Below are 55477 nucleotides of genomic sequence, written 5' to 3'. Positions count from 1 at the left end.
ACTCTAGCCTTGCAGTCACAAGCGCCATTCCCAAGTTGAGCTCGGGGATTTCACGCCTGTCTTACAAAACCGCCTGCGCACGCTTTACGCCCAGTAATTCCGATTAACGCTCGCACCCTACGTATTACCGCGGCTGCTGGCACGTAGTTAGCCGGTGCTTATTCTTCCGGTACCGTCATCCCCCCGCCGTATTAGGGCAAGGGATTTCTTTCCGGACAAAAGTGCTTTACAACCCGAAGGCCTTCTTCACACACGCGGCATTGCTGGATCAGGGTTGCCCCCATTGTCCAAAATTCCCCACTGCTGCCTCCCGTAGGAGTCTGGGCCGTGTCTCAGTCCCAGTGTGGCTGATCGTCCTCTCAGACCAGCTACTGATCGTCGCCTTGGTGGGCCTTTACCCCACCAACTAGCTAATCAGACATCGGCCGCTCCTATCGCGCGAGGCCTTACGGTCCCCCGCTTTCACCCTCAGGTCGTATGCGGTATTAGCTAATCTTTCGACTAGTTATCCCCCACGACAGGGCACGTTCCGATGTATTACTCACCCGTTCGCCACTCGCCACCAGGATTGCTCCCGTGCTGCCGTTCGACTTGCATGTGTAAGGCATGCCGCCAGCGTTCAATCTGAGCCAGGATCAAACTCTTCAGTTTAATACCTGTGTGATCCTTGCGGATCTCGCTCTTTCGAGCGGTCGCTCACTCTCAGAAAACTGACTGGTTACGTCCGCGATTTGCACCCCGGACATAACCAACATGTTTTACTGTGCGAGCACTTTATAACTTGTAAGCTAAAAGACCGAAGTCTTCCGCATCCGCTATCAAGCGCCCACACTTATCGGTTGTTTGTTTGTTAAAGAACTTGCCACGGTTCGCTTTGCTTACCGCGTCGCTGCGTTTGCTGCAGCGGAGAAACGAGACTATAAAGAATTATCTGCGTTTCATCAATACTTTTTTAATCTTTTCTTGCTCAGGCTGGATTCGCTACGCGCTCTTCTCACCTGTCCTGCCATCCCCCGCAACCTTCACCCGCCTGCCTTGCAGCTGCGTGTTGTACTGCGGAAGGGGGCGAATACTAAGCTGTCGGCACGGTGCTGGCAAGTCTTTTCTGGAAAATTTAGCCGACACGAAAAAAGCGCCTTATGACGCACAATTGAGCATCAAACCTCGGGGCTGACCGGCTTCCGCTAAAATTCGCCTTCACTCCTCACCTCTTCACAACAGAACACTATGGGATTCGAACAACTTGCTGCGCTGAAAGCGCAGCTGGCGCAACAGGCCAAACCCAAGCCGGCGGCCAAGCCCACACGCGCCCGCCCGTCCGCGCAAGCGGCCCAGTCGAAACCGGTGGATCCTGTTGTACGGAACATCGGGCGGCTTCAAAAGCGCTTCCCCCTCGCCTTCCCTAAGAACCCCGCGCCGAAGAGAGCGTTGAAGGTCGGCATCTTTGACGATCTGCTTGGCTACGCTAGCGAACTGGGCTTGCAAGAGGCGGAGTTGCGCGAAGCCATCAAGACCTGGTGCCGTGGGACCCGTTACAAGGCATGCCTCACGGAAGGCGCTGCGCGAGTCGACCTCAACGGCGCCGATGCGGGCTCTGTCACGCAAGCGGAAGCAACGCGCTTCAAGAAATAAGCGGCGGCGGCGCGGCAGATACGGACGGGCATAAGGCTACGGCTTACCGCACGATTTACTCTGGCGGCCGCCCTGCCCCCTTTGCCTCGCGGCAGCGCTCGATCAGCCTCAGCACCGTGGGCGAGCGTTCGTTCTTGCGATGGACCACGGCCAGTTGCGACGCCACGTCGTTGCGGGCCAGCGGCTTGAATACCACGTCTGGCGGCGCGAACGCGCGCATCGAGGCGGGGATCAGCGCCACACCAAACCCGGCCGCCACCATGCTGATGATGGTGGCCATCTGGGTCGACAAAGCCTCCACGCGCGGCTGGAAGCCGGCATTGCCACAGATGGCGAGCGTGATGGCGTAGAAGCCGGTACCGTGCTCGGTATGCGTGCAGATAAAGGTCTCGTCGCGCAGCATGGCTACGTCGACACGAGCGCGGCCAGCCGCCGCATGGGTGGCGTGCAAGGCCGCCACGACGGCTTCGGACGCGATGCCGAACAAGGCCAGCCCTTCCGGCAGGGACCGCAACGGTGGCCGGATAAAGCCGATATCGAGCTCGCCACGTGCCACTGCTTCGAGCTGGGCCGGCATGTCCATCTCCCGCATGGCAAGCCGCACGGCCGGATGATCCTGGCGAAAACGATAGACAAGCCGTGGCAATAATCCTGACAACGCGGCCGACGCCACATACCCGATGGCAGCGCCGCCGACATCACCCCGGCTGGCGCTGGCCGTGACCAGCCCCGCATGCTGGACCTGGCGCAGCACACCCATCGCTTCCTCGTAAAAAACCGCACCCACATCGGTCAGCGCAATCCGGCGCTTGCTGCGCGAGAGCAGCGGCGCGCCCGCCTCTTGCTCGATCCACCTGAACTGCTGGCTCAGCGCCGGCTGCGATATGCCCAGGCGCTCCGCCGCGCGGCCAAAGTGCAGTTCCTCGGCCAGCGCGGCAAAGTATCGGTAGTGTCGGAGTTCGAGGTTCATCGCGATGGCCCGCTTTCAATATAAGCGCAGCTTATCAACAATTAAGCTTTGCGCACTTGAACCTATCGATGCCTGCGCCGCATGATGCACGACTTGGCGGCGAAGACGCCGCGGCACGCATCGGGAGCAAGTCGGGCATGGGATTGGTCAACAAACGGGTAGCAAGCTGTGCGCAGGCCGTCGCCGACCTGCGCGACGGCGCCACCGTGATGGTGGGCGGCTTCGGCAGCGCGGGCCTGCCCGACGGCCTGATCGCAGCGGTGCTGGCGCATGGCGCGCGGGATCTCACGGTGATCTCCAACAACGCCGGCTACGACGGCGAAGGCGTGGCGCGCCTGATCGAAGCCGGGCGCATGCGCAAACTGGTCTGCTCCTACCCGCTGACGGCGGGCGCCACGGCGTTCCGCGACGCTTACCGGCGCGGCGAGGTCGAACTGGAACTGGTGGCGCAGGGTACGCTGGTAGAGCGCATTCGTTGCGCCGGAGCCGGGCTGGGCGGGTTCTACTGCCCCATCACTGCCGGGACCATCCTTGCCCAAGGCAAGGACACGCGGGAGATCAACGGTGTGCTGCACGTGCTGGAGCTGCCGCTGCATGCGGACTTTGCGCTGATTCGCGGACGTCATGCGGATCGCCTTGGCAACCTGGACTATCACCTGGCAGGCCGCAACTTCAACCCTATCATGGCCACGGCCGCGCGCGTGGTGGTGGCGGAGGTGGAGGCGATGGTCGAGGCCGGCGCGATGAACCCCGAACATATCGTGACGCCCGGCATCTTTGTCCACCGCGTCGTCACCGCTAACGCCAGCCAACAGCAAGCCGGGAGCCAGCCATGAAGCGATGGAACAGGGAACAGATCGCCCGGCGCGCGGCGCAGGACATCCGGCCGGGTGCCTACGTCAACCTGGGCATCGGCCTGCCGACGCTGGTCGGCGACATGATCCCGTGGGAGCGCGAGGTCTTCCTGCATAGCGAGAACGGTATCCTGCATCTCGGGCCACGCCCGCCGCTGGGCCAGGAGAACCCGGACCTGATCAATGCCAGCAAGCAGCCGGTGACGCTGCAGCCTGGCGCGGCCATCTTCGATTCCGCGCTGAGCTTCGCGATGATGCGCGGCGGCCATTTGGACCTCGCGATCCTTGGCGCCTACGAAGTGGCGGAGAACGGAGACCTGGCCAACTGGAGCCGCGGCGACCCGAACACGCCGCCCGCTGTGGGCGGCGCCATGGAGCTGGCCTTCGGCGCGCGCGAAGTCTGGGTGCTGATGGAACACACCACGCGTGACGCTCGCCCGCGCCTGTTGCACCGCTGCACGCTGCCATTGACGGCAAGCGGCGTGGTTAGCCGCATCTATACCGACCTGGCGGTGATGCGCGTGACGCCCGACGGCTTGCTGGTGGAGGCCATGGCCGAGGGCATGACCCTCGGCGAGTTGCAGGCGCTGACCGAGGCGCGGCTGCTAGCCTAGCGCCATGGGCGAATCAGCAATTCAGCGGCTGGACACCACCCGCTCGATCCACGCGATGAACACCGCGACCACTTCCTCGCGGTTGGTCTCGTTCAACGTCTCATGCCGCGCCCCGCCGAACACGTGGGATGACACGTCGGCCTGCCCTGCCGCGCGGTAGCGGCTGACCAGAGGCTCGAACCATGCCAGGTGATTGTTGACCGGATCGGAATCGCCGGTGAACAGGTACATCGGCAACGCGGGACGGATGCGGCGCAGCGTCTCCGGCTCGGCCAGGCGCGCGCATTCGGTGAACATCGAGGCGCGCGAAGCCGGCGTCACGGTGAACCCGCACAACGGATCGGCGATATACGCATCCACCTGGGCCGGGTCACGGCTGAGCCAGTCGAATGGCGTGCGGCTATCCGGCACCCCGGCATTCATGTCTTCCAGCTTGAATCCCGCCTGCGCCGCTGCCAGCATCAGGTCCACCGCGGTGGTGCCTGACAGCGATACGCCGTCGAGCAGCGCGCTGTGCTCAACCAGGTAGCACTGCGCCGCGAACGAGCCCATGCTGTGGCCAAACAGGATCAGCGGCACCCCGGGATGCTGCGCGCGTGCGTGCCGGCTGAGCACGGCCATATCGTCCGCCAGCGCGGCGAAGCCACGCGGGCCGAAGTCGCCAAGCTTGTCCTGCGCGGCTGCATCGGCGCCGTGTCCGCGATGCTCGCTGGCGTAGACCACATAGCCCGCGCGCACCAGAGCGTCGGCCAGGTGCCGGTAACGCCGCGCGTGCTCGCCCATGCCATGCGCGATCTGGACCACGGCACGCGGCGTGGCGCCACCCTGCCAGCGGTGGACCTCGATCTTGTGATCGTCATTCGAATCGAGACGAAAGTGGACGTAGGGTTCCGATGTCTGCATGCCAAGCCCTCGGTTAACGCCGGCCGTGTCGGGAGTGACGGTTGCGGCGCAGACATGGTACGCAAGTGGGCGCGTTCAGGCTATCGGGGTTGCTCCGCCCTGCCGCCGCGGGGCATGGCAGCGGTAGCAGTACGCTGCCCGGCACAGGCCGGGACGCTCGCCGCGCGGTTACCCCAGCCGCTTGATCACCGCCTCGGCAAACTGCAAGGTCGAGGCCGAGCCCTTGAGGTCGCCGGTTTTCACCTGATCCTGGTTGAGCGCCAGGTCGATCGCCTGGCGCAGCCGCACCGCCAGGTCCTGGCGGCCCACATGCTCGAGCATCAGGCCGGCGGCCAACATCAGCGAGATCGGGTTGGCGATGCCCTTGCCGGCGATGTCCGGCGCGGAGCCGTGCACGGCTTCGAAGATGGCTGCCGTCTCGCCGATATTGGCGCCCGGCGCCATGCCCAGCCCGCCGACAAGGCCAGCGATCTGATCGGACAGGATGTCGCCGAACAGGTTGGTACAGAGCAACATGTCGAACTGCCAGGGATTGAGCACGAGCTGCATGGCGCAGGCATCGACGATGCGATCGTCCATCTCCACGCGGCCCACATAGTCCTGCGCCACCTCGCGCGCGGCCTCCAGGAAAATGCCGGTCAGCGCCTTCAGGATATTGGCCTTGTGCACCACGGTGATCTTCTTGCGCTGGTTCTTGACCGCATACTCGAACGCAAAACGGGCGATGCGCCGGCAGGCGTCGCGCGTATTGGTGCCGGTGGACACGGCCACCGCGTGCGGGTCATCGCCCACGGCGATGTAGTAGTCGTGCGCGACATAGAAGCCGCCCACGTTCTCGCGCACCAGCACCAGGTCGATATCCTCGAAGCGGCCCGGCACCAGCGTGCGGGCGGGCCGTACGTTGGCAAAGAGGTTGAAGGCTTCGCGCAGCCGCACATTGACAGAGCGGAAGCCCCCGCCCACCGGCGTGGTCAGCGGGCCCTTGAGCGCCAGGCCTGTGCGGCGGATGCTTTCGAGGGTGGCCTCCGGCAGCGGATCGCCGCCCTGGTCGATGCCCGCCATGCCAGCCTGCTGCACATCCCAGGAAAACGGCGCGCCCAGCGCGTCCAGCACCTTGACGGTAGCTTGCACCACTTCCGGGCCGATGCCGTCGCCCGGGATCAGGGTGGCGGGGATCTGATTGCGTGCTGGTTGTTCCATATGCGATTCCTCTCGACAGATTGAATGTCCGCGTTCGCAGAGCATGCAACGCGGGCGCATTTCTGTCTAGCGCGGAACATGTCAGCCCAGCGGGATCGCGCTGCCGGAAAGGAATCTTGTGGAACGAGCTATAGCCTGGGGCCGCTTGTCGTCACGCGGCGCGCTGCAGCGGTAGCCGGCTCGCGCCGAACAGCGGCGCCGCGCGGTCCGCTGCCAGCCGGATGCGCTCCGCCAGCGCCGGGCTGCTGACCTGGTAGTTCTGGAAGTCCCCCGGGCTGCCATACACGCCGATCGGCAGCGTCAGCGCCTGCAGGAAGCCGAACAGCGGCCGTAGCTGATGCTCCAGCACCAGCGCATGCCGGTCGCTGCCGCCGGTGGCCGCCAGCAGCACCGGCTTGTCGATCAGCGCGTCCTGCCCGACCAGGTCGAAGAGATGCTTGAAATGGCCGGGATAAGAGCCGCGGTAGACGGGCGCCGCCACCACCAGCAGATCGGCGGACTCGATCGCGGCGATCTCGCTTTCGATCTGCGCGGGCAGTTCGGCGCGCGACAGCGCCGCGCCTAGCGGGCGGGCGATATCGCCCAGGTTGACGATCCGGGTCTGCAACAGCAGACTGCCCGCCAGTTCATCAAGCAACGCCTGCACCAGCGCCAGCGTGCGCGAAGGCTGCTGCGCGCTGCCGTTGACGGCAACCACGTTCAGCGGTCTAGCCATGGGGGAACCTCCTTTGGATGGAAGGCCGCCCTCGCCATGTTCCACGGCGGCCGCTTGCAAGTTCCTCACCTTAGCGCAGCCGCGCTGTCCGCCGAACGACGAATTTCAACTATGCATAAACGGTCGGCCGCCATAGCACGCGTGGCGAAATTGCCAGTCCCTCGATCACGCCGGGCTGCGCGCCGCCTTGGCTTCCTGATACGCGGCGTACAACTTCTTGAACACCGGACCGGGCACGCCGTTGCCGATGGTCTTGCCGTCGATGGTGGCCACCGGCAGGATCTCCTTGCTGGCCGAGGTCAGCAACACCTCATCCGCGCCCATCACCTCGTCCTGCGAAATGCGGCGCGCTTCCAGCGAGATATCCAGCGCCGCGCACAGCTCCTCCATCCAGCCGTAGCGGATCCCTTCCAGGATCAGGTTGTCCTTCGGCGGCGCCGAGACCCGGCCCTTGCTGACCACCCAGACGTTGGACGCGGAGGCCTCGGTCAGCATCCCGTCGCGGAACTGGATGGTTTCGGTGGCATCGTTCTCCACCGCGTGCTGCGCCGCCAGCACATTGCCCAGCAGCGAGGTGGATTTCACCTGGCAGTGCAGCCAGCGTTTGTCCTGCGCTGTCACGCAGGCCACGCCCTTCTCGCGCATGGCCGCCGAGGGCAGCGACATCGGGTTGGTCATGATGAGCACCGTCGGCGTCACCGTCTTGGGGAAGGCATGGGTGCGCCGCGCCACGCCGCGCGTGACCTGGATGTACACCATCTGGTCGGCGAGGCCGTTGGCCTGCACCACGCGGTCGATCAGCGCCATCCACTGCGCGTCGGTGTGCGGGTTGGGGATGCCGATGGTGTCCAGGCTGCGCGCCAGCCGCGCCAGGTGCTGCTGCAGGCGGAACGGCTTGCCGGCATAGATGGGGACCACTTCATACACGCCATCGCCAAAGATAAAGCCGCGATCCAGCACGGGGACGCGGGCTTCGGACAAAGGCGTGAGCTCGCCGTTGAGATAGACGATTTCTTCGTTCATGGTGGGTAGGGTGAGGCTGGCGGGCGCCGGGGCCTGGGTTGCAGTACGGGTGCGCACTGGATGAATGCATGCATTCTTCCACAAGGCGCGGGGGCGGCCTATGCAAAATCGGCATGACCTTGGCCCGCTCCGCCAACCGGCCCCGCCGCCATGGCGTTCAGCTTGCGCCCCCGGCCCTCACGCCGAGGCCGGCAGCCATCCGTGCGCCCGATACCAGGCAATGACATCGCGAACCGTGTGATCCACGGGCCGGAAGCCCAGGCCTAGCTCGCCCTCGCTTTTGGCATGGCTAAAGCGGGTCCGGTCCGCTTCCTTCACCATCAGCCGCACGGTTGCCAGGCTGAGCAGGATCGGCTTGCCGGTGATCCGGGCGTAGATTTCCTGCACGCAGGCCAGCGCAAACAACAACGGCACGGGCAGCGCGCGCTTGGGCGTTGCCACCCCCGCGGTGTGTCCGATCAGCGGGATCAGCTCGCGCATGGTCATATGCCGGCCCGCCGCGAGATAGCGCTCGCCACGCCGCCCGCGCAGCGCCGCAGCGATATGCGCCTGCGCGACATCGCGGGCGTCGACCACGGAAAAGCTCCCTGGCACCAGGCCCGGCAATCGGCGCATTGCCGTATCGAGCGCGACTTGTCCGGCTGACGTCGGCCCGATATCGCCCGGCCCCCACATCCAGCCGGGCAGCACGAACGTGGCATGCATCTCGGGGGCATTCTCGAGGAAAGCCAGGACGGCGCGATCGCCCAGGATCTTGCTGCGATAGTAGTCATCGGCGTCGGCAGGTTCGCGCACGTGCGTTTCATCGATCACCGAACCCGGCGCGCCGTTGAGCACGGCGATGGACGAGGTCTGCACGAAGCGGCGCACGCCTGCCGCGTAGGCTTGCGCGATCAGGGCGGCCGTGCCGTCGACATTGATGCGCTTGAGCGTTTCCCAGTGACTCCCACCCTTGTAGTTGTCGCGGAAGAATGCGGCGGTATGGAACACCACATCGCAGCCGCGCATGGCCGGGGCGAACGCCTTGACATCGGCCATGTCGCCAACCACGAACTCCACACCCGCGAGATCGCCGAATTGCTGCCTGGCCTTCTCCGCCGAGCGTACCAGCGCCTTGACCGCGACACCGCGGCCCTGCAGTTCGCGGACAAGATTGTTGCCGAGCAGACCGGTGGCACCGGTCACGAAAGCGGTTTGCAAGTTCATGGACAGGCCTTTATCTCGAAGGTCATTTGAAATTCAGATATCAATTGATATCCGTTATGATAGCAGGTGAAATCCCAAATGCAATCGATACGGCAATCCCTCTCGCCATGCCCAATGCCACGCCAACGAAGCCACCCACCCCGCGCAAGCGCCTGAGCCGCGAGCAAAGCCAGGCGCAGACCCGCGAGCGCCTGCTTGAGGCCGCGCGCAGCTTGTTTATGCAGCGCGGCTTCGGCGGCACGTCGATCCGGGATATCGCGGAGGAAGCGGGGTATTCGCAGGGGGCGTTCTATTCGAACTTCCCGGACAAGGAAGCGCTGTTGCTAGATCTGCTGCGCGGCCATATGGAGGCCGAGGCAAAGCAGCTGGCAGCGGTGTTCGACACGGCGGAGCACACCGGCGCAGAGGTGCTCGCGGCCCTGGATGCCTGGGCCGCGGCGCTCCATGCGGATGCCGACTGGGCCATGCTATCGATCGAGCTGCAGATGCACGCCAATCGCAGCCCGTCGTTTGCCAGCGTTTACCGTGCGGTCTGCGAGACGCATCGCGGCGAACTCGGCGGCCTGATCGAACGCCTGTTCCGCCATCTGGGCCGCGTGCCGCCAGCCCAGCCGGAAGAGCTGGCCGCAGGATTCATGGCGCTCACCCATGGCCTCGCTCTGCAACGGGGCACGACGAGCGCCGACCCGACCGGCCGGATGCTGATGCTGTTCCTGCGCGGCCTGCTGGCGAGCGCGCAGGTGGCTGGCGAGGCAGCCGATGCCGCGCATCCGGTCAAACGGGCCGGCCGCGCAAGCCGGTAGCCCGCTGCCCCGGGGCGCACCGCACCCGGGCAGCCACTGGCTCAATCGTCGAAATCCCACATCCGGTGCAGGTCCAGCCGCAACCGGCTGTCGGCCTCCAGCGCATCGACCAGAGCCACGCGTTCGGCCAGGGTGGTATCGGCCAAGGCACGCCGGACCATCAGCAGTTCGCTCAGGCCGGTTTCCCCCGCCTTGTAGGCCCGGCCGGTGCGTGCCGCGGCGCTGCGCTGCAGCGCGAGCGCTTCGGCCTGCGCCACGGCAGCGGCGCGCTTGCCTTCCAGGCCGCGGTACAGCACCTCGAACTCGGCGCCGATCCTGCGCTCCACCGCCACCCGGCTACGGGCGGCAGCCTGCGCGTCGGCCGCTGCCGCCACCGCCGCCGAACGCCGGTGCGCGGAGCCAAGCGGCATGCTGATGCTCACGCCGGCAATCCGCTCCGCGCCGCCACGCTCCACCGTGAAGAACACGCCCACGGTCGGGTCCGGCTTGCGCTCCAGGTCGGTGCGCCGGGCCTGCCGCAGGGCTTGCATCTCCTGCGACTGGGCAAGGCGAAACTCGTGGCTGTCCTCCACGTAGCGGCTGCGCAGCGCATCGGCGGGGTCATCCGGCAACGCCTGCAGGCGCACATCCGCAGGCAGGCCGCCGGGCACGCCCAGGCCCGGGAAGCGCGCCCGCAACTCGGCCGCCGCCGCCGCTTCCGCCGCGCGCGCGCTGGCCAGCGCGGCAGCGGTGCGGGCGCGCTCGGCCAGCAAAAGCTCATGGTCCATGGGCGCCGCATCGCCGGCCTGCACCCGGCGTGCGGTCACGGCCGCCAGCTCGCCCGCCAGGCTGTCGTTGCCCTGCGCCGCCAGCCGCACCTGTTGCGCGCGCAGCGCCCCGAACCACAGCGACAGGATCTGCCGCGAGACTTCGTGGCGCGCATCCATCACGGCGAGCTGGCCTGACTGCGCCGTGGCATCGGCCAGCTCGCCATCGGCGTCGGCCTTGCCCCAAAGCCGCAGCGGGCGCTCCAGCGCCAGTTGCCCTTCGGCGAACCGGTCGGTGGGTTCGCGCACCTGGCGGCGCTGCCCGATGGCCCGCACCACGGCCTCGGCGGTGCCGGCACGGATACCGTCCGCCCGGGCCAGCACCGCATCGCGGCGGGCCTCGGCCATCTGCACGTCCGGCGACTGGCCAACGGCGTCGCGCACGGCGGACTCAAGCGGCAGCACGCCGGCCTGGGCCGGCATGGCTGCTTGCGCCCACACGGCACCCGGCATCCCGGCGGCCGCGATCATGACAGCCGCGGCTGCCATCTTGCTCATTGCGCCTCTCATCGCGCTTCTCATTGCGCTTCTCATTGCGCCTCTCCTTGTGCCATGCGGCCTTGCTTGTCCTCGCGCGACCGCGCCACGCCAAAGCGCTCGAATAACAGCGGCAGCAGCAGCAAGGTCAGTGCGGTGGAGCTGACCAGGCCGCCCGAGACGACGATGGCCAGCGGGCGCTGGATCTCAGAGCCGGGCCCGGTGGCGAGCAGTAGAGGAATCATCCCCAGCGCCGTGATGCAAGCGGTCATCAGGACCGGCCGCAAGCGGTCGCGCACGCCGGTGCGCACCGCCTCGGCCATTGGCCGCCCCTCCTCCAGCAAGGTATTGAAATGCGAAACCAGCACCACGCCGTTGAGCACGGCAATGCCCAGCAGCGCGATAAAGCCCACCGAGGCCGGCACCGACAGGTACTCGCCCGCCACCCGCAGCGCGGCGATGCCGCCCACCAGCGCGAACGGAATATTGGCGATGACGAGCGCCGCCTGGCGGATCGAGCGGAAGGTCAGCATCAGCAGCAGGAAAATCGCGCCCAGCGCCAGCGGCACCACCAGCGCAAGGCGCGCGGCGGCGCGCTGCTGGTTTTCGAACTGGCCGCCCCAGGCCACGCGCAATCCCTTGGGCAGTCCGGACAGGCCCGCCACGGCCGTTTGTGCCTCCTGCACGAAGCCGGTCAGGTCGCGTCCCTCCACACTGACCTGAATCACTGCAAAGCGCCCGCCGTCTTCGTGGTTGATGCGCACCGGACCTTCCACGCGCCGCACCTGCGCCAGGGAGGTGAGCGGCCAGGACGTGCCGTCCGGCGCCGTCACCTGCAAGCTGGTGAAGGTCTCCGGCGTCTGCCGCAGGCTATCGCTGCCACGCAGGATCAGCGGCGTGCGCACGGTGCCCTCTGGCACGATGCCGATCCGGTCGCCCTCCACCTGCGCGCGCAGCAACGCTTGCAACGCATCGCCGGAGAGCCCCGCGCGGCCGACGGCGGCGCGGTCCAGCGCAAGCGTGAGGTACTGCACGCCCTCGTTGCTGGGCGCGATCACTTCGGCCGCGCCGGGGATCTTGCGCACGCGCGCGGCGATGGCCTGCGCCGCCGTGTCGATGGCGCCCAGATCAGAGCCGAACACTTTGATGGCCACGTCGCCGCGCGTGCCGGTCAGCATCTCCGAGACGCGCATCTCGATAGGCTGCGTGAAGCCATACACCACGCCCGGGAAACGCTCCATGACGCGGCGGATGGCGATGGCGATGTCCTCCTTGCTGCCGCGCCACTGGTCCTTTGGCTGCAGCACGAGGAAGGTGTCAGTCTCGTTCAGCCCCATCGGATCGAGGCCGAGATCGTCCGAGCCGGAGCGCGCCACGATCGAGCGGATCTCCGGCACCTCGGCCAGCAGTGCCTGCTGCACCCGCAGGTCCAGGTCCACCGAGGTGGCCAGCGAGACCGACGGCGCCTTCTGCAACTGCACGATCATGTCGCCCTCGTCCATGGTGGGCATGAAGGTCTTGCCCACCGACAGGTAGAGCACCACCGCAACAGCCAGCGCCACGCCCGCCGAGGCAAAGACCGCGCGCGGATGCCGCCCGCTCCAGTCCTGCAGCCGGGCAAAGCCGCGTGCCACCTTGCGCATCAGGTACGGCGTCTCGTCCGCATGCGCGCGCAGCAGCAGCGAAGCCAGCGCCGGCACCACGGTGAACGCGATCGCCACCGACGACGCCAGCGCCAGCACGATGGTCAGCGCCACCGGGCCAAACAGCTTGCCCTCCAGGCCTTGCAGCGACAGCAGCGGCAGGAACACGATCGCGATGATCGACACCCCGGCCAGCATCGGCACCGCCACGCTGGCCACGGCATGGCGGATCACCGCGCCGCGCAGCGATGGGTCGGACTTGCGTCCGTGCGCCTTCGCCAAGGCGGATTCGATGTTCTCCACCACCACCACCGCCGCGTCCACCAGCATGCCCAGCGCAATCGCCAGGCCGCCCAGGCTCATCAGGTTGGCGGTCAGCCCCACGTAGCGCATCAGCAGGAAGGTCGCCAGCATCGACAGCGGCAGGGTTGCCGCCACCACCAGCGCCGCGCGCAGGCCGCCGAGAAACAGGTACAGCGTCACCACCACCAGCAGGCTGGCCTCGATCAGGGCCCGCACCACGGTATTGGCGGCACGCGTGACCAGTTCACCCCGGTTGTAGAACACGTGCGTGGACATGCCCTTGGGCAGCTGCGGCGCCAGCGCATCCAGCCTGGCCTGCACGTCCGCGACCAGTTGGCGAGCATCGGCGCCGCGCAAGGCCAGCACCAGCCCCTGCACCGCTTCGCCGCGCCCGTCCTTGCTGACCGCGCCGTTGCGCGTGGCCACGCCGAGCCTGACGGTGGCCACATCGCCCACCGTCACCAGCGGCATGCCGTTGCGCCCGCCTGGCGCGGCAACGGCCACCTGGCGCAAGTCTTCCACGCCGCGCACGCCGCCTTCCACGCGCACCACCCAGTTCTCGTCGCCCTGCTCCACCCGGCCCGCGCCGTCGTTGCGGTTGTTGGCGTCAAGCGCCTGGCGTAGTTGCTCCAACGTAACGGCGCGGGCGCGCAGCCGCGCCGGGTCGGGGATGACCTCGTAGCTGCGCACCTCGCCGCCCAGCGCGTTGACATCCGCCACGCCGGGCACCGTGCGCAAGGCCGGGCGCAGCACCCAGTCCAGCACGCGGCGGCGCTCGGCCAGCGAGAAGGCATCGCCCTCCACCGTGAACATGAACATCTCGCCCAGCGGCGTGGTGATCGGCGCCAGCCCGCCGATGGCGTTGGCCGGCAGGTCGCGCAACAGGCCGGCGAGCCGCTCGGACACCTGCTGGCGGGCCCAGTAGCTGTCCACGCCTTCCTCGAAATCGACCGTCACGTCGCTGATGCCGTACTTGGACACCGAGCGGACGATGGTCTTGTGCGGAATGCCCAGCAGCTCCTGCTCGATCGGCGTGGAGACGCGCTGCTCGACTTCCTCCGGCGTCATGCCGGGGATCTTCAGGATGACCTTGACCTGGGTGGGCGAGATGTCCGGAAAGGCATCGATGGGCAACTTCAAGTAAGCCCACGCTCCGGCCACAGCCAGCACGCAGGCGGCAATCAGCACCAGCGCCCGCTGGCGCAGGGAGAATTCAATCAGGCCGGCAAGCATCACTGGCCTCCCGCGAGCATGCCCTTGAGCGCGCCCACGCCGGCCACCGCCACGCGCGTGCCGGCGGGCAGCGGGCCGCGCACGGTCGCGGCGGCATCGTCCACGGCTTCGACCACCACGGTCTGGTAACGCACGCCGGTCTTGGTCGCCACGAACACGCCCGGCGTGCCGCGCCAATACGTCAGCGCCATGGCCGGCATCCGCACGCGGCCCGCGCCGCTGGCGTCGGGTGTGCTACGCAAGTGCACGATCACATTCACGCTCTCGCCAGCCTGCAGGCTACCGCGCTTGTCCAGCACCGCGCGCACGCGCACGGCGGCGGTGCCATCGCTTGCCGGCACGACGCCGGCCACCGTGCCGGTGGCGCCGCGCTGGCGCACTTCCACACGTTCGCCGCCGGTGGGAGCCGGCACATCGCGGCCGACCAGCAGATCAAGCTCCAGCGCGGTGGGGTCCACGATGCGGAACAACGGCGCGGCGCCTTCCACGCGCGTGCCAGGCACGGTGTTGACCTCGGCAATCAGTCCGGCACGGCCGGCCACCAGCTGCGGCTCACCCGAGCCGGCCGCGAATACGATGCCCGCGGCAGCCATCTCGGCCTCGCGGGCGCGCACCATCGCCGCGCCTTCGGCCGCGCGTGCCTGCGTAGCTTGCCAGCGGCTGCCCGGGATGATGCCGTCATCGTGCAAGCCACGGTCCCGCGCCAGCGCCAGGCGGGCCAGGTTGGCCTGCGAGCGCGCTTCCGACAGCGCACGCCCGGCCTCGAACAGTTGCGGGCTGGCAAAGGTGGCCAGCGGCTGGCCGGAGCGCACCGCCTGGCCGATCGACACCAGCACGCGCGAGACCATGCCGGCATAAGGCGCGGCAACCACGTACTGCGCATCGGGCTTGAGCACCACGCGAGCGCTGGCGCCGGTCTCCAGTTGCGCGGCAGCGGCGACCGGATCAAACCGCACGCCGAGCGCGCGGGCCTGGGCATCGGACAGCGTCAGTACCTGCGCGCGGGCCATGCCAATGGGAAACAGCGTCGACGCGACCAGCGCGCCAACGAAAACAACTCGACGGGAAAACATGCCTGACTCCAAAGCAGGATGGAAGCGCCCGGCACGCCGTGATCAGCCTCGATCAGGCGCGCGAGCGTGCACCGCCGGCGTGGCCGGCAGGGGAATCAGCAAGCGAGGGGAGGGGCGTGCGCGGGGGGTGGCCTGCTGTCGCCGCCACGCCAGCGGGGCGGCGTGCGCTCGCGCCACGCCAGGCGCCGGAACACCGGCAGCGGCGGCGCGGCAAACAGCAGGAACGCGAAGACCAGGCCGATCAGCACATCGGCGGCCTGCACGTGAAGGGAAAAGGCAATGGGCCCGATGGCGGTCTGCACATCGACCTCAAGCGGCTCGACCGCGATCAGCGCGGCGGAACCCGCAGGCAAGGCGGATGAAGGGGATGAAGCGGAAGGAGAATAAGAATTAACCGCACCATGGAGCGCCGTGTGCACATGCAGGCCATGGAGCTTCGGGGTTCCGAGATGGCCGTGCAGAAGCGGGGTGAGGAGCTGCATTGCAAACAGCAACAGCAGCAGGCCTGCCCGGCAGAAGGAGGGGCGGTCTGCGCGAAACATGGCGCGATTGTAGCCGAGTTTGAGGCGGCGGCGCAGCTTGTGAACGGACCATCCGCGCTGCCCGCCCCCCTCAGCGTTTGGCTTGCACCAGTTGCGTCAACCGCTCCGTACCCGGCGCGGGCGCATGGCTTTGCCCCGGCCTGCCGCGCTGCGACGCGTGCCACGGCAGCATCCGCTCCTCGGCCCACTCCAGCGCCTTGAAGAGGATCACGCCCAGCGCGCACAGCAAGGCCAGCGCTACGAACACGGTCGGCGTGTCGAAACTGCCTTGCGCCACCAGGATGACGTGGCCAAGCCCGGTCTCGCCCGCCACGAACTCGCCGACGATCGTGCCCACCAGCGCGAACGACACGCCCACCTTCATCCCCGCGAAGATGCTGGGCAGGGCGTTGGGAAAGCGGATCTTCCACAGCACCTTGCTGCGCGACGCCTGGTTGGCGCGCGCCATGTTGAGCATTTCCGGGTCGATGGATTTGAGGCCGAGCACCGTGTCGATCAAGATCGGGAAGATGGCGATCAGCATGGCAATGGCGATCTTGGGCGCGGAACCGGTACCCAGCCAGATCACGAACAGCGGCGCCAGCGCCACCTTGGGCACGGCGTTGAGCGCCACCATCAGGGAGTAGAGCGTGCGATCCAGGAAACGGGAGTACACGATGCCGATGGCCGAGCCCACGCCCAGCACCACGGCGAGAACAAAGCCCGCCAGCGTGGTCTGCAGCGTGTCCAGGCTCTGCATCAGCAGGAAGCCCGGCTGCGCCAGGAACTCGGTAAAGATCTTGCTGGGCGGCGGCAGCAGGAACTCGCGCACGCCAAAGGCCCGCACCGCGCCCTCCCAGATCAACAACAGCACCACGATGGTCAGGATGGCCAGCCGGCTGTTCTCGGAACGCTTCCATAGCAACTTCATCACATCATCCCCTGTAGATGCCAAGCTCACGGAAAATCTGGCGGATCTGCGACACGTAGCCGGCAAAGGCCTCCGTCTCCCGCACCGCCAGGCCGCGTGGCCGTTCCAGCTCGATCGGAATCACCGCGGCGATGCCGCCCGGGTTGCGCGACATCACCACCACGCGGTCGCTCAGGTACACGGCCTCGGAGATCGAATGCGTGATGAACAGCACGGTCTTGCCGGTAGCCAGCCAGGTGCGCTGCAGCTCCTCGTTGAGATCGTCACGCGTGAAAGGATCGAGCGCACCGAAGGGCTCGTCCATCAGCAGGAGTTGCGGGTCCACCAGCAGCGCGCGGCAGATCGAGGCGCGCTGGCGCATGCCGCCGGACAGTTCCCACGGATAGCGGTGCGCGAACGCGCCAAGGCCGAACAGGTTGAGCACGGAACGCGCGCGCTCCTCGAAGTCCGCGCGATCCAGGTCGTGGAACTCGGCGGCAATCAGCACGTTGTCCAGGATGGTGCGCCAGTCCAGCAGCAGGTCGCGCTGGAACACCACGCCCATGTTGGCCGGCGGGCCCACGATGGGGTCGCCCTGCAGCGCCAGGTGGCCGCTGGAAATGGGCTCCAGCCCGGCCACGCATTTGAGCAGCGTGCTTTTGCCGCAGCCACTGGGGCCGACGATGCTGACGAATTCTCCTTGCTCGATATCGAGGCTGACGTCCTTCAACGCGTACAGCGGTTCGCGCTGGGAATGGTAGACCTTGTTGAGTTGCCCGATCTGCAGGAATGCCGACATGTGCGTCTCCCGGCCTAGTTCGCCAGCATGGCGTTGGTGTAGTAGTCGGCCGGCTTGCGCCCGGGCTTGATCATGCCAGCCTGCTCCATCGACTGGATGGCGGCCGCCCAGTCGGCATCGCTCTGCTTGCCGATCGGCAGGCTCTTTTGCGTGGGACTGTCGAAGAACGTACGGTAAGCCTGGATCTGCGCCAGCAGGATCTGCGGGTCGAGCTTGGCGTTGGGGCGCTGCGCCAGGATGGCAGCCACGCCTTCATCGGCGTGGCCCGCGTAGATGTACTCCCACGCGCGCACCTGCACCTGGGCGAACTTCTTCAGCGCGGCACCCTTCTCGGCCAGCCGCTGCGGCGTGGCCACCAGCCCGTAGCTGGGGAAATTGATGCCGCTGTCGGACAGCAGCAGCGCCTTGGCGGGGCGTACCTTGGACACCATCGGCTGGCCGAACGGCGCTTGCGACAGGAAGCCGTCGCTGTTGCCCGATGCGTAAGTGGAGATCATGGCTGCGGGCGACACCATCACGATGGTGGCCTTGCCCTTGGCGATCTTGTTGGCTTTGAAGTAGGGATCGATAAACGGCGCCCACGGACTGGTGGTGAAGCACACCAGCTTCTTGCCGACCAGGTCCTGCACGGATTTGACGCCCAGCTTTTCATCGACCATCACCGCCAGGTCGCCCTTGCGGGCGAAGCCGGCGATGGACATCAGGTCCAGCCCGTTCTCCTTGGCCACGGCCATGGTGCCAAGCTGCACCTGGCCCACATCGGCCTGGCCGGCGGCGAGCAGTTGCAGGGTGTTGATGGTGCCGGTGCCGTCCTGCACTTCCACGTCGAGCCCGGCCTCCTGGAACCAGCCCTTCTGCTTGGCCAGGTGCATGGCGGCATGCATGCCCCATGGCGAGTAGTCCATCCGCACCAGCAGCTTCTGGGCGGGCGCCTGCGCTGAGGCCACGCCGGCGAACAGCATCCACGTTGTCGCGGCGGCACAGGCGCGCCAGGCCAGTTTCATGACAGAAAAACGCATCTCGATTTCCTCTTGGGGTGTCTGTGGGTATGCGTAAGCGGACGGCTGCCAGCCGTCCGGAAATACTACGCCGCCTTGGCTAGCAGCTTCGCGCGCAAGGCTGCGGTGGACGCCACATCTATCTCGCCGGTAGCAGGCTCAACCACCACCTTGTAATGCTCGAGCACATAGGCAGCGGTAAGCTTGTGGTTCCATACGTCTTGCCGGATACGCTCGAAGTCACGCGCCAGCGGCTCGCCGAAGCCGCCGCCGCCGGGCTGAATATGTGTCACCACATCGTTGCGCGCGATCGTCATGCCAACTTTGCTCGGCAGGTCCGTGACCTCATCGCCTTGCTGCAGCAGGTTGCGCGCCGGACTGGCTGGGCCGCCACCGGCCAGGCCATAAGGCGAGAACTTCATGCGGTCGGCACGCAGTTGCAGCAGCGCGTTGGGCGCCAGCACGCGATAGCTGCGGCGAATGCCCAGACCGCCGCGGAACTCGCCCGCGCCGCAGGAATCCTCCACCAGCTCGTAGGCTTCCACGCGCACGGGGTGCTGTGCTTCCAGCGTTTCCACCGGCGTGTTCGACAGGTTCTGCGAGGCATTGGTGATGGCCTCGATACCATCGCTGGCGGGACGCGCGCCCCATGCGCCGCAGATCATGTCGACGATGATGTAAGGCTTGTTCTCATCGCTCATGCCGGACAAGCACACCACCGTGTTGCCGCCTTCGCCGGCTGCGGGGATACGGTCCGGTACCACTTGCGCCAGCGCGCCGAGCATCGCATCGAACACGCGGTAGCCCGTCAGCGCGCGCGCCGCCACCGCGCTCGGCGGCAGGGGATTGAGCACGGAGCCTTCCGGCACGCGCACCTCGATGCAGCGGAACACGCCGGCATTGTTCGGCACATCGCCCTTCAACGCGCACCGCACGCTCAGGTAGGTGCAGGACTTGGTGTACGACAGCGTGGAGTTGATGGCGGCGCGCACCTGTGGCGACGAGCCCGTGTAGTCGGCGCTCACGTAGTCCTCATGCACCGTCAGTGCCACCTGGATGGGGATCGGCTCCGGCGACAAGCCATCGTCGTCGATGTAGTCGGTGAAGCGGAAGGTGCCTTTGGGCCATTTGCGGATCTCTTCGCGCGTGAGGCGTTCGGCATAGTCCAGCAACTCGTTCAGGTAGGCACGCGTGTCATCGCGGCCGTAGCGGTCGAACAGCGCGGTGAGTTCGCGCACGCCTACCTGGGTTGCGGCGTACTGCGCCTTCAGGTCACCCAGCACGCGCTCGGGCAGGCGCACGTTCTGCGCGATGATGCGCTCCAGAGTGTCGTTGACCTTGCCGGCCTCATAGAGCTTGAGTACCGGGATGCGCAGCCCTTCCTGGTAGATCTCGGTGGAATCGCTGGCGTTGGAGCCTGGCACGCGGCCGCCCACGTCGGTGTGGTGGCAGATCACCACGCAATAGCCTTCCAGCTCGCCACCGTAGAAGAACGGCACGAACATGAAGATGTCCGGCAGGTGCATGCCGCCCTGGTAGGGGTCGTTGACCACCACCGCGTCGCCCGGATTCAGGTCGTTGCCATAGCGCGCCTGCACCGCCTCCATGGCCTCGGGAATCGCCCCCAGGTGCAGCGCGATGGTCTTGGCCTGCGCCACCATGCGGCCGTGCCGGTCGCAGATCGCGGCCGAGTAGTCCATCACGTCCTTGACGATCTCCGAGCGCGCCGTGCGAATGACCGTGTAGGCCACTTCGTCGACGATGGAGTCCATCGCGTTCTTGACGACCGCGAAGGTCACCGGGTCGAACTGCGTGCTCATGCTGCCTCCTGGGCGATATCGATGATGATGTTGCCGATCTTGTCCGCGCGCGCCGAGGCACCCGGCGGCACGACGATGGTGGTGTCGTACGACTCGATGATGAGCGGGCCCTGACGCGGCGCATCCGTCATGGCCGAGCGCGGGATCAGCAAGGTCTCGCGCGGCGCCTGGTCGCGCCCGAAACTCACCTGGCGCGTGCCGGCTACGCCGGACAGCGCGCTGGCGTCGACCTGGATGGCGTTGAAATCCAGCCGCTGGTCGCTGCGGCCATAGGCGCTCAGGCGCACGTTGACCAGCTCCAGCGGCTCGTCGTTGCGGTAGCCGAAGGTTTGCTGGTACTGGACGCCGAAGTCCTCGATAAGCTGCGCAAGCGCTGCAGCGTCCGGCGCTTTGCCGGCTTCACCGCCGGGCAGCGGGATGGTCAGCTCCGAGCTCTGGCCGAGGTAGCGCAGGTCGATGCCCACCGCCATCTCGACCGCGGCCTCCGGATAGCCTTCCAGCGCGAGGATGGCCAGGCCTTGCTGGCGCAGTTCGTCGATCACCGCACCAATGCCAGCGCCATCGCAATCCGCCAGCGGCCGAAGGATGGCCTTGACGAAGTTATGCTCGGCATCCGCGCACAGCATGCCGGCCGAGCAGAACACGCCCGCCATCACCGGTGCGATCACCCGCTTGATGCCCAGCAGCATGGCCACGTCCACCGCGTGCAGCGGGCCCCCGCCGCCGAATGCAATCATCGTCATGTCACGCGGGTCGCGCCCACGCTCCACCGTCACGGCACGAAGCGCGCGCGCCATGCTCACGTTGGCCACATGGCGGATGCCGTGCGCGGCGGCCAGCGTATCGAGCTTGAGCGGCGCGCCGATATGCGCGTCGATGGCACGGCGCGATTGCTCCGGGTCCACCTTGAGGCTGCCGCCCGCCAGCGATTCGGGATTCAGGTAGCCAAGCACCATGTTGGCGTCGGTCACCGTGGGCCGATCGTTGCCGCGCCCGTAGCACGCGGGACCCGGGTTGGCGCCGGCCGATTCAGGGCCCACGCACAGCAGTCCACCGGCATCCATCCAGGCCAGCGAGCCGCCGCCCGCACCCACCTCCGCGATATCGATGGCCGGTACCTTCAGCACATAGCCCCCGCCTTTGACAAAGCGGCTCGGGGCGCTGATGCCGTCGCGGAACTCGTACTCGGTGGTCAACGACGGCGTGCCGTCGGTGATGATCGACGCCTTGGCCGTTGTGCCGCCCATGTCGAACACGATCAGGTCGCGCCCGCCACCCAGCGCGCCGATCTGCGCTGCGCCCGCCACGCCGCCGGCCGGCCCGGAAGCCACGGCAAACACCGGCTTCTCACTGGCGCTGCCCACGCCCATCATGCCGCCGTTGGACGCCATCACCTGCAGCGACGCCGACACGCCCATGCGGGCCAGGTCATCCTTCAGGCGCCGCAGGTAGGTGCGCATGGCAGGCAGGATGTAGGCATTGACCACGGTGGTGCTGGTGCGTTCGTACTCCTTGATTTCCGGCAGCACATCGCACGATGCGGTCACCAGCAGGCGGGGAAACGCCCGCTCCAGTTGCGCCTTCGCTTCCAGCTCATGCACCGGGTTGATATAGCTGTTGATAAAGCAGATGGCCAGCGCTTCCACGCCCTCTTCCACCAGCCCCCGCGCCACGGTCAGTACCTCGTCCACGTTGAGCGGCACGATGATGTTGCCGCGCGCGTCGATGCGCTCGTTCAGCCCGCGGCGATAGCGACGCGCCGCCAGCGGCTGCGGCTTCTGCCAGCCCAGGTCGAACATGGTGGGGGTGCGGATGCGGCCGATCTCCAGCACGTCGCGAAAGCCCGCTGTGGTCAGCACGCCGGTGCGTGCGCCCACCTTCTGCAGGATGGTGTTGGACGCCGTGGTGGTGCCGTGGACAATTTCCGTGATGTCGCCCGGGGCAATCCCCGCCTGCCCGATCAGCGACTTCAGGCCAGTGACGATGGCCTCGCCCAGGTCGTGCGGCGTGGTCGACGTCTTGTTGACGAATAGCCGCCCGTCCGGCATTGCCAGGACGATGTCCGTGAACGTGCCCCCGATATCGCACCCGACCCGGACGCCCGCATTGCTTCCTGCATGAACCATGTCAACTCCAAGGATGTGAGGCACGGGCGACTTGCGCGTGCCGCGCATTCCGTTGCGCCGGAACGCGCACCGACCGATCTGCTAACTAACTAGTCAGTACAATAGAAGACGGGATTTTGCTTGTCAACCGGGTTTTCACGGAGCACCAGAATGGCGCCAGCGCTTGGCTGGCGGCCTTCTTGCGGTGCGCTTCAGGGGGTGTACACTAACCATCTGGTTAGCGGGTGCACTGGCACGGTGCCGCCCGCCATGCCAATGCCATGACAAATTTATCGAGGAAGATTCGTATGCCAGTGACCGCGAAGACCGTGCGCAAGCCAAAGCCGCGCGATGCCCAGGCCACGCGCGAGAAGATCCTCCAGATGGCGTCGAAGGAATTCGCCGCCAAGGGCTTTGACGGCGCCCGCGTGGACAGCATCGTGGCCCGTAGCAAGATCAGCAAGAACCTGGTCTACCACTACTTCGACAGCAAGGAAGCGCTGTTCATCGAAGTCATGGAGCGCGCCTACGCCGCCATGCGCGAGCGGCAGAACGAACTCGGCCTGACCGGCAAGAGCGCGGTGGACGATATGCGCGCGCTGGTCATGCACACCATCCAGCATTTCATCGAGCAGCCGGAGTTCATCTTGCTGCTCGGCACGGAGAACCTGCACAAGGCGGAACACATCCGCAAATCCAAGGTCATCCCCGCCATGTTCAATCCGCTGAAAAGCGCGCTGGCGGAGATACTGGAACGCGGCAAGGAGCAGGGGGTGTTCAGGCCGGATGCGGACTGGGTGGATCTTTATGTTTCGATTTCCGGGTTGGGATCCTATTTCATTTCGAACCGCTACACGCTGTCCTTTGTGCTTGGCGTGGACCTCGCCGCGCCGGAGCGCGTCGCATCGCGGCTGCAGCATGTGCCCGATATGGTGATGAGCTATCTTTGCAATTTCGGGCAAACGGGAACCGAAGCCACGCATGAGACAGCGTTGGCCACGTAAGTACGCCGGCCTATCGCTGGAAAGCATGCGGCAGGCGCCAACGTATGGCCTGAAGGAGACACTCGTTGCGCTTTCAAATCCCAACTACCTGCCACCTGGCAGCCTGCGCCGCCGCAGCCGTCATCACATTGCCCAGCACCGCGGCTGAGTACTCGCCCGTGGTCTGCGCTGCCCGGCAAGCGTATGCCGGGCGCCCCCTTCATGCGCCACTGGCTGGCTTCGACGCAAGCCTCACCGTGCCGGGCCAGCCTCTGGACGCGGGCACCAGCCAGCGGCTGGACGACGCATTCGCCCTCACCCGCAAAGCCGCCGCCGCCGATGCCATGACCGCTGCCGTTGCCATTGCGGGCGCCGGCCTGTGGCACAAGACCGTCGCGCCCGCAGATGCGCCGCTGCTTTACTGGGCGAGCGCGGGAAAGACGCTCATCGCCGTGGTGGCCATGCAGTTGGTGGAAGAAAAGCGGCTCAACCTCGACGATCCGGTTTCCAGGTGGGTGAAGGATGTGCCCAACGGGCAGGCCGTCACCGTGCGCGACCTTCTGGCCCACACCAGCGGAATATTCAGCGCCAACGAAGATCTTAGGGCACGTGCCAACCCGAGATACCGCACCCCCGATGAAGCGCTCCAGATCGCGCGCACGCACGGCGCCATGTTCTGTCCCGGCAGCTACTGGCGCTATTCGAACACGGGATTCGACCTGCTAGGCGTCATCATCGAAGCCGTGGACGGACAATCCTTCGACCAGGCGATCGCCGCTCGCATTATTTCGCCGCTAGGCCTCAAGTCCATGCATGCGCTCCGGCCCGGCGCGGCCGCACCCGGGATCGCGCCGCTTGCGTCCACCAAGGAAACACCGATTGAGCCAGGCTGGCCGGGTGCCGCCGGCCCCATTGCCGCCGACGCGGCCGACATGGCGCGCTTCTGGGCCGCCTTGCTCGGCGGCCAGTTGCTGGCGCCGGCCAGCGTGAACGCGATGTTCGCGACGCTCTACCCCATGTTCGATACCGGCACTTTCTACGGACTGGGCGTGATGGTCTTCGACATCGCCAACGGGGACCGACAGGATCTCTGGCTGGGCCACGCCGGCGGCACGCCCGGGGCCAGCGCCCTAGTCTTCTACTCGCCGGCGGACAAGGCCGTGGTTGCCGTCGCGCTGACGGGCGACGGGCCCGCGGCGGCGGTCGCGAACTACCTGCTGAAACAAATGCGCCCCGCGCGGCGGTGACGCGCGGCATATGCCTCGCGCCCGGCCCGCTTTCGCCATACCATGAAGACTGGAACGCAACGCGGATGCGGCAGCGCAACAAGACGGCTGCCCACCGCGCCACCAACCTCCAGCCAGGGGACTACCCATGCGCGACCGCTATCTCTCCCACCTGCGCGACACCTTAAGCACCATCCGCGCCGACGGCTTCCACAAATCCGAGCGCGTCATCGCCAGCCCGCAGGCGGCCGACATCCGGCTGGCGGGCGGCGAGCACGTACTGAACTTCTGCGCCAACAACTACCTGGGCCTGGCAGATGACCACCGCCTGATCGAAGCCGCCCGGCGCGGCCTGGAGCAAGACGGTTTCGGCATGGCCTCGGTCCGCTTCATCTGCGGCACCCAGTCCGTGCACAAGACGCTCGAAGCCGTACTCGCCAAGTTCCTGCACACCGGCGACAGCATCCTCTACTCCAGTTGCTTCGACGCCAACGGCGGCCTGTTCGAGACCTTGCTCGACGACCAGGACGCCGTCATCAGCGACGAGCTCAACCACGCCAGCATCATCGACGGCGTGCGCCTGTGCAAGGCCAGGCGCTACCGCTACCGCAACAACGACATGGCCGACCTGGAGGCCCGGCTGCAGGAGGCGGATGCCGCCGGCGCGCGCTTCAAGCTGATCGCCACCGACGGCGTGTTCTCGATGGACGGCATCATCGCGGACCTCAAATCCATCTGCGACCTGGCGGACCGCTACGGGGCGCTGGTGATGGTCGACGATTCGCATGCGGTGGGTTTCGTCGGCGAGCACGGGCGTGGCACGCCGGAGCTGTGTGGCGTGGAGGGCCGCGTGGATATCATCACCGGCACGCTGGGCAAGGCGCTGGGCGGCGCCTCCGGTGGCTATGTGGCGGCGCACCGGGAAATTGTGGAGCTGCTGCGGCAGCGCTCGCGGCCTTATCTTTTTTCCAACTCGCTGGCGCCGAGCATCTGCGCCGCCACGCTGAAAGTGCTGGAGTTGCTGGCCAGCGAAGAAGGCGCGGCATTGCGCGCGCGCGTGCGGGAGAACGGCGAGCATTTCCGCCGCGAGATGACGGCGCTGGGATTTACGCTGGTGCCGGGCCAGCATCCCATCATCCCGGTGATGCTGGGCGATGCCGCGCTGGCTTCCGGCATGGCGGATGCGTTGCTGGCAGAGCATGTGTACGTAGTGGGTTTCTCCTTCCCCGTGGTGCCCAAGGGCCGGGCAAGGATCCGCACGCAGATGAGCGCAGCGCATACGGCCGAGCAGATCGAGCGGGCCGTGGCCGCGTTTGCCAAGGTAGGCCGCAAGTTCGGCGCCATCGCCTGAGCGTCACTCAAGCGGCACTCAAGTGTCACCCAAGCGCTTCATCCACGCTGCAAGCAGGAGGCTCCCCCATGAAAGCCCTCGCCAAACTCGAACGCGCGCCCGGCCTGACGCTGACCGACGTCCCCGAGCCGGAAGTCGGCCACAACGATGTGATGATCCGCATCCGGCAGACGGCCATCTGCGGCACCGACATCCATATCTGGAAATGGGACGAGTGGGCGCAGAACACCATTCCCGTGCCGATGCAGGTGGGGCACGAGTACGTTGGCGAGATCGTCGCCATCGGGCAGGAAGTGCGCGGGCTGGCCATTGGCGACCGCGTTTCCGGCGAGGGGCACATCACCTGCGGCTTCTGCCGCAACTGCCGCGCCGGGCGCCGCCACCTGTGCCGCAACTCGGTAGGCGTGGGCGTGAACCGCGCCGGCGCCTTTGCCGAGTACCTGGTGATTCCGGCCTTCAACGCGTTCCGCATTCCCGACGACATCCCGGACGAGATCGCCGCCATCTTCGACCCCTTTGGCAACGCGACGCACACCGCGCTGTCCTTCAACCTGGTGGGCGAGGACGTGCTGATCACCGGCGCCGGCCCCATCGGCATCATGGCCGCCGCCATCGCTCGGCATGTGGGCGCGCGCAATGTGGTGATCACCGACGTCAACGAATACCGGCTCGCGCTGGCACGCAAAATGGGCGCCACGCGCGCCGTCAACGTGCAGCATGAAACCCTGAAAGACGTGGCTGCCGAATTGCACATGACGGAAGGCTTCGACGTGGGCATGGAAATGTCCGGTGTGCCGACCGCCTTTGCGACCATGCTCGAGCACATGAACCACGGCGGCAAGATTGCCATGCTCGGCATACCGCCATCGAAGATGGCGATAGACTGGAACCAGGTGATTTTCAAGGGGCTGGAGATCAAGGGCATCTACGGCCGCGAGATGTTCGAGACCTGGTACAAGATGGTTGCCATGCTGCAAAGCGGGCTGGACCTGACGCCGATGATCACGCATCGCTTCAGCGTGGGCGACTTCGAGGCCGGCTTTGCCGCCATGCTGTCGGGCAACAGCGGCAAGGTGGTGCTGGACTGGACGCAGCCGGACAAGGCGCCCGCTGCCGCGAGCTAGAAGCGCATGCTGGTGGCGCATGCATGCCTTGCCCGGACGCTGCCTCGCCGCAGGTGGCTGGCGCCGCACAACGCAAGGCGCTTGCGATAAGCCGCTAGCGATACACCAGCACAGGGATAGTGCTATGCGTCAGTACCTTATTGGTTTCGCTGCCGATCAACACGCCCTGCAAGCCGCGCCGCCCGTGCGAGGCCATCACGATCAGGTCGCACTCCCTTTCCTGGGCGGCCTGGATAATGGCCTCATAGGGATGGTCATGTATGACGCAAAGGGTCTCGCAAGTCACGTCCGCCGCCTCGGCTTCGGCGGCCAGGGTTTTCAGGTAGTCCGCCGAACTGCGGGTGGCTTCCTGCACAAATCGCCTACGGGTGTCGGCAAGCAACTCCACCTGGTAGGTGTAGACATGGAAGTCCGGGATCACCCGGATCACCGTGACCCGGGCCCGCGCCTCGCGGGCGAACACCAGGGCCTTGCGGAAAGCGGCTTCGGACAGGGGCGAGCCGTCGACGGGCAGCAGCAGATGCTGGAACATGGTGCCCTCCTGGCACGCGAAGGGCGCAGGCCACCGCACAGGTTCCCTCTCACGCTTCGCTCGGGTTGAGGATTACCTCGCTCCAAGTATAGGTGTGCCGGTGCCGCACACACGCCGCACACACGCCGCGCGCGCCCTTCATCTCCCCGCGATTTGCCGGTAAGATCCAGCACCGGTTGCCGCGCCACGACGCGGCGCCCAGCGTTTACCCGAGGCCGGGCAGCCACACAATGGCAGCCCGGCCTTATCGAGGCGGCAGCCCCCGACGGCTGCCGTTGCAACTGCACCGCCTTGCAACCCAATGCGGTGCACACGGAAAGCGAAGGTATCCCTTTGCGCTCCCAATCTTCATGGAGAAGACGCTTTGACTGAACGCATCAACGCAGAGGCCGCCGGCCGCCTGTTCGGCACTGGCGAAGGCCCATCCCACGAGCGCGTCACGCTCGCCACCGATCCCGAGTCCGGCCTGCAGGCCATCATCGCCATCTACAGCACCAGCCTTGGCCCCGCGTTTGGCGGCTGCCGCTACTGGGCCTATCCCGCCGAGAGCGATGCCCTGACCGACGCCCTGCGCCTGTCGCAAGGCATGGCCTACAAGAATGCGCTGGCCGACCTGCCCTTCGGCGGCGGCAAGGCCGTGATCCTGCGCACCCCGGCGCAAACCGATCGCACCAAGCTGTTCCGCGCCTTCGGCCGCATGGTCGAATCGCTGGGTGGCCGCTACATCACCGCCGAAGACGTCGGCACCACGGTGGAAGACATGGTCGCCGCCCGCACGCAGACCCGCTACATCAGCGGCATGCCGCGCGAGGGCACCTTCGGCGGCAACCCGTCGCCCAAGACCGCTTATGGCGTGTTCGTCGGCATCGAGGCCGCCGTGCGCTACGTGCTGGACCATAACAGCCTGCAAGGCGTGTCCGTTGCCGTGCAGGGCCTTGGCTCGGTGGGTTGGGACCTGTGCCGCCAGCTGCACGCGGCCGGCGCGCGGCTGATCGTGGCCGATATCCACGGTGCCAAGGCAGAGCAGGCGCGCGAGCAATTCGGCGCCCAGGTGGTCTCCACCACCGCCATCACCAGCGTGGCCGCCGATGTGTTCGCGCCCTGCGCGCTCGGCGCGGTGATCACCCCGGCGGTAGCCGAGGGCTGCCAGTTCAAGATCGTCGCGGGCGGCGCCAATAACCAGCTCGCGTCGCTGGACGAGGGCGACACGCTGCAACGCCGCGGCATCTTCTATGCGCCGGACTTCCTGATCAACGCGGGCGGCATCATCAGCTGCGCCCGCGAGTACCTGGGCGGCGCCGAGGAGGCGGCGGTGCTGGCCGAAGTGGCGCGGATCCGCGAGCGCGTGTTCGCGCTGGCCCAACGTGTGGACAAGAGCGGGCTGGCGCCCGCGCGCGCGGCGGTCAACTGGGCACAGGAGAAACTGGCGCAGGGCGCCCAGCCTTAAGAGGCCATTTCAAAAGGATTCTGGCGTCGTTGCGCGGCCTTGGCCGTACCTCTTGTGCTGTCTGCGGCCGCGCGCCTGGCCAGAACCGCTTCGCTTCATGTTGAAACAGTCAGCCTCTAAGGAAACACCCCGCCGGCCGGGAAATGAAAGACGCCGGAGCGCGGCGATGACTGGGCCGCCATGACTATTCAATCGTGATCACGATGGCCACGCGCCGGTTCTCCGCGCGGCCCGTGGCGGTGCGGTTGTCCGCCACCGGTTTGCTCATGCCCAGTCCGCGCACCTGGATGTTCTCCACCTGGAACCCCGTGGTGGCGAGCACCTTCGCCACCGCCTCCGCGCGCCGGACCGACAGCTGCTGGTTGTAGTCGGCCGAGCCGGAGTCGTCCGTATGCCCGTCCAGGCGTACATGATCGATACCCGCGCCCGATAACGCCAGGCCGATCCGCTGCACCGTCCCTTGCAGGTCTGCGCCGATCACGTCCTCGTTCAGGCCGAACAGCACCTTCTCGGACAGGCCAAGCTCCCAGCCGTTTTCAGTGAGCTGGAACCCTTGCGACTGCAACGCATCGACTTGCGCGGGCGTGAGCTTCGGGTCCGGCACCGTCTGGCAGGCAGCAAGCGCAAGGGTGATGGCGATCATGGCGGCAGCAATGCCACGGCTGCCTGCGGCTCGCAAGTTCGATAGCATGGAAGAGGCTCCTATTCTCGTTCTTGTTTCATTTTTCGTTGTCTTCGCATTCGGACACCGAGGCGGGCCCGGCACTCGCCAGCTGCGGCTCCGCGCTCTCCCAGCCGCCTCCCGACCTGCGCTTGGCCCGGTACATGGCCTCGTCCGCCGTGTGCATCAAGGTGGCGGCAGTCTGGGCATGAAGCGGAAACACGGACAACCCGATGCTCAGCGAGGCCCCGATGCTGGTGCCGCTCGACAGCCGCACCGGATCCTTCATGCGAAGCAGGATATGCTCCGCGACCTGAACGATGTCGGCAGGCTTGCGCAGCGAGGTGAGCAGTACCGCAAACTCATCGCCGCCGAGCCTGGCAACCAGGTCGCCCTCGCGCACGCAGGAACGGATGCGCCGGGCAATGTCGGACAACACCTCGTCCCCGGCGGCATGGCCAAAGTTGTCGTTGATCTCCTTGAACGCGTCGCTGTCCAGGTAGAGCACGCCCGCATATCCCCTGGAGGTGCCGGCGAAGCGCACGGCCCGATGCAGCGCATCCTCGAACGCCGCCCGATTGAGCAGGCCGGTCAGGCTGTCGTGGCTGGCGCGGTGCGCCAGCGACCTGTTCTCGTGCTGGAGCTGGTTCTGCCAGGTCTCCAGTTCATCGAGCAGGCCGTTGAAATCCTCCCCGAGCGCGTTGAGCTCGGCAATATGCGCTGGCGGTGTGCGCTGGTCGAATGCGCGCTCCGAGCGCACGGCATGGGCCACGCGCATGAGGTTGCGCACCGGCTCGATGATGTGGACCAGCATGCGGCTCGACATGTAGTGCGCGCTGACCGCGGTGAGCAGCAGGCAAGCCAGCAGCCCCAGCAGCCCGCTGAGCACAAAGCGCAAGAGGTTGCCGGTGTCGGCGGTCAGGCGGACGGTGCCCACCGCCTGCGTTTCATGCAGGATCTCCTGCTCCACCGGGCCGAGCGCTATCACGCGGCTGGCCAGGCGCTGCAGGCCGGGAAACCGCTCGCCGGCCGGGCGCTGCCACTCGGCCAGCAGGTGGTTGTCCTTGTCATAGACGCGGGCCTGGGCCACCTCCGTCGCGGCGATTGCCACCAGCGCCTCGTTGGCGGCCGCCTGGTCGCGGAACACCACCGGCGCTTCCAGCGTGTACGCCACGGAGCGGGCAACCAGGTGCAGGTTGTGGTCGGCATAGACGCGCAGCGCGGCCAGCCCGAGCGCGGTCAGCGAGATGCCCGCCGTGCACACGGCGATCAACGCCACGCTGAGATGCATGCGGCGCAGCGTGTTGTACAGCGTCGGACGCGATCTCGCCGCGTCGGGCCGCAATGGCAGCTTCATGGCGATGGCCCCCGGCGGCGGCCAAGCTGCAATACGGCCGGATGGATATGGATGCCGCTGCGGGCAACGGAATCCAGGTTGACGCGGAACGAGACGTGGCCATCGACCACGTTGAGGCAGAACATGCTGCCGATCTCGCACTCGTAGTCTTCTTCCGTGATGACAAGGACCGGGCGCCCGATCAGTTCCGTCGACAGTTTCTTGCGCCGGGCATCCGTCATGGGCCCGAGGTAGACGGAATCGCAGCCCGCGGTGGACACGCCATCCTGCAGGTCGATGCGCCTGGATTGCACGGAGCGGCCAGTTGCCAGGACGCCGCCCTCCGCAAGCTTGGCACCGTAGCGAGCCGAGCCGTCCACGCACAGGCGCAGGACTTCCCGCTCGGTTGGCCAGCGCGCATAGCCAAGCAGGCTGAACACCACCCGCGCCACCGCCTCGGAACGCGGGGGGGCCGTGTCCGCAGCGGTGCCCTGCGACTGCGCGCAGAGGATGGCGGCGAGGAGGGCCGGCAGCAAGCGCGGCAGGCGCGAATGCTTGCGGCCGTGGCTCGGACTGGCTGGGGCGGTAGCCGTTTGAAGAGGCAAGTGGTGAGGCCTACCAAGTGGTGCAATTGGGGAACGTCGCGGCGCACAACAAGCGATGCGATCTGACCTGGCTAGCACGATCAAGCGCGGATTGCGGCCCGGCGCGAACGCCACCGGACAACCTTGCTAGCCCAAACCCATTAACGGCGCTCCTGCTTTTATATTTACCCCTTATTTCCGGCCCATCGATGCCTGTGACGACAAAGGCGGGCCGGTGACCTGCCGCAGCATCGCCATGGGGCCGAGCCGCTCGATGGCATGCATCTGTGCCTCGTTCCGCACAAAAAACGATCCTGCAAACCCGAGCGTATTGACCGAGATGCCCTCGACGGACTCCGCTGACCTGGGCACGAGCAGCATCCCAAGCGGCGTGACAAGCAGGTTGTATGGCGTGCACGCCTGCGACTCTCCATCCACATCGATCACCCGCACGCCAGCCGCGGCCAGCAGCGCGCGATAGCGCGCAAGTGCGGTACGCGCCAGATCCGGCCCGCGTGCCGCCGGCAAAGCCAGCGGCGCGAATGCATGCGAAAACGCCAACCCCGGCACTGTGCCGACGGCGCCATCGATGCGCGCGGCCGCAAGCAGCGGCGCGATGGGCAACGCCGGGCCTTCGCTGGCAAGCGGCAGCGGCACCAGTTGCAGGTGCTTGTGGCGCTGGCTTGCGCCGGCCGCCGCGCCGCCGTTATAGAAGCCAAGGCCGTCGAACTCGGCCATGCAGGCCAGCAGTGCCTCGAAGTCCGCCAGGTTGAGCAGCGCGTCCTGCGGCTCGAAGCGGCGGGTAACAATCAGCAGGTGATGGTCCAGGACGTTGAACTTGTTCAGCAGCGCAAGATGGGTCTCGGAGATATCGGCGACAAACAGGTCCGGGTCGTAGGGAAGGAACGGGTCGGCGCCCGCCTGGCTGCCGGGAGCGGCGTTGTCATTCTGGCGCGCGTGGCCCTGGTCCCTGTGGCGGTCCTTGCGCGCAAGGCTGGAAACCTGGCGCACCAGGAAGCGCACGCCGCCATCGTCGATGCCCACCTGGAAGGTCTCGATCGGACGCAACGCGCCGCATTGCAAGGCGTGCTCCGTCTGGCGCAGGATGGCCGGCCACAGCGTGCCGGGCTGGAGAGATCGATGTGGCATGGTCTGGCCCAAGGGGTGAATGACTATAGCCGGGGGAGTCTGATCGATCTTATCCCTCGCAGGCAGGGCAGGCTGGAAGTGACACAGCCTTTATTACAATGCGTGGGAGCCACCTTGGAAACGGACGACACCACAGTGGACATCACAGAGGACACCAATGAGCAACGCGGAACAACGGCAGGCACCGGGCAAGCGCTGGCCCCTGCCCGCTCGCATTTACCTGCTGGGCGCCGTGATTCTCGCTGCAGGCTGGATCGCAGGCGTCCTGATCTACCTGTTGGCCGCGAGCGGCGAGGCCGGCGACCTGGCCTACGGCCCCGGGTGGCAGCGGCAATATGATTTCCAGCTCGAACGTATCGGCGGCAAGGCGGCGGTCCTGGCGGCCGAGTTCTCGCAGTGGTTTTCGGATCTGTGGCACGGGCGGCAACTGGCCTTCACCGTGGCGATCCTGTGCACGGGTATCGCGCTGCTGTGCTTCTTGGTTGCGCGTGAGCTGTCCCTGGCCGCGAACCGCGACGACTAAGCGGGATGCGGCGCCAAGCCTTGCAACGTCATCGCGTCATCGCGTCATAGGGTCATCGGGTCATAGCAACGGCAAGCCGGCATTGCGCTTGACCTCGCCCAGGGACAGCATGGATTCCACCGCCGTCACGCCGGGCAATGTGCGCAGCACATCCCGCATGAAGATGCCGTAATCCTCCAGGTCCCGCGCAACCACCAGTAGCAGGTAATCGGCGCTGCCCGAGACGTTATGGCAGGACACGATGCGCGGGATTGCCTGGATCTCGCGCTCGAAGCGGTCGGAAAGCTCACGGCTGTGCACGCCAAAGCGGACCTGCGTGAACGCCATCAGGCCAAGCCCCAGGGCCTGGCGAGACAGCACCGCGCGATAGGCCTCGATATAGCCGTCGGCCTCCAGCCGCTTGAGCCGGCGCGCGCACGGTGTCTCGCTCAGCCCCACGGATTCCGCCACGCTGGCGTTGGTGGCGCGTCCGTCCGCCTGCAGCGCCATCAGGATGGCGCGATCGGTTTTGTCGAGATCCAAAGATAAGCCTCCAATCAATCAGCTATAATTAGCGGATTCCACCAAATTATATGGGTTTTCCCCATAAAATCGCCAGAATTCCCTCCACCCCCTGGGTCATGATGTTGCCCTCGTCACCGCATGCATCATGGTCTCCCTACATTTGCTCCTTACCTTCATCGGCGCCCTGGCCGTGGTCTACGCCTTGCCCGGGCCGGACATGGCACTGGTGCTGCAAACCAGCACCGGCCGGGGCGTCCGCCACGGCCTGGCCACCGTCGCCGGACTGGCCATGGCACGCGCCGCGCATGTCACGCTCTCGGCATGCGGCGTGGCCGCGCTGCTGCGCGCGGCGCCCTGGCTCTACCAGGGCATCCGCGTCGCGGGCGGCCTTTACCTGGCCTATGTGGCCGTCCAGATCTTCCGTAGCCCGGCCTTCGGGATGCACGCCGGCACCGGCACGGCAGCATCGCCGGTGCGGCTGCGCGCCTCCGTTGCCAAGGGCGCGCTCAGCAGCATCCTGAATCCCAAGGCCCTGCTCTTTTGTTCCGTGCTGTTGCCGCAGTTCGTGGATCCGCATGGCGCGCCGGTGTGGTCGCAGGTGCTTGAGCTCGGCGTGGTGCTGGTGCTGACCGGCGTGGCCTTCGACCTGGCATGCGTGTTCGGCGCGCTGCGCCTGACCGGCTGGCTACGCCGGAGCCCGCGCGCGCAGACGGTCCAGCGCTGGTCCTTCTCGGCCGCGCTGCTGGCCTTTGCCGCGCGGATCTCCTTCGAGCAAGGCTAAGCGCAGGACGACTGGACCTACACGCGTGTGACGCCTTTTGCCCACCGGCAACACGGTTCTGGCAACACCAGCGCGAGGTGCTAGCCTTACTAAGCGGCCAGGCACCCTGAGCGCGATCCCTTGTTCCTGGAAACCAGCGTGCCCGGCATCTTTGACCAGACCGTGGTGAACCGGCATGGCAGCGCTATGCACGGCAAGTCGCGTCCTGGCGAGACCACGTTCCAGGTCCGGCGCCCGCCCATGCCGCGAACACCGGCAAACGCGGCCGCCCCCTGACAACCCGGGAGCCGGAACACCATGGATAGCAAGACGCGACCCGCCGCAGCCCCGACCGACGCGCCTGGCGCGGCCAGTCGGCCCATCGATCAGCAAGTGGTGTTCGTCCTGCAGGGCGGAGGCGCGCTGGGCGCCTTCCAGGCCGGCGTCTACCAGGCGCTGCACGAGGCAGGGGTCGAACCCGACTGGGCCATCGGAACCTCCATCGGCGCCATCAACGCCTCGATCGTGGCTGGCAACCGGCCTGCGGATCGCTTGCCGCGCCTGCGGCAGTTCTGGGAGCAGGTGGGCCGCCACGGGCCGCTCGAACTAGCCCGCTTGCTCTCGGGCGGCGACAGCACGATGTCGAACCTTGCCACCCTCACCCAGGGCATCCCCGGCTTCTTCACGCCCAACCCGGCTGCCTGGTTCGGCACCCGCGTGCCGCTCGGGGTGGAGCGCGCCGGCTTTTATTCGGTCTCGCCACTGCGCGACACCCTGCTCTCGCTGGTGGATTTCGCTTACCTTGGCGAGAAACACACGCGGCTCACCGTCGGCATGGTCAATGTCCGCAGCGGCAGGATGTGCTACTACACCAACCGGGACACCGCGCTGAGCGTGGAGCATCTGCTGGCATCCGCGGCGCTGCCGCCGGGCTTCCCGGCGATCCGGATCGACGGCGAAGCATTTTGGGACGGCGGCATCTGCTCCAACACGCCGATCGAAGCCGTGCTCGACGACTACCCGCGCCGCAGCTCCGTGATCTTCGCCGTGCAGCTGTGGCCCCTGCAAGGCCCGGAGCCCGACACCATCTGGGAAGCCATGGGACGGCAGCGGGATATCCAGTACTCAAGCCGCGCCGAGACCCAGCTGGAGCACCAGCGGCAATTGCATCGGCTGCGGCATGTGATCCGCGAACTGGCCAAGCACATTCCCCAGGCGGAGCGCAGCACGCCCGCGGTCGAGGCGTTGCTGGGCTGGGGCTGCCATACCACCATGCATGTGGTCGAGCTCAATGCGCCGTCGTTCAGCGGCGAAGACCTGACCAAGGATATCGACTTCAGCGCCGCCGGCATCGACGCGCGCTGGAACGCCGGCTATGTCCGCGGCAAGCAGGCCATCGCAGCCGCGCCCTGGCGCGGCGCGCTCGATCCGATCGAGGGCATCGCGGTGCATGTGGCGCTGACACCGGCATAGGGGCGTTGACGCCGCGCTGGCACGACGTCCCGGGATTGGGCGCTCACCAGCAAGGCTGGCGCGGGCGCGCTAAGATGGCACCCCTGTTGTCTCACCGGCCTGACGGCCGCCCCGCCACGCACGGGGATCCGCCATCGATTGATCGACCGATCGACGCCCGCGCGCTCCCTGACCAGCCAGGACACATCACCATGGATCTCGAACTTCGCAATCAACGCGTGCTCATCACCGGCGGCAGCCGCGGCATTGGCCTGGCCTGCGCCGCCGGCTTCCTGCGCGAGGGTGCGCGCGTAGCCATCGTTTCGCGCAGCGCCGAGAACCTGGCCAAGGCCTGCGCCAGCCTGGCCGAAGGCGAAGGCGAATACGCCAAGGACGTGGTCGCGGTATCCGCCGACCTGACCGATATCGCCGCGGCCGCGCGCGCGGTGGAGGAGGCAGTGGCAGCGCTTGGCGCCATCGACATCCTGGTGACCTCCGCCGGCGCGGCCAAGCGCCGCCCGCCGGACGAGCTGACCCCGCAGCTGTGGCAGGACGCGATGGCCGCCAAGTACTTCAGCTACATCAACGTGATCGACCCCGTGGTCAAGCGCATGGCGCAGCAGGGGCGTGGCGCCATCGTCAATATCGTGGGCATGGGCGGCAAGCTGGCCAACCCCGCCCACCTGGCGGGCGGCGCGGCCAACGCGGCGCTGATGCTGGCCAGCGCCGGCCTGGCCAACGCCTACGGCAAGCAGGGGGTGCGCGTGAACGCGGTCAACCCGTCGGCCACGCACACCGAACGCCTGCAGCAAGGCATGGAAGTGGATGCGCGCATCGGCGGCACGACCGTGGAGCAGGCATTGGCACGCGCCAACGCGCGTACCGGCCTGGGCCGACTGGCCACGCCGGAGGAGGTGGCGGACGCCGTGCTGTTTCTCGCTTCGCCCCGCGCCAGCTATATTTCGGGCGCCATCCTGTCGGTCGATGGCGCCACCACGCCCATGGTGGTCTGACGCCGCTGAACGCTACCGTACAGACGCGCCCCGCCACGTGTGCGATTGTCAGGCCACAGTCTGCGCAAGGAGCGTGTCATGAACAGCATCGTCTGGTTGGTAGGCGCGGTGGTCATTGTCCTGTTTGTACTCGGCTTTTTCGGCCTGAGGTAACCGCGGGCCGCGACACCAGTTCGATATAGCGTCGAATGGTCGCGGCCTTCTCGTACTGGCGCGACATCAGCGACAGATACGACGTCACCTCCAGGCCCGCGATATCCCGGTAGACAAGGCTGGGCAGGCTGATGTGGCCGGCCACGGCGTTGGGGACAATCGCCACACCTTCGCCCAGCGACACCAGCGTCAGCACCGCCACCAGCCCGCCCGGCTGCGGGCCCAGCCTGGGCACGAAGCCGCCCTGCTCGGCGGTGGACAACGTGCCCGATACCTGTTCGGGAAGAATGAATGTCTCCGCCTTGAGATGCGCGGGCTGGATCTCGGCCAGGCCGCACAGCCATGAGTCGCTGTGCAGCGCGAGGATAAACCCTTCCGGCGCCAGCGGCAGCGCGTCCACGCCCTCGGGCAGGTTCATCGGGGAGCGGATATAGGCGATGTCGACCTGCCCATCCCTGACCTGCTCGGGCAGCGAGCCCATGGGCGCCTCGCGCACCAGCAGCTGCACATCGGGGCAGGCCTTGCGGAATGCCGCGACCTGCCGCTGGAGCACGCCCGAGTAGGCCGCCGAGGCGACATAGCCCACATGGATCTTGCCCGTCTCGCCACGCGCCTCGCGCTGCGCGCGCAGTTGCGCTGCCTCGAACTGCGCCACCACGGCTTGCGCCTCCGCCAGCAGTACCTCGCCGGCCGGCGTCAACGCCACCGAGCGCTGGTTGCGCTCGAACAGGCGAATGCCAAGGCTGGCTTCCATCTCCTGGATCTGGCGGGTCAGCGTCGGCGTGGAAATGCCGAGCCGCGCGGCGGCGCGGGTGAAGTGCAAGTCCTGGGCTACCGCGATGAAGTAGCGAAAGTGGCGCAGTTCCATCGGTTTGCTGTTTTACCTTCCAAGTGCTTTCTGATTTGCTTTCTGATTATTAGCTGCAAGGCAACAAAATAGCACGGCCGGCGCAACAACGCGCGGCCCTGCCCGCCGTATCCTAGCCCGCATCTCATCAAGGAATGCGACAGGAAGCGACGACATGCGGCACAAGACGAATCGGCACCCACGGCCTGCCGGGCACAGCACATCCAGATTTATTTCATTTCAGGCAATATCGCCGGCGGGGCAGTATGGGCGGGAGCCGGCATGAGCGGCATGAACTCGCGCGCCGCGCTGCTGACCGCCTCGGGCGCCTGCGCGCTGATCGTCCTGGACACCAACATCGTGGCTGTCACGCTGCCGCGTATCGCGAGCGACCTGCATGCCACGTTCTCCGATATCGAGTGGGTGGTCAGCGCCTACATGCTGACCTTTGCCGGCGGCCTGCTGCCCGCGGGCAGCCTGGCCGACAAGTTCGGCCGCAAGCGCATGCTGCTGACCGGCCTGGCGGTCTTCATGCTGGCCTCGCTGGGCTGCGGCCTGGCGGGGAGTAGCCTGGCGCTGAACCTGGCGCGCGCCGTCAAGGGCGTGGGCGCGGCCATGCTGCTGACCTCCGCGCTGGCGACCATCGCGCACGCCTTTCACGATGAGCGCGAGCGCGCCCGGGCGTGGGCCTTCTGGGGCGCGTGCATGGGTGTGGCCATGCTGGTAGCCCCCGGCCTTGGCGGCGTGATCAGCCAGGCGTTGGGATGGCGCTGGGTGTTCCTGCTGAACCTGCCGGTCGGCATCCTGCTGGGTGCCATGGTGCTGCGGCATATCGCGGAGTCGCGCGACACGGGCGCGGCGCGCATCGACCTGTGGGGCGGGCTATGCTTTTGCGGCAGCCTGTGCCTGATGATCTGGGCCCTGATCGAGGCCAACCGCATTGGCTGGGGCGAACCCCACACCCAGATGCGGCTGGCCGGCGGGGCCGTGCTCTTCGCGCTGTTTATCGGCGTGGAGCGCATCCAGCGCCGGCCCATGGTGGACCTCACGCTGTTGCGCAATCCGCGCCTGATCGGCGCCTTGCTCGGCATGGCCGCCTATGCCGCCTGCGCCCAGGTGATGATGACCTTGATCCCGCTATACCTGCAGACGGGCCTCGGGTTCTCGGCGATCGCCTCAGGCGCCGCCATGCTGCCGTTTGCGCTGACCATGCTGATCTTTCCGCGCATCGGCGTGCGGCTGTCGGGACGGCTGGACGCACCGTCGATGCTGGTGTTCGGGCTCGTGCTGGTCGGCCTCGGCAACCTGCTCAGCGCGTGGGCAGCCGTCACCATGTCCTACCTGCCTTTCGCGCTGGCCATTGCCGTCACCGGCAGCGGCGCGGGGCTGCTCAACGGCGATACGCAGAAGAACATCATGGCCTGCATGCCGCGCGAGCGCTCCGGCATGGCGTCCGGCATCAGCACCACCACGCGGTTCAGCGCGATCGTGCTGTCCTTCGGCTTGCTCGGCGGCCTGCTCGCCTACCGTACCCAGGCCGCGTTCGACACGGCGCTGCATGCGCATGAGGAAAGCTCGGGGATAGTGCCCGGCCTGGCCGCGCACATCATCCCGCGCGTGGTGGCCGGCGACCTGCACGGCGCGATGGCCGATGTGCAAGCACCGCTGCGCAGCGTGCTGGAGCCGCTTGCGCGCACTGCCTTCGCGGATGGCTTCGCCTGGATTCTTTGCGTGGCCGCCGGGGTTGCGCTGCTCAGCGCCGTCCTGGTGCGCCTGCTGATGAAAGACGAATCGCCAGCGCGCCAGCCAGTGCGTGTGGAAGTGCCGGCGCGCCGCTAAAGCGCGCCGTGCCAACCACTCAATCGATCGTCATGTGCGCGTCGTGCACGATCTTGCCAAGGCGCTGCTTCTCGTCCTGCACAAAACGCGTGAACTCCACCCGCGTGCCCGACACGGGGCGGTAGCCATAGGTCTCGAGCTGCGCGCGCAGGCCAGCATCGCCCTGGAACGCGGCCTGCGTGGCCTGCGCGATGCGGTCCAGGATCGGCGCCGGCGTGCCCTTGGGCGCATAGATGCCGCCCCAGTGCTCCATGCGGATGCCTGCGAAACCTTGCTCCGCCGTGGTGGGCACGTCCGGCAACGCCTGCGCGCGCTTGTCGTCGGTCACCGCCAGCGCGCGCAGCTTGCCGCCGCGCAGGAAGCCAAGCACGCCAACCGGGGCTTCGGACGCCAGGTCGATCTGGCCGCCGATGACCGCGTTAAGCGTTTCCGAGCCGCTCTTGTAGTGCACCAATGTCACTGGCACGCCGAGCGCGGTCTCCACCATCTCCGCCACGAAATGCCCGGTGCTGCCGGCGCCGGCCGTGCCGAACGTGATGCCGCCCTTGGCCTTGCCGTAGGCCTGCAGCGCCTTCAGGTCCTTGATATCCTTGCGCGAGACACCGGCGCCCACCACCATGACCGACGGCGCCGCATTGGTGCTGACCACAGGCACGAGGTCGCTGTCGGCGTAGGGCATCTTCGCACGCAACAGCGCGTTGGCGACCGCACCATTGCCGGCGATCAGCAGCGTATAGCCATCGGGCGCGCTTTTGGCGACAAATTCGGCGCCGATGATGCCGCCGGCACCCGCCTTGTTGTCCACGATCACGGTCTGGCCCAGCTGCCGGCCAAGCGCCTGCGCGATCAGCCGCGTGGTGATGTCGCCCGGGCCGCCGGCCGAGAATGGCAGCACCAGGCGGATCGGCCTGTCCGGCCAGTGCGCCTGGGCAACTGCCGACAGGCTGGATAGGGCCAGCATCGCGCATGCTGCCATCCTGGCCAGCACGGCACGCCGGGGGAATCGTTGGGTCATGTCTCACTCCTGGTGTTCTTTGTTGTCGGCAGGCACTCAGTCGAACGCGCAACCCACCGGTGGCGCAAGCAGGGCGAGCAAGTCGCGCACGTCGTCGAGCTGCTCAAGATCCCGCACCATGCGCTCGATGGCTTGCTGCCGCTCCGGTGCAATCAGCCCATCCGTCAGGGCCCTGTACTTCGCGGCCACTTCGTCGCTCGATTGCGGCGCTTCGATGGCGCGCGATGCCGTGCGATTGACCTCGATGCGCTGAGCGTCGGTGAAGGTCACGGCCAGACGCACGCGCCCGCGTGCCCGTTGCCCACCTGCGTCGAAGGCGGGGTCGTGGCGCACGGCGATACGCGGCAGCAACGCCCAGATGTCGTCGGCATCGATGCGCGCCGGCGCGAACTGCGGCACCAGCGCCGCGCCGTCCAGCACCGCCACCGCAAGCGCGTAGCCGATGTTCATCTGCGCGCCGATTGGCGTCAGCGGCCGCTGCGGCACCCACCAGCCATGGTGATAGACGGCATGCGACACATCCACCTCGATGGCGGCGATCTCCCCTGCCTTGAGCGTGCGCTGCGCGCCCACGTCGAACAGCGCATCGAGCGGCGCGTGGATGCCACCCATGGCCGCGTAGGGCTTGATGACGATGCGCTCGACTTCCCAACGCTCGCCCAGGCCATCGGTGATCTGCGAGGCGTCCGGCGCATGCCCTTCGCCGAACGTCGAGAGAAAGCCGCCGTACTCGCGCTCGAACACGCGCTTGATGCCGGTGTAGCCGCCCGCCGCCAGCACCGCCGCGTAGAGCCCGTTGCGCGCGGCGAAGCCGTGGTGCATGCGCTTGCACATGGCCTCGTACTGCGCCGCCATCAGCCCGGCCGACTGCGTGCCGGCCAACCCCAGCGCATCCTCAAAACGCGCGGCATCGAGCCCCAGCAGCTTGCCCACCGCTGCGGCGGCCGCGTGCGTGCCGAACACCGATCCCGAATGCCAGCCGCGCGACAACATCTGCGCACCGTGCAGAGCCATGCCCACACGCGGGCCCACCTCATAGCCCGCCATGGCCGCTTCCAGGAAGCGCCGCCCGCTGACGCGGCTCTCGCCTTCGGATGCTGCCCACAGCGCGGGCAGCACGAGCGAGGCGCTGTGCAGCGGCCCGAGCGGATGGTAGTCGTCGAGCTCAAACCCCTGGATAAAGGTGCCATTGAGCAGCGCGGCGCCCGGCGCGCTGGTGCGCGCCCCCCAGCCGACGATGGTCCGGTCCCCCTGCCCCTCCATCTGGCGGACGATGTTGGCAGCGGTGCGCGACCACGGCAACTGTGCACCGACGATGGCACAGCCGATGCCGTCCAGCGTGAGCGCCTTGGCGCGCTCGCGCGCGGTGGCGCTGGCTTGCTCCAGCCGGAAGGCGGCCAGCCATTGGGCGAGCCTGCCGGTGGGCCCGTCGGGATCGGTTGGCGGCATGGGTGTGGAGCGCTGATTCTGGTCCTGATCCTGGTTTTGCATGGTGTGTCTGTCTATGTGGCGTTACGTGAGGCTACGAGGAGCTACGTGGAGCTACGTGGAGAATGGCGCAGTCGGCCGGCAGTCGGCCCCCTTACTCGAATGGATACTGCTTGACCAGCGCCCCCAGGCGCTCGCTTTCCTGGCGTACCTGCGCGGCAAACTCGGCCGGCGAATTCACCACCAGCTCGGCGCCCGCGGCGGCGACGGTCCGTTGCACTTCCGGATCCTTCACGGCCTCGCGCAGCGCGGCGACAATGCCCTGCGTGATCGCCGCCGGGGTGCCCTTGGGCGCGAACAGGCCATACCACGTGACCGACTGGAACTGCGGGTAACCGGCCTCGGCCGTGGTAGGCACATCAGGCAGCGCGGCGGCGCGCTTGCGCCCCTGCGTGGCAAGGATCTTCAGCGTGCCCGCCTTGTAGTGCGGCAGCGCGGCAGTGATGCCGGTGAACGCCAGGTTGACATTGTTGGCGATCAGGTCCGTGACGATGGCGCCAGTGCCACGGTAGTTGACGATAATGAGGTTGGGCAAGCCAGCCTCCGCCGCCAGTTGCTTGCCGGAGATGCGCGCGAGACTTTCGCCGGTGCCAAGCGAACAGGTCTTGGCTACGGTCTTGCAGTACTGCACGAGTTCCGCGAACGTCTTCACGGGCAGCTTGGCGCTGGCCACCACCGCGGCGGGCGACTGCGAAATCGCCGTGATGGGGTCGAGCCGCGCCAACGGGTCGATGCCCTTGAGCCCGGGCGTGTACCTGGTGACCACGATAGCCGGCACCTGCAGCAGCACGGTGTAGCCATCGGGCTTCGCCTCCATCACGCGCCGCGTGCCAATCAGGCCGTCGGCGCCGGGCAGGTTCTCCACCACCACCGGCTGGCCCCAGAGCACGCCAAGCGACTTGGACACCGCGCGTGCGGTGGCGTCGGTACCGCCGCCGGCGCTATAGGGGACTACCAGTGTGACAGGACGGTCCGGGCGCCATGCGCCGGGGCTGGCGGTAAGGCTGGCGGCGGAGGCTAGCGTGGCGGCCGACAGCAGTGCCGCGCCGATGGCGAGCGGGCCGACGGCTCGGCGCCTGGTTCGTGGTTGGATCAGGGATGGCATGTTGTCTCCGTATTTTCTGGTGGTAACCCGTGGTGTTTCCGGCTAGCCGTGCGAGCACTCAAGCCGGCGCGACGTTCGCCGGAGTCAGCGGCCGGCCACGCCAGTCGCGCTGGAACACACCATCGAGCCGGCCCCGCGCGATGGCATGCACGCGCAGCCACGCCAACAGCGCTTCGCGCGCAAGACCGGCTGGCGGTTCGGCGGCAAGCGCGAACAGCTGGAACACGTAGCGATGTGGCCCGTGCCCCGGCAGGGGCCGCGGGCCGTCGTAAGCTGCATTGCCCAGCCCGTTGACGGCCAGTGTCACGCCGGCCGGCAACGGCGCGCGCGACAGTGCACCTTCGGCCAGCGCGCCGACCGAGGCCGGGCCCCAGGCAAGCGCGTGCACGATGGCGTAAGCCAGCGGCACATCCGGATCCTCGACCAGCAACAGCCAGTGCGTGGCCGTTGCCGGCAATCCCGTCCAGGCCAGCGCGGGCGAGCAGTTGGCGCCCACGCCCGCGTGGCGCACGGGCATCGCGCCGCGATCGGCAAACGACGCGCTATGCAGCGCCAGCGTCTGGGGCAATGCCGCCAGCACGGCGTCGCTGCTCGCCAGGCTGCCATCGCCCGCGTGGCGTCCGCGCAGCAGCAGGCCGGCTGCGCGCAGCAACAGTGGATGCCGCAACCGGGCGTTCATGCCGCGTCTTGCCGGCGCACCGTCCAGGCCCAGGGCCGGCGGGTGCGATCGGCTTGTTGCCAGGCACGGATCAGCGCATCGTCCTTGAGCGTAAGGCCGATATCGTCCAGCCCGTGCAGCAGGGCTTCACGACGCAGCGCGTCGACGGGAAACGCAACGGTCGCGCCATCGGGCGCGGTCAGCGTGGCGCTCGCCAGGTCCACGCGCACCGGCGCGCCGCTTGCGCATTGCGCGGCCAGCGCTTGCACCGTTTCGGCGGGGAGCTGGATCGGCAGCACGCCATTCTGGAAGCAGTTGTTGTAGAAGATATCGCCATAGCTCGGCGCGATCACGCAGCGCACGCCCAGGCCCATCAGCGCCCACACCGCGCCCTCGCGCGAGGACCCGCAGCCAAAATTGGCGCCGGCCAGCAGTACCGGCGCGCCGCGAAACGCCGGCTGGTTGAACGCGCAGCCCGGGTCCTCGCTGCCATCGGCGCGGTAGCGCAGCGCTTCCAGCGCGTAGGGGCCGAGTTGCTCGCGCGGCAACGCGGTGAGCCGCTCGATGCGGATGATCACGTCGGTGTCGACGTTGGCGCGCAGCAGCGGCACGGCAGCGCCCGTAACGACCGTAAAGGGTTGCATGGTCATGTGAGTTTCCGTACGTCGGCAATGCAGCCTGTGACCGCGGCGGCGGCGGCCATCGCGGGGCTGGCAAGATGGGTGCGGGCACCTGGCCCCTGACGCCCGACAAAATTGCGGTTGGAGGTGGAGACCGAGCGCTGGCCGGGCGGCACCTGCTCGCCGTTGGCGGCCACGCACATACTGCAGCCGGGCTCGCGCCAGGCAAAGCCCGCCTCCTCGAACACGGCGCGCAGCCCTTCGGCCTCGGCCGCGCGCTTGACGTTCTCCGAGCCCGGCACCACCCAGGCGGTCACGCCCGGGGCCACGCGCCGCCCGCGCGCCACCGCGGCCGCTGCGCGCAGGTCGGACAGGCGCGAGTTCGCGCAGGAGCCGATAAAAACCCAGTCCACCGGCGTACCGGCGATGGGAGCATTGGGTGCCAGGCCCATGTAATCCAGCGCGGCGCCAATGGCGGCACTGGCCGCCTGGTCGCTGGCGGCGGCCGGATCGGGGATATGCCCGTCGATCGCTATCGCGTGCTCGGGGCTGGTGCCCCACGTGATGGTGGGCGCCACGGCGGCGGCGTTGATCACCTCTTCGCGATCGAACACGGCACCGGCATCGGTGGCGAGCGTGCGCCAGTACTCGGCCGCGCCGTCGAACTGCGCGCCGGTGGGCGCATACGGGCGGCCGCGCAGCCATTCGATGGTGCGCGCATCGGGCGCCACCATGCCAAAGCGCGCGCCCAGCTCCACGCTCAGGTTGCACAGCGTCAGGCGCCCTTCCACTTCCAGCGCTTCGATGGCCGTGCCGGCAAACTCGATGGCATAGCCGCCGCCAGCCGCCGCGCCGAGGCGGCCGATGATATGCAGCGCCAGATCCTTGGCGGTGATGCCCTCGGGCAGCACGCCGTCACATCGGATGCGCATGCGCCGCGGCTTTTGCTGGCGCAGCGTCTGCGTGGCAAGCGCGTGCGTGCTCTCGGACGAGCCAACGCCGAAGGCCATCGCGCCCAGGCCGCCATTGGTGCAGGTATGGCTGTCGCCGCAGATGACCGTCAGGCCGGGCAGCACGATGCCAAGCTCCGGGCCCATCACGTGGACGATGCCCTGCCCCGGCTGGCCAAGATCGAACATCGTCACACCCGCCGCGGCCGAGCGATCGCGCAGCGCTGACCACAGGCGCGCGCCCGGCACATGGGTATTGCCATCGCGCCCGGGCTGGCTGGAGACGGCGTGGTCCGGCGTGGAGAACACCAGCGCCGGATCATGTAGCGGCAAGCCGCGCGCCGCCACCTCGGCCAGCGCCGGCGGGCCGGAAAGATCGTGCAGCAAGTGACGGTCGATGTGCAGCAGCGCCCAGCCATCGCCGAGCTCGCGCACCACATGCGCGTCCCAGAGCTTGTCAAAGAGAGTGCGCGCCATCGTCAAGCCTTTGCGCTTGCCGGCGCGTCGGGGTTGGTGGCGCGCTCGCCGGCATTGAAACGCTGGCGCAGGCTGTCCCATTCATCGGCGCCGAAGCGGCGGAAGGTCTGCCCCACGCTGGCCGATACGCCCGGCGCGGTAAAGGTGGCCTTGAGTTCGGCCAGCGCTTCGTCGCCCGCCTGGATCGCGGCCTTGAGCATCAGGCCCGGCAGGATGGCCACTTTATAGCCCATGACCTCGGCCTCGCGCAGGTCGAAGATCGGCGTGCGGCCGCCGGGCACCACGTTCAGCAGGCAAGGGCCGCGCACCAGCCGCGGCACTGCCGCGACTTCCTCGATGGTCTGCGCGGCTTCCACGAAGGCCAGGTCCGCGCCAGCTTCCAGCGCGGCGTTGGCGCGCCAGATGGCCTCTTCCAGCCCGAGCATGGCGCGCGCATCGGTGCGCGCGATGATGACGAAATCCGGCGTGCGGCGCGCCTGCACCGCAGCGCGGATCTTGGAGACGAACTCCGCGCGCGAGACCACCTCCTTGCCATCCAGGTGGCCACAACGCTTGGGCGCAACCTGGTCCTCGATATGGATCGCCGCCACGCCACGGGCCTCGTACTCGCGCACGGTGCGGGTAACGTTGAGCTGATTGCCGTAACCGGTGTCGGCGTCGGCAATCAGCGGGATCGACACGGAGCGCGCCATCACCGCGGCGTTTTCAACCATCTCACTCATCGTCAGCAGCCCGAAATCAGGGAAGCCGCGCGCCGCCGACGTGCCGGCGCCGGTCATGTAGCAGGCGGAGAAGCCGGCCTGCTCGATCAGGCGCGCGCCGATGGCGTCGTAAGCGCCGGGCGCGATGATCATGCCGGGCGCCTGCAGGCACTGGCGAAGGATAGTTGCGAGGGTCATGGACGGGTCCTGTGTGCTTGCGGTGAGTGACGGAATGCGTGCGGAGTGAGCATCACCGCGGCGGGGAACGGGTTGTCGACCGTCACGCAGTGTTTATGTGTTTATATTCTAGATACAACTTACCGGTTCCGTCAAGAATCGGGAAATTCGCCGCTGGACCGTTGTGCTATGCTGCCCACGCCACTAAACCGTCACCTCATGCCGCGCACGACCGACTCCCCTTCGACGCTGGGCCATATGCCCGGCACCTCACTGCACCGGCAGCTCTTTCTCGTGCTGCGCGACGAAATCACGCGCGGCGTCTATGCGGAAACGGGGGCTTTGCCAAAAGAAGAAGCACTGTGCGAGCGCTTTGGCGTCTCGCGCATCACGGTGCGGCGGGCGCTATCCGAGCTGGCAGCGCTGGGGCTGGTGGAGCGGCGCCATGGCCTTGGCACCTTTGTGCGGGCGGACATGCCGGCGGGGCGCAGCAGCCCGAGCCTTAGCGTGATCGACGGCCTGCGCAAAGCGGCACTGGAGACGGACGTCGAGGTCCTTGAGGTGACCACCGCCGTGCCGCCGGCGGACATTGCCCAACTGCTGCAGCTTGCCCCGGGCGAACAAGCCGTGCACGCGCTGCGCCTGCGCAGCATCAAGGGCACGCCGGTGATGCTGACGGATGCATGGGTTCCCGCCGCACTGGGCAAGCGCGTGTCGGCAGCGGCGCTGCGCAAGCACGCGCTCTACGAGATCCTGATGGCGCAGGGAGTGAAGTTTGGCCGCGTGGTACAGGAAATCACGGCCCAGGCGGCCGACCCCGCCTATGCGGGCTGGCTGCGCACGGAGGTTGGTGCGCCGCTGCTCAAGCTGGTGCGCCTGCTGCATGACCCGGAGTCGCGGCCGGTCCAGTACATCACGGTGCATATGTCCCCGGAACGCAGCCGCATCCTGATGGATATCTCGGCGGACAAGGTCAACACGCTAAGCGCCGGCCAGTTCGTCCACGACGTGCCGCGCGGCTAAGCGCATGGCCCTGGCGTTCACTGGCTAGCCCTGCTGCTCGATGGCATCGACGCGGCTGGGGTAGAAGGCCACGTGGTCCTTGATGGCCTCGACGGCGGCATACGGTGCCTCGTAGGTCCATGCCGCATTGACCGATCGCTCACCGCCCGCAGGGATGCTGTAGTAAGCGCAATCGCCTTTGTACGGGCAGTAGGTGGCGTGGTCCGTGCGGGCCAGCAGCGACATATCGACATCCTTGCGCGGAATGTACTGCACCGCCGGGTAGGATGCCTCGCGCAGCGTGAGCGCGCTGCGGGTGTCGGCAACGACGGCGCCGCCGAGCGTCACGACGACGCGCGCGGGGTTCGCCTCGATCACGATCGGATGATCGGGCCCCGGGATCTTGATGGGCTTGCTGGTCATGGCTGGGCTTCCTGATGGATTGCAGGGCCCACCAATACTACGCGTGAACCCGCCGGCTTGCCCGGCATCAAGATGCGCCTTGCACCGCCCTGCGCAGCGCCGCCTGCGCCAGCAGCCGCGTGGAATCCAGCGTCGGCAGTGGCGAATTAGCGTCGTTCACGATCAGCGGGATTTCCGTGCAGCCGAGTACAACAGCATCGCAACCCTGCGACTTCATCCGCCCGATAACCCGCTGGAAGTAAGTGAGTGCTTCCGGGGTGGCGATGCCGCCCACCAGTTCGTCCATGATGATGCGATTGATTTCATCGCGCTCGGCGGGCTCTGGCCGCATGAAGCCGAGCCCGCGCGCGGCAAGCTTTTCGGGGTAGACCTCGCTGTCGACAAGCCAGCGCGTTCCCGTCAGGCCCAGGCGGGTGAAACCGCGCTCCGCCGCGCTCTCGGCGACCACCTCGGCGATATGCAGCCAGGGCCGCGGCGAACGCGCCGCCACGTACGGCAGCGCCTGGTGAATGGTGTTGTCGGGACAGATCAGGAAATCCGCGCCCATGCCAGCGAGCTTGCTGGCAGAGGTGAGCATCAACTCACCTACGGCCCGCCAGTCGCCGCGATCCAGGTGCTTGACGTACTCGGCAAGCGACGGGGTGTGCATGGATATCTCGGGATGCGCATGCGGCCCGAGCAGCCGCGCGCCCTCCATGCAGATGGTCCGGTAGCAAAGCGCGGCGCCTTCGGCGGAGCAGGCAACGATGCCGATATGCTGGGTCATGACGGTTGGCTCCATGCGACGTCACGTCAAATCACGGGATCATGCGCGGCGGCTGATTCAGCCGCCGCGCACCGAGCTGGTAAAGCAAGTTAGCGCTGGCTCAGCCTGCCACGCGCGGCTTCACACGTCCCGCCGCATCCTTGGCGCGCACGCGGGCCGCTTCCACGTCGGCGTCATACGCCAGCGCCACGCCCATGCGGCGCTTGGTGAAGCTCTCCGGCTTGCCGAACAGGCGCAGCTCGGTCTGCGGCACGCGCAGCGCCTCGTCCACGCCGTCGAACACCACGCCCTTGGCATCCACGCCGCCGTAGATCACCGCACTGGCGCCCGGGCTCTTGAGCGCGGTGCTGACCGGCAGGCCGAGAATGGCGCGCGCGTGCAGCTCGAACTCGTTCTGCCACTGGGTGATCATGGTCACCATGCCGGTGTCATGCGGACGCGGGCTGACTTCGCTGAACCAGACCTGCTCGCCCTTGACGAACAGTTCCACGCCGAACAGGCCTTGCCCGCCCAGGTTGGCGGTGACGGCCTGCGCAATCTGCTGGGATTTTTGCAGCGCGGCCGGATGCATCGGATGCGGCTGCCAGCTTTCCACGTAATCCCCGCTGACCTGCACGTGGCCGATCGGCTCGCAGAACTGCGTTTGCACCTGGCCGTCGGCGCCGATCGCGCGCACCGTCAGCAGCGTGATTTCGTAGTCGAAGTCGATGAAACCCTCCACGATCACGCGGCCGTGGCTGACACGGCCACCGGCCATGGCGTAGTCCCATGCGGCCTTGACGTCGGCGGGGCCGTCGATCTTGCTCTGGCCCTTGCCGGAGCTGCTCATCACCGGCTTGACCACGCACGGGTAGCCGATGCCGGCATCGATGGCCGCCTGCAGCTCCTCCAGCGAGTCGCAGAACTTGTAGGGGCTGGTGGGCACGCCGAGCGTCTCCGCGGCCAGGCGGCGGATGCCTTCACGGTCCATGGTCAGGCGGGCCGCGCGCGCCGTGGGGATGACGCGCACCACGCCGGCGGCTTCCAGCGTCTCCAGCATCTGCGTGGCAATGGCCTCGATCTCCGGCACCACCAGGTCCGGCTTCTCGGCCTCGATCAGCGCCTTGAGCTGGTCCGGGTCGCTCATGGAAATAGTGCGCGCATGGTGCGCCACCTGCTGGCCGGGCGCATCGGCATAGCGGTCCACCGCAATCGTTTCAACGCCGAGGCGTTGCAGCGCGATCAGGACTTCCTTGCCGAGCTCGCCGGAGCCCAGCAGCATGACTTTGGTCGCGCCAGGCGAGAGAGGGGTGCCGATAGTGGTCATGTGGGACCCTTGGGATCAAGTAAAAACAGCGATTGTACGTGGACCGAAAGAGCCCGCCCAGGCGGGCCGGCAAGCCGGCCCAGGAGGCATGCGAGCCCGGTGAGGCTTTCGCCACATCGACGCGGCCTTGACACCAAACCCGCGTAGAATCCGGCTCAGTGAATTTACCAATGGGTCGGGTTTCATCGACCTGAATACACACAGGGATCGGACAATATGCAAGCATGGTTGAAAGTCGGCTGTACCGTTGCATTCGTCGGCGTACTCGCGCTGTCGGGCTGCAAGAAAAAACATGACGCGGCTGCGCCGGCCGCCGATCAGGCCGCAGCTCCCGTGGCCGCATCACCGGCTCCTGCCGCCGCATCGGCCACAGCCCCGGCCGCCGCCAGGTTCGATATCGCGAGCGTGCCGATGTCCACTGCCGAGCTGCCGCCCTTCCCCTATATCGATTGGCCAAGCGGGCTGATCGACGGCCACAAGTTTGTCAAAAGCTCCGAATTCGACCGCATCTACGTGATCGCCGGCAGCCAGCTCCTGCCGGTCGAAGGACGCTACGAAAACCGGCATTTCATGAACTCGGACGCGAAGCTGTCCGACCTCGCCGCGCAACGCAATTACGAAACGGTCATCAAGGCGCTGGGCGGCGTCAAGGTCAGCGCCATGCTGCCGACCAACCCCGCCATGCTGGCCCAGAACAACAACGACCTGGGCGACCTGGTCGTCAACAAGTTGCGCGCGGCGATGAGCCCCGACAGTTATGACTACTACCTGATCCGCAAGCCGGAAGGCAACGTCTGGATCGGCCTGCTTGTCGGTGGCGGCTACACCCAGATCATCACGGTCACGGAAGGCCAGATGAAGACCGTGGTGGGCCTGGTCAAGGCCGACGACATGCAAAAGGCACTCGATGAAAAGGGCCATATCGCGCTCTACCTGAATTTCGATACCGACAAGGCGGCCATCCGCCAGGACGACCAGCCGGTGATCGACGAAATCGGCAAGCTCCTGGACAAGGCGCCTACGCTGAAGCTGTCGATCGATGGGCATACCGACAATGTCGGCGATGAAAAGCACAATCAGCAATTGTCCAGGAAGCGCGCCGAAGCCGTAGCCGCCGCACTGATTGCAAAGGGTGTCGACAAGTCCCGCGTGCGTGCCGAGGGCTTTGGCGCCAGCAAGCCGATTGCCGACAATGCCAGCGAGGAAGGCCGCGGCAAGAACCGGCGGGTGGAACTGGTGCGCGTGGCTGCCTGAGGACGGGCCTTGCCGAAATCCGCGGAGCCAATACACTAGGTCAGTCGGCCTGCGCTCGGCAGGCCTCCCTACCGGGCTAACCAACCATAACCAGGAATGGCCATGAAAATTGATCTCACGGGCAAGATCGCCCTAGTTTCAGGCTCCACCGCCGGCATCGGCTTCGCAACGGCCAAGGGCCTCGCCGGCGCGGGCGCCAGCGTCATCCTCAACGGGCGCAGCGAGGCTACGGTGGACAAGGCCCTGCAAGCGCTGCGCGCCGCCGTTGCCGGCGCTGACGTGATGGGCTTCGTCGGCGACCTTGTCGACCCCGAGGTCTGCGCCCGCCTGGTGGCGGCCCATCCCCGGGTGGATGTGCTGGTAAATAACCTTGGCATCTTCCAGCCGCAGGACTTCTTTGAGACGCCCGACAGCGAGTGGACCCGCTTCTTCGAAACCAACGTCATGTCGGGCGTGCGGCTGTCACGGGCCTATGCGCCATCGATGGCCGAGCGCAAATGGGGACGAATCGTGTTCGTCTCGTCGGAATCGGCACTGAATATCCCCGTCGACATGATCCACTACGGCTTTTCCAAGACCGCGCAACTGGCAGTCTCGCGCGGGCTGGCCAAGCGGCTTGCCGGTACCGGCGTGACCGTCAACGCGGTACTGCCCGGCCCCACGCTCTCGGAGGGCGTCACCGACATGCTCAAGGATGCCATGGCAAGCTCGGGGCAATCCGCCGAAGCCGTGGCAGCGGACTTCGTCAAGACACACCGTTCCACCTCGATCATCCAGCGTGCCGCCAGCGTCGAAGAAGTCGCCAACATGATCGTCTATGCCTGCTCCCCGCAAGCCTCGGCCACCACCGGCGCCGCATTGCGCGTGGACGGCGGGGTCGTGGATACGATCGCCTGAGCCCTGCGTGCAGCGTTCCTCGCGCGGCCATGTGGCCGCGCCCGCCGGCCGTTCCCGACGCTTGCGCTTCGCACCGAATCTGTATAGGCTGAACTACGATTCAATCTATCTTAGTTAAGCCATGTCCCACATCAGCACGGGCGTCGAATACGGACTGCACTGCCTCCTGTTCCTCGCCGACCCAACGGCAAGCGTCAAGGAAGCCAGCGTGCGCGACCTGGCCGAGCTGCAAGGCGTCCCTGCCGAATACCTCGCCAAATTGTTCACCAAGCTGGCCAAGGCCAACCTGGTCGTGGCGACCGAAGGCATTCGCGGCGGCTTCTCGCTGGCGCGGCCGGCCGCATCGATCACGGTCATGGATGTCGTGCAAGCTATCGACGGCGACAAGGCGCTGTTCGACTGCCGCGAGATCCGCGAGCGCTGCGCGCTGTTCGATGCGTCGCCGCCCGCCTGGGCCACCCGTGGCATCTGCTCCATCAATGCCGTCATGCAGGCGGCAGAAAAGGCCATGTGGCAGGAACTGGCCAAGCACACGCTCGCCGATCTCGCCGCGCGGACCCTCGTCAAGGCACCGGCCAACTTCGGCCCGCACGTAGTGCGATGGCTTGCCGACCGTGCCACCCACCGGCGTGGCGAGCGCGATACGGCAGACAAAGGCTAGGCCGGGTGCGCGCGATTCCGGCCAGCCAACGCAGCGGATTTACGCTACCACGGTGCGATCGGGATTGGCCGCGGCCAGTGCCTGCGCGCGATCGGCGCTGGGCGGATAAATCCATTCGGAATTAATCCGGCCCTTCAGCGCCTTGGCGTCCGCGCCAACGAGCTTGACTTCACGCTCCCAGCCCTCGGTGTAGACCGCGCCCCACGGGCCCAGGTCCAGGCACGTGACGTACCTCGGCTGGCGGTAGGGAATCGGTGCGAGGCCGAGCAGGTCCGCAGCAACGTTGTGCCCCGCCGAGCGGCCAAGGTTCATCGCGTGCTGGCACGACATCGCGGCATAGTTGCCGTCATCGTCCGTGGCGGCATACGCGACATCACCGGTGGCGAACACGGCATCCACGCCCTTGACGCGCAGGTTGCTATCCACATGCAGGCGACCGAATGCATCGCGCTGCGCGGGGATCTGCTGCGTGAGCGCGCTGGCGCGCACGCCTGCCGTCCAGATCACCGTCTTGGCATCGATGCGCCCGCCATCCGCCATGGTCAGGCCGTTCTCGTCGACTGACGCCACCGACGCGCCTGGCCGCCAGGTCACGCCAAGCTCTTCAAGCGCTTGCGCGATAACGGGACGCGGGCCGGCGCCAAGCGCGGTGGCCACTTCGTCATGGCGATCGACCACAATGACGTTCACCTCGGCGTCCTCGCCCAGCGCTTCACGCAGGCGCGCCGGCATTTCGGCCGCGGTCTCGATGCCGGTGAAGCCGCCACCGGCCACCACAATGGTATTGCGCGCGGCGGATGCCGGATGATCGGCAAGGCGCTTGATATGCGCCTCCAGCTCGGCCGCTTCATCGATCTGGTCCACGCTGAACGCATGCTTGTCCAGGCCTGGGATCTGCGGGCGGAACAGGCGGCTGCCCGTAGCGAGCACGAGGCGGTCATAGGACAGCGTGGACCTCGCTTGCTCAGCGCCAACCACCTCGACCTCATTGCGGTCCGCATGGATGCGCTCGACGGTGCCCTGGATGAACCTGACGCCGACCGCATCGAAGATGTCGCTCAGCGGCGCCTTCATCCGCGCGGCGCCTGCCTCATAGAAGCGCGGACGCACATGCAGCTCCGGCTGGGGCGCGATCAGCGCGATCTCCACATCCTTCTGGCCGTGCAGATCGATCAGGCGCGCCGCGCTCAGCGCGCTCCACATACCGGCGAAGCCGGCGCCAACGATCAGGATACGTTTTGCCGTCATGCAACTCCCCTCAATGTATGCATGCGTACATGCGGCCGGACCTCGCACGCCGTGCGACGCGTCCGCCCATAACTACGATTCTATGAGTCGTAGTTTAGAAACTCAAGGGTTTTTTACGGCACGCGTTGCCAACGGCGAGTTCGCCGCATGCGGCGACGATGCGCCTTGCCTGCGGCAGCAGCACGAGATCGTAGTGAGGGGATCGAGCGCGCCAAGCAGCATTGCGTGATGTTCGGCATCACGTTGGCGCGTCAGTGGTGGCGGTGTGGGTTGCGGCCCTGTGATCGCCGGAGGTTACTTCCGAGGGCCATTTATTACTGATGGCTTAGTGCCTTTCGTTCTTTTCATTTTCCTTTAGGGATGGTGTTCAAAACGACGTCAGCAGGTTCGTGCTGACAGTGTGAGCGTGACAAGATGAATTTGATGAGCGCTTCGGCCAGAATTCGGCACCGGCTTCGGCATCATCACCGGCGTTGTCGCCCGCGTTTCGCGTCGGCGAAGGCGCACTCATCCTTTGGCGCCCGGCTGCAGTCGATGGCGCATCATCCACAGATTGCTCAAGGCAAACAGCGTCTGCAGTTGCTGCGTGTTCTTCATCAAGCCACGGTAGCGCACCTTCATGTGGCCGAACTGGCGC

51 protein-coding genes, 1 rRNA gene and 1 pseudogene are annotated in these 55477 nt (G+C 66.9%); 18 read left to right on the top strand and 35 right to left on the bottom strand.

Features of this window, described 5'->3' with window-relative positions; genetic code table 11:
• Positions 1-651: ribosomal RNA gene (locus A9975_RS28210) — 16S ribosomal RNA — on the bottom strand; the annotation flags it as partial.
• A gap of 576 nt (positions 652-1227) precedes the next feature.
• On the opposite strand from A9975_RS28210, the gene A9975_RS28205 reads away from it, so the two are divergent.
• The gene (locus A9975_RS28205) at positions 1228-1632 is read left to right on the top strand and encodes a ProQ/FinO family protein (protein WP_174426743.1); all 405 of its coding nucleotides are present in this window, start codon (positions 1228-1230) and stop codon (positions 1630-1632) included.
• A gap of 55 nt (positions 1633-1687) precedes the next feature.
• Here A9975_RS28205 and A9975_RS28200 read toward each other — a convergent pair whose 3' ends face one another.
• A complete protein-coding gene (locus A9975_RS28200; RefSeq protein ID WP_183035615.1) occupies positions 1688-2602 on the bottom strand; it encodes a LysR substrate-binding domain-containing protein in 915 nt (304 codons plus the stop codon).
• A 143-nt stretch (positions 2603-2745) separates the two neighbouring features.
• Here A9975_RS28200 and A9975_RS28195 point away from each other — a divergent pair, with 143 nt between their 5' ends.
• Together A9975_RS28195 and A9975_RS28190 are read left to right on the top strand one after the other, a co-directional pair.
• Positions 2746-3438 (top strand): 3-oxoacid CoA-transferase subunit A, encoded by a 693-nt coding sequence (locus A9975_RS28195; protein WP_370565669.1) that lies wholly within the window; start codon positions 2746-2748, stop codon positions 3436-3438.
• On the top strand, positions 3435-4070 hold the full coding sequence (locus A9975_RS28190; RefSeq protein WP_183035614.1) for a 3-oxoacid CoA-transferase subunit B: 636 nt from the start codon (positions 3435-3437) through the stop codon (positions 4068-4070). Before A9975_RS28195 ends, A9975_RS28190 begins: the two co-directional genes overlap by 4 nt.
• 21 nt (positions 4071-4091) lie before the next feature.
• Here A9975_RS28190 and A9975_RS28185 read toward each other — a convergent pair whose 3' ends face one another.
• The 5 genes from A9975_RS28185 to A9975_RS28165 all read right to left on the bottom strand — a co-directional run bounded on the left by A9975_RS28185 (position 4092) and on the right by A9975_RS28165 (position 9117).
• Positions 4092-4973: an alpha/beta fold hydrolase gene (locus A9975_RS28185; RefSeq protein WP_183035613.1), complete on the bottom strand. Its 882-nt coding sequence runs from the start codon at positions 4971-4973 to the stop codon at positions 4092-4094.
• 168 nt (positions 4974-5141) lie between these two features.
• Complete coding sequence (locus A9975_RS28180; protein WP_174426748.1) at positions 5142-6173, bottom strand: isocitrate/isopropylmalate dehydrogenase family protein; 1032 nt, start codon at positions 6171-6173, stop codon at positions 5142-5144.
• A gap of 151 nt (positions 6174-6324) precedes the next feature.
• Complete coding sequence (gene msuE, locus A9975_RS28175) at positions 6325-6888, bottom strand: FMN reductase (protein ID WP_183035612.1); 564 nt, start codon at positions 6886-6888, stop codon at positions 6325-6327.
• Between the two features lie 165 nt (positions 6889-7053).
• Positions 7054-7911 (bottom strand): D-amino acid aminotransferase, encoded by an 858-nt coding sequence (locus A9975_RS28170; protein WP_183035611.1) that lies wholly within the window; start codon positions 7909-7911, stop codon positions 7054-7056.
• 177 nt (positions 7912-8088) lie between these two features.
• Entirely contained in the window at positions 8089-9117 is a 1029-nt protein-coding gene (locus A9975_RS28165) for an SDR family oxidoreductase (RefSeq protein WP_183035610.1), read from the bottom strand.
• A 107-nt stretch (positions 9118-9224) separates the two neighbouring features.
• Here A9975_RS28165 and A9975_RS28160 point away from each other — a divergent pair, with 107 nt between their 5' ends.
• Entirely contained in the window at positions 9225-9920 is a 696-nt protein-coding gene (locus A9975_RS28160; protein WP_183035609.1) for a TetR/AcrR family transcriptional regulator, read from the top strand.
• Between the two features lie 41 nt (positions 9921-9961).
• On the opposite strand, the gene A9975_RS28155 is transcribed toward A9975_RS28160, so the two are convergent.
• From A9975_RS28155 to A9975_RS28115, 9 genes are all read right to left on the bottom strand, one after another.
• Entirely contained in the window at positions 9962-11224 is a 1263-nt protein-coding gene (locus A9975_RS28155) for a TolC family protein (RefSeq protein ID WP_183035608.1), read from the bottom strand.
• 32 nt (positions 11225-11256) lie between these two features.
• On the bottom strand, positions 11257-14382 hold the full coding sequence (locus tag A9975_RS28150; RefSeq protein ID WP_183035607.1) for an efflux RND transporter permease subunit: 3126 nt from the start codon (positions 14380-14382) through the stop codon (positions 11257-11259).
• Positions 14382-15455, bottom strand: a complete 1074-nt coding sequence (locus A9975_RS28145; protein ID WP_183035606.1) for an efflux RND transporter periplasmic adaptor subunit — start codon at positions 15453-15455, stop codon at positions 14382-14384. The genes A9975_RS28150 and A9975_RS28145 overlap by 1 nt, the downstream gene beginning before the upstream one ends.
• 95 nt (positions 15456-15550) lie before the next feature.
• A complete protein-coding gene (locus A9975_RS38290; protein WP_255503658.1) occupies positions 15551-15808 on the bottom strand; it encodes a hypothetical protein in 258 nt (85 codons plus the stop codon).
• 259 nt (positions 15809-16067) lie between these two features.
• Positions 16068-16907, bottom strand: coding sequence for an ABC transporter permease (locus tag A9975_RS28135; protein WP_183035604.1), 840 nt, complete (start codon positions 16905-16907; stop codon positions 16068-16070).
• 4 nt (positions 16908-16911) lie between these two features.
• Positions 16912-17685, bottom strand: coding sequence for an ABC transporter ATP-binding protein (locus A9975_RS28130; protein WP_174426758.1), 774 nt, complete (start codon positions 17683-17685; stop codon positions 16912-16914).
• Positions 17686-17699: 14 nt separating this feature from the next.
• Positions 17700-18704: an ABC transporter substrate-binding protein gene (locus A9975_RS28125; protein WP_255503657.1), complete on the bottom strand. Its 1005-nt coding sequence runs from the start codon at positions 18702-18704 to the stop codon at positions 17700-17702.
• 65 nt (positions 18705-18769) lie between these two features.
• The gene (locus A9975_RS28120; protein WP_183035603.1) at positions 18770-20503 is read right to left on the bottom strand and encodes a hydantoinase B/oxoprolinase family protein; all 1734 of its coding nucleotides are present in this window, start codon (positions 20501-20503) and stop codon (positions 18770-18772) included.
• Positions 20500-22629 (bottom strand): hydantoinase/oxoprolinase family protein, encoded by a 2130-nt coding sequence (locus A9975_RS28115; protein ID WP_183035602.1) that lies wholly within the window; start codon positions 22627-22629, stop codon positions 20500-20502. The genes A9975_RS28120 and A9975_RS28115 overlap by 4 nt, the downstream gene beginning before the upstream one ends.
• 287 nt (positions 22630-22916) lie before the next feature.
• On the opposite strand from A9975_RS28115, the gene A9975_RS28110 reads away from it, so the two are divergent.
• The 4 genes from A9975_RS28110 to tdh all read left to right on the top strand — a co-directional run bounded on the left by A9975_RS28110 (position 22917) and on the right by tdh (position 27292).
• Positions 22917-23612, top strand: coding sequence for a TetR/AcrR family transcriptional regulator (locus A9975_RS28110; RefSeq protein WP_183035601.1), 696 nt, complete (start codon positions 22917-22919; stop codon positions 23610-23612).
• 65 nt (positions 23613-23677) lie between these two features.
• On the top strand, positions 23678-24838 hold the full coding sequence (locus A9975_RS28105; protein ID WP_183035600.1) for a serine hydrolase: 1161 nt from the start codon (positions 23678-23680) through the stop codon (positions 24836-24838).
• A 127-nt stretch (positions 24839-24965) separates the two neighbouring features.
• Positions 24966-26168, top strand: coding sequence for a glycine C-acetyltransferase (locus tag A9975_RS28100; protein WP_183035599.1), 1203 nt, complete (start codon positions 24966-24968; stop codon positions 26166-26168).
• A 68-nt stretch (positions 26169-26236) separates the two neighbouring features.
• Positions 26237-27292: an L-threonine 3-dehydrogenase gene (gene tdh, locus A9975_RS28095; RefSeq protein WP_183035598.1), complete on the top strand. Its 1056-nt coding sequence runs from the start codon at positions 26237-26239 to the stop codon at positions 27290-27292.
• A 94-nt stretch (positions 27293-27386) separates the two neighbouring features.
• On the opposite strand, the gene A9975_RS28090 is transcribed toward tdh, so the two are convergent.
• The gene (locus A9975_RS28090; RefSeq protein ID WP_183035597.1) at positions 27387-27824 is read right to left on the bottom strand and encodes a universal stress protein; all 438 of its coding nucleotides are present in this window, start codon (positions 27822-27824) and stop codon (positions 27387-27389) included.
• Between the two features lie 301 nt (positions 27825-28125).
• Here A9975_RS28090 and A9975_RS28085 point away from each other — a divergent pair, with 301 nt between their 5' ends.
• Positions 28126-29271 carry a Glu/Leu/Phe/Val dehydrogenase gene (locus A9975_RS28085; RefSeq protein WP_183035596.1) on the top strand — a complete coding sequence of 382 codons (1146 nt, stop codon included), beginning with the start codon at positions 28126-28128 and terminating at the stop codon, positions 29269-29271.
• A gap of 184 nt (positions 29272-29455) precedes the next feature.
• Here A9975_RS28085 and A9975_RS28080 read toward each other — a convergent pair whose 3' ends face one another.
• The 4 genes from A9975_RS28080 to A9975_RS28065 form a co-directional block, all read right to left on the bottom strand.
• Positions 29456-29962 (bottom strand): OmpA family protein, encoded by a 507-nt coding sequence (locus A9975_RS28080; protein ID WP_183035595.1) that lies wholly within the window; start codon positions 29960-29962, stop codon positions 29456-29458.
• A gap of 28 nt (positions 29963-29990) precedes the next feature.
• Positions 29991-31289: a diguanylate cyclase domain-containing protein gene (locus A9975_RS28075; protein WP_183035594.1), complete on the bottom strand. Its 1299-nt coding sequence runs from the start codon at positions 31287-31289 to the stop codon at positions 29991-29993.
• The gene (locus A9975_RS28070; RefSeq protein ID WP_370565658.1) at positions 31286-31873 is read right to left on the bottom strand and encodes a YfiR family protein; all 588 of its coding nucleotides are present in this window, start codon (positions 31871-31873) and stop codon (positions 31286-31288) included. The genes A9975_RS28075 and A9975_RS28070 overlap by 4 nt, the downstream gene beginning before the upstream one ends.
• A gap of 171 nt (positions 31874-32044) precedes the next feature.
• Positions 32045-33001, bottom strand: coding sequence for a DUF4922 domain-containing protein (locus A9975_RS28065; RefSeq protein WP_183035593.1), 957 nt, complete (start codon positions 32999-33001; stop codon positions 32045-32047).
• 157 nt (positions 33002-33158) lie between these two features.
• On the opposite strand from A9975_RS28065, the gene A9975_RS28060 reads away from it, so the two are divergent.
• Positions 33159-33524, top strand: coding sequence for a hypothetical protein (locus tag A9975_RS28060; protein WP_183035592.1), 366 nt, complete (start codon positions 33159-33161; stop codon positions 33522-33524).
• Positions 33525-33584: 60 nt separating this feature from the next.
• On the opposite strand, the gene A9975_RS28055 is transcribed toward A9975_RS28060, so the two are convergent.
• Entirely contained in the window at positions 33585-34046 is a 462-nt protein-coding gene (locus tag A9975_RS28055; protein ID WP_043353252.1) for an Lrp/AsnC family transcriptional regulator, read from the bottom strand.
• 127 nt (positions 34047-34173) lie between these two features.
• Here A9975_RS28055 and A9975_RS28050 point away from each other — a divergent pair, with 127 nt between their 5' ends.
• From A9975_RS28050 to A9975_RS28040, 3 genes are all read left to right on the top strand, one after another.
• Positions 34174-34809, top strand: coding sequence for a LysE family translocator (locus tag A9975_RS28050; RefSeq protein ID WP_183035591.1), 636 nt, complete (start codon positions 34174-34176; stop codon positions 34807-34809).
• 297 nt (positions 34810-35106) lie between these two features.
• On the top strand, positions 35107-36261 hold the full coding sequence (locus A9975_RS28045) for a patatin-like phospholipase family protein (RefSeq protein WP_183035590.1): 1155 nt from the start codon (positions 35107-35109) through the stop codon (positions 36259-36261).
• 191 nt (positions 36262-36452) lie between these two features.
• Positions 36453-37253, top strand: coding sequence for an SDR family oxidoreductase (locus A9975_RS28040; protein WP_183035589.1), 801 nt, complete (start codon positions 36453-36455; stop codon positions 37251-37253).
• A gap of 112 nt (positions 37254-37365) precedes the next feature.
• Here the strand turns inward: A9975_RS28040 and A9975_RS28035 are convergent, their stop codons facing one another.
• The gene (locus A9975_RS28035; protein WP_183035588.1) at positions 37366-38274 is read right to left on the bottom strand and encodes a LysR family transcriptional regulator; all 909 of its coding nucleotides are present in this window, start codon (positions 38272-38274) and stop codon (positions 37366-37368) included.
• 261 nt (positions 38275-38535) lie between these two features.
• On the opposite strand from A9975_RS28035, the gene A9975_RS28030 reads away from it, so the two are divergent.
• Positions 38536-40092 carry an MFS transporter gene (locus A9975_RS28030; protein WP_183035587.1) on the top strand — a complete coding sequence of 519 codons (1557 nt, stop codon included), beginning with the start codon at positions 38536-38538 and terminating at the stop codon, positions 40090-40092.
• A gap of 19 nt (positions 40093-40111) precedes the next feature.
• Here A9975_RS28030 and A9975_RS28025 read toward each other — a convergent pair whose 3' ends face one another.
• The 7 genes from A9975_RS28025 to A9975_RS27995 all read right to left on the bottom strand — a co-directional run bounded on the left by A9975_RS28025 (position 40112) and on the right by A9975_RS27995 (position 47304).
• Positions 40112-41107 carry a tripartite tricarboxylate transporter substrate binding protein gene (locus A9975_RS28025; RefSeq protein WP_255503631.1) on the bottom strand — a complete coding sequence of 332 codons (996 nt, stop codon included), beginning with the start codon at positions 41105-41107 and terminating at the stop codon, positions 40112-40114.
• Between the two features lie 36 nt (positions 41108-41143).
• Positions 41144-42598 (bottom strand): MmgE/PrpD family protein, encoded by a 1455-nt coding sequence (locus tag A9975_RS28020; RefSeq protein ID WP_255503630.1) that lies wholly within the window; start codon positions 42596-42598, stop codon positions 41144-41146.
• A gap of 91 nt (positions 42599-42689) precedes the next feature.
• Positions 42690-43700, bottom strand: coding sequence for a tripartite tricarboxylate transporter substrate binding protein (locus tag A9975_RS28015; RefSeq protein ID WP_183035586.1), 1011 nt, complete (start codon positions 43698-43700; stop codon positions 42690-42692).
• A 58-nt stretch (positions 43701-43758) separates the two neighbouring features.
• Complete coding sequence (locus A9975_RS28010) at positions 43759-44379, bottom strand: YbhB/YbcL family Raf kinase inhibitor-like protein (RefSeq protein WP_183035585.1); 621 nt, start codon at positions 44377-44379, stop codon at positions 43759-43761.
• Positions 44376-45002, bottom strand: coding sequence for a 3-isopropylmalate dehydratase small subunit (leuD, locus tag A9975_RS28005; protein WP_220810925.1), 627 nt, complete (start codon positions 45000-45002; stop codon positions 44376-44378). The genes A9975_RS28010 and leuD overlap by 4 nt, the downstream gene beginning before the upstream one ends.
• A gap of 2 nt (positions 45003-45004) precedes the next feature.
• The gene (leuC, locus tag A9975_RS28000; protein ID WP_183035583.1) at positions 45005-46405 is read right to left on the bottom strand and encodes a 3-isopropylmalate dehydratase large subunit; all 1401 of its coding nucleotides are present in this window, start codon (positions 46403-46405) and stop codon (positions 45005-45007) included.
• 2 nt (positions 46406-46407) lie between these two features.
• On the bottom strand, positions 46408-47304 hold the full coding sequence (locus A9975_RS27995) for an oxaloacetate decarboxylase (protein ID WP_183035582.1): 897 nt from the start codon (positions 47302-47304) through the stop codon (positions 46408-46410).
• A 198-nt stretch (positions 47305-47502) separates the two neighbouring features.
• Here A9975_RS27995 and A9975_RS27990 point away from each other — a divergent pair, with 198 nt between their 5' ends.
• Positions 47503-48306, top strand: a complete 804-nt coding sequence (locus A9975_RS27990) for a GntR family transcriptional regulator (RefSeq protein WP_183035581.1) — start codon at positions 47503-47505, stop codon at positions 48304-48306.
• A 24-nt stretch (positions 48307-48330) separates the two neighbouring features.
• On the opposite strand, the gene A9975_RS27985 is transcribed toward A9975_RS27990, so the two are convergent.
• From A9975_RS27985 to purT, 3 genes are all read right to left on the bottom strand, one after another.
• The gene (locus tag A9975_RS27985) at positions 48331-48708 is read right to left on the bottom strand and encodes a DUF427 domain-containing protein (RefSeq protein ID WP_183035580.1); all 378 of its coding nucleotides are present in this window, start codon (positions 48706-48708) and stop codon (positions 48331-48333) included.
• 67 nt (positions 48709-48775) lie between these two features.
• Entirely contained in the window at positions 48776-49474 is a 699-nt protein-coding gene (locus tag A9975_RS27980) for an aspartate/glutamate racemase family protein (protein WP_183035579.1), read from the bottom strand.
• A gap of 100 nt (positions 49475-49574) precedes the next feature.
• On the bottom strand, positions 49575-50780 hold the full coding sequence (purT, locus tag A9975_RS27975) for a formate-dependent phosphoribosylglycinamide formyltransferase (RefSeq protein WP_183035578.1): 1206 nt from the start codon (positions 50778-50780) through the stop codon (positions 49575-49577).
• Between the two features lie 216 nt (positions 50781-50996).
• On the opposite strand from purT, the gene A9975_RS27970 reads away from it, so the two are divergent.
• The 3 genes from A9975_RS27970 to A9975_RS27960 all read left to right on the top strand — a co-directional run bounded on the left by A9975_RS27970 (position 50997) and on the right by A9975_RS27960 (position 53592).
• Positions 50997-52034 (top strand): OmpA family protein, encoded by a 1038-nt coding sequence (locus A9975_RS27970; RefSeq protein ID WP_183035577.1) that lies wholly within the window; start codon positions 50997-50999, stop codon positions 52032-52034.
• Positions 52035-52136: 102 nt separating this feature from the next.
• A complete protein-coding gene (locus A9975_RS27965) occupies positions 52137-52931 on the top strand; it encodes an SDR family NAD(P)-dependent oxidoreductase (protein ID WP_183035576.1) in 795 nt (264 codons plus the stop codon).
• 121 nt (positions 52932-53052) lie between these two features.
• Positions 53053-53592 carry an Rrf2 family transcriptional regulator gene (locus tag A9975_RS27960; RefSeq protein WP_183035575.1) on the top strand — a complete coding sequence of 180 codons (540 nt, stop codon included), beginning with the start codon at positions 53053-53055 and terminating at the stop codon, positions 53590-53592.
• A 39-nt stretch (positions 53593-53631) separates the two neighbouring features.
• Here the strand turns inward: A9975_RS27960 and A9975_RS27955 are convergent, their stop codons facing one another.
• A complete protein-coding gene (locus A9975_RS27955) occupies positions 53632-54840 on the bottom strand; it encodes an NAD(P)/FAD-dependent oxidoreductase (protein ID WP_183035574.1) in 1209 nt (402 codons plus the stop codon).
• Positions 54841-55347: 507 nt separating this feature from the next.
• Positions 55348-55477, bottom strand: a pseudogene (locus A9975_RS27950) (IS5/IS1182 family transposase); the annotation flags it as partial.

It is taken from the genome of Cupriavidus sp. UME77 (assembly GCF_014170355.1).
Lineage (GTDB): Bacteria > Pseudomonadota > Gammaproteobacteria > Burkholderiales > Burkholderiaceae > Cupriavidus > Cupriavidus basilensis.
Note: the sequence above shows the minus strand (reverse complement) of the source record. Positions and strands in the feature narration are given on the sequence as shown.

Excerpts from the sequence above, each read along its gene's own strand:
- A9975_RS27990 (WP_183035581.1), top strand. The coding sequence starts at position 47,503 with ATGCCGCGCACGACCGACTCCCCTTCGACGCTGGGCCATATGCCCGGC.
- A9975_RS28090 (WP_183035597.1), bottom strand. The coding sequence starts at position 27,824 with ATGTTCCAGCATCTGCTGCTGCCCGTCGACGGCTCGCCCCTGTCCGAA.
- A9975_RS27965 (WP_183035576.1), top strand. The coding sequence starts at position 52,137 with ATGAAAATTGATCTCACGGGCAAGATCGCCCTAGTTTCAGGCTCCACC.
- A9975_RS28080 (WP_183035595.1), bottom strand. The coding sequence starts at position 29,962 with ATGCTATCGAACTTGCGAGCCGCAGGCAGCCGTGGCATTGCTGCCGCC.
- A9975_RS28065 (WP_183035593.1), bottom strand. The coding sequence starts at position 33,001 with ATGCCACATCGATCTCTCCAGCCCGGCACGCTGTGGCCGGCCATCCTG.
- A9975_RS28170 (WP_183035611.1), bottom strand. The coding sequence starts at position 7,911 with ATGAACGAAGAAATCGTCTATCTCAACGGCGAGCTCACGCCTTTGTCC.
- A9975_RS28110 (WP_183035601.1), top strand. The coding sequence starts at position 22,917 with ATGCCAGTGACCGCGAAGACCGTGCGCAAGCCAAAGCCGCGCGATGCC.
- A9975_RS28185 (WP_183035613.1), bottom strand. The coding sequence starts at position 4,973 with ATGCAGACATCGGAACCCTACGTCCACTTTCGTCTCGATTCGAATGAC.
- A9975_RS28180 (WP_174426748.1), bottom strand. The coding sequence starts at position 6,173 with ATGGAACAACCAGCACGCAATCAGATCCCCGCCACCCTGATCCCGGGC.
- A9975_RS28035 (WP_183035588.1), bottom strand. The coding sequence starts at position 38,274 with ATGGAACTGCGCCACTTTCGCTACTTCATCGCGGTAGCCCAGGACTTG.
- A9975_RS28040 (WP_183035589.1), top strand. The coding sequence starts at position 36,453 with ATGGATCTCGAACTTCGCAATCAACGCGTGCTCATCACCGGCGGCAGC.
- A9975_RS27985 (WP_183035580.1), bottom strand. The coding sequence starts at position 48,708 with ATGACCAGCAAGCCCATCAAGATCCCGGGGCCCGATCATCCGATCGTG.
- A9975_RS28010 (WP_183035585.1), bottom strand. The coding sequence starts at position 44,379 with ATGAACGCCCGGTTGCGGCATCCACTGTTGCTGCGCGCAGCCGGCCTG.
- A9975_RS28120 (WP_183035603.1), bottom strand. The coding sequence starts at position 20,503 with ATGAGCACGCAGTTCGACCCGGTGACCTTCGCGGTCGTCAAGAACGCG.
- A9975_RS28165 (WP_183035610.1), bottom strand. The coding sequence starts at position 9,117 with ATGAACTTGCAAACCGCTTTCGTGACCGGTGCCACCGGTCTGCTCGGC.
- tdh (WP_183035598.1), top strand. The coding sequence starts at position 26,237 with ATGAAAGCCCTCGCCAAACTCGAACGCGCGCCCGGCCTGACGCTGACC.
- A9975_RS27970 (WP_183035577.1), top strand. The coding sequence starts at position 50,997 with ATGCAAGCATGGTTGAAAGTCGGCTGTACCGTTGCATTCGTCGGCGTA.
- A9975_RS28155 (WP_183035608.1), bottom strand. The coding sequence starts at position 11,224 with ATGAGCAAGATGGCAGCCGCGGCTGTCATGATCGCGGCCGCCGGGATG.
- A9975_RS28200 (WP_183035615.1), bottom strand. The coding sequence starts at position 2,602 with ATGAACCTCGAACTCCGACACTACCGATACTTTGCCGCGCTGGCCGAG.
- A9975_RS27995 (WP_183035582.1), bottom strand. The coding sequence starts at position 47,304 with ATGACCCTCGCAACTATCCTTCGCCAGTGCCTGCAGGCGCCCGGCATG.
- A9975_RS28150 (WP_183035607.1), bottom strand. The coding sequence starts at position 14,382 with ATGCTTGCCGGCCTGATTGAATTCTCCCTGCGCCAGCGGGCGCTGGTG.
- A9975_RS28085 (WP_183035596.1), top strand. The coding sequence starts at position 28,126 with ATGCGGTGCACACGGAAAGCGAAGGTATCCCTTTGCGCTCCCAATCTT.
- A9975_RS28100 (WP_183035599.1), top strand. The coding sequence starts at position 24,966 with ATGCGCGACCGCTATCTCTCCCACCTGCGCGACACCTTAAGCACCATC.
- A9975_RS28145 (WP_183035606.1), bottom strand. The coding sequence starts at position 15,455 with ATGTTTTCCCGTCGAGTTGTTTTCGTTGGCGCGCTGGTCGCGTCGACG.
- leuC (WP_183035583.1), bottom strand. The coding sequence starts at position 46,405 with ATGGCGCGCACTCTCTTTGACAAGCTCTGGGACGCGCATGTGGTGCGC.
- A9975_RS27960 (WP_183035575.1), top strand. The coding sequence starts at position 53,053 with ATGTCCCACATCAGCACGGGCGTCGAATACGGACTGCACTGCCTCCTG.
- A9975_RS27980 (WP_183035579.1), bottom strand. The coding sequence starts at position 49,474 with ATGACCCAGCATATCGGCATCGTTGCCTGCTCCGCCGAAGGCGCCGCG.
- A9975_RS28025 (WP_255503631.1), bottom strand. The coding sequence starts at position 41,107 with ATGACCCAACGATTCCCCCGGCGTGCCGTGCTGGCCAGGATGGCAGCA.
- leuD (WP_220810925.1), bottom strand. The coding sequence starts at position 45,002 with ATGCAACCCTTTACGGTCGTTACGGGCGCTGCCGTGCCGCTGCTGCGC.
- msuE (WP_183035612.1), bottom strand. The coding sequence starts at position 6,888 with ATGGCTAGACCGCTGAACGTGGTTGCCGTCAACGGCAGCGCGCAGCAG.
- A9975_RS28020 (WP_255503630.1), bottom strand. The coding sequence starts at position 42,598 with ATGCAAAACCAGGATCAGGACCAGAATCAGCGCTCCACACCCATGCCG.
- A9975_RS28135 (WP_183035604.1), bottom strand. The coding sequence starts at position 16,907 with ATGAAGTTGCTATGGAAGCGTTCCGAGAACAGCCGGCTGGCCATCCTG.
- A9975_RS27955 (WP_183035574.1), bottom strand. The coding sequence starts at position 54,840 with ATGACGGCAAAACGTATCCTGATCGTTGGCGCCGGCTTCGCCGGTATG.
- A9975_RS28015 (WP_183035586.1), bottom strand. The coding sequence starts at position 43,700 with ATGCCATCCCTGATCCAACCACGAACCAGGCGCCGAGCCGTCGGCCCG.
- purT (WP_183035578.1), bottom strand. The coding sequence starts at position 50,780 with ATGACCACTATCGGCACCCCTCTCTCGCCTGGCGCGACCAAAGTCATG.
- A9975_RS28205 (WP_174426743.1), top strand. The coding sequence starts at position 1,228 with ATGGGATTCGAACAACTTGCTGCGCTGAAAGCGCAGCTGGCGCAACAG.
- A9975_RS28060 (WP_183035592.1), top strand. The coding sequence starts at position 33,159 with ATGAGCAACGCGGAACAACGGCAGGCACCGGGCAAGCGCTGGCCCCTG.
- A9975_RS28050 (WP_183035591.1), top strand. The coding sequence starts at position 34,174 with ATGGTCTCCCTACATTTGCTCCTTACCTTCATCGGCGCCCTGGCCGTG.
- A9975_RS28125 (WP_255503657.1), bottom strand. The coding sequence starts at position 18,704 with ATGCGTTTTTCTGTCATGAAACTGGCCTGGCGCGCCTGTGCCGCCGCG.
- A9975_RS28190 (WP_183035614.1), top strand. The coding sequence starts at position 3,435 with ATGAAGCGATGGAACAGGGAACAGATCGCCCGGCGCGCGGCGCAGGAC.
- A9975_RS28130 (WP_174426758.1), bottom strand. The coding sequence starts at position 17,685 with ATGTCGGCATTCCTGCAGATCGGGCAACTCAACAAGGTCTACCATTCC.
- A9975_RS28075 (WP_183035594.1), bottom strand. The coding sequence starts at position 31,289 with ATGAAGCTGCCATTGCGGCCCGACGCGGCGAGATCGCGTCCGACGCTG.
- A9975_RS28115 (WP_183035602.1), bottom strand. The coding sequence starts at position 22,629 with ATGGTTCATGCAGGAAGCAATGCGGGCGTCCGGGTCGGGTGCGATATC.
- A9975_RS28160 (WP_183035609.1), top strand. The coding sequence starts at position 9,225 with ATGCCCAATGCCACGCCAACGAAGCCACCCACCCCGCGCAAGCGCCTG.
- A9975_RS28045 (WP_183035590.1), top strand. The coding sequence starts at position 35,107 with ATGGATAGCAAGACGCGACCCGCCGCAGCCCCGACCGACGCGCCTGGC.
- A9975_RS28030 (WP_183035587.1), top strand. The coding sequence starts at position 38,536 with ATGAGCGGCATGAACTCGCGCGCCGCGCTGCTGACCGCCTCGGGCGCC.